General features: G+C 44.2%; 57 protein-coding genes and 1 rRNA gene (1 of these 58 running past the window's edge). 19 read left to right on the top strand and 39 right to left on the bottom strand.

The window, feature by feature from the left end; translation table 11 throughout:
- The 6 genes from KSZ58_RS18810 to KSZ58_RS18785 all read right to left on the bottom strand — a co-directional run.
- Positions 1-607: the 5' portion of a Xaa-Pro peptidase family protein gene (locus tag KSZ58_RS18810; protein ID WP_009270674.1), read on the bottom strand. Its footprint begins 497 nt before the window's first position; the window shows 607 of its 1,104 coding nt (coding positions 1-607); it begins with the start codon at positions 605-607; the stop codon falls past the left edge of the window.
- A gap of 69 nt (positions 608-676) precedes the next feature.
- On the bottom strand, positions 677-2,002 hold the full coding sequence (locus tag KSZ58_RS18805) for a PTS sugar transporter subunit IIC (RefSeq protein ID WP_008818443.1): 1,326 nt from the start codon (positions 2,000-2,002) through the stop codon (positions 677-679).
- Between the two features lie 40 nt (positions 2,003-2,042).
- On the bottom strand, positions 2,043-2,375 hold the full coding sequence (locus KSZ58_RS18800; RefSeq protein ID WP_002607219.1) for a PTS sugar transporter subunit IIB: 333 nt from the start codon (positions 2,373-2,375) through the stop codon (positions 2,043-2,045).
- A gap of 1 nt (position 2,376) precedes the next feature.
- On the bottom strand, positions 2,377-2,697 hold the full coding sequence (locus tag KSZ58_RS18795; RefSeq protein WP_008818442.1) for a PTS lactose/cellobiose transporter subunit IIA: 321 nt from the start codon (positions 2,695-2,697) through the stop codon (positions 2,377-2,379).
- A 15-nt stretch (positions 2,698-2,712) separates the two neighbouring features.
- Entirely contained in the window at positions 2,713-3,756 is a 1,044-nt protein-coding gene (gene ypdE / locus KSZ58_RS18790) for an aminopeptidase (protein ID WP_009270675.1), read from the bottom strand.
- Complete coding sequence (locus tag KSZ58_RS18785; protein WP_008818440.1) at positions 3,753-5,651, bottom strand: PTS sugar transporter subunit IIA; 1,899 nt, start codon at positions 5,649-5,651, stop codon at positions 3,753-3,755. The genes ypdE and KSZ58_RS18785 overlap by 4 nt, the downstream gene beginning before the upstream one ends.
- Before the next feature lie 428 nt (positions 5,652-6,079).
- Here KSZ58_RS18785 and KSZ58_RS18780 point away from each other — a divergent pair, with 428 nt between their 5' ends.
- Positions 6,080-6,238: a hypothetical protein gene (locus KSZ58_RS18780; protein WP_008818439.1), complete on the top strand. Its 159-nt coding sequence runs from the start codon at positions 6,080-6,082 to the stop codon at positions 6,236-6,238.
- Between the two features lie 194 nt (positions 6,239-6,432).
- On the opposite strand, the gene KSZ58_RS18775 is transcribed toward KSZ58_RS18780, so the two are convergent.
- Entirely contained in the window at positions 6,433-7,257 is an 825-nt protein-coding gene (locus KSZ58_RS18775; protein ID WP_008818438.1) for a hypothetical protein, read from the bottom strand.
- Positions 7,258-7,537: 280 nt separating this feature from the next.
- Here KSZ58_RS18775 and KSZ58_RS18770 point away from each other — a divergent pair, with 280 nt between their 5' ends.
- Positions 7,538-8,893: an MATE family efflux transporter gene (locus KSZ58_RS18770; protein WP_008818437.1), complete on the top strand. Its 1,356-nt coding sequence runs from the start codon at positions 7,538-7,540 to the stop codon at positions 8,891-8,893.
- Between the two features lie 53 nt (positions 8,894-8,946).
- Here KSZ58_RS18770 and KSZ58_RS18765 read toward each other — a convergent pair whose 3' ends face one another.
- The 13 genes from KSZ58_RS18765 to ulaG form a co-directional block, all read right to left on the bottom strand.
- The gene (locus KSZ58_RS18765) at positions 8,947-10,260 is read right to left on the bottom strand and encodes a DEAD/DEAH box helicase (RefSeq protein ID WP_008818436.1); all 1,314 of its coding nucleotides are present in this window, start codon (positions 10,258-10,260) and stop codon (positions 8,947-8,949) included.
- Positions 10,261-10,426: 166 nt separating this feature from the next.
- Positions 10,427-11,167 carry a GntR family transcriptional regulator gene (locus KSZ58_RS18760; RefSeq protein ID WP_008818435.1) on the bottom strand — a complete coding sequence of 247 codons (741 nt, stop codon included), beginning with the start codon at positions 11,165-11,167 and terminating at the stop codon, positions 10,427-10,429.
- 53 nt (positions 11,168-11,220) lie between these two features.
- Complete coding sequence (locus KSZ58_RS18755) at positions 11,221-13,065, bottom strand: fructose-specific PTS transporter subunit EIIC (protein ID WP_009270676.1); 1,845 nt, start codon at positions 13,063-13,065, stop codon at positions 11,221-11,223.
- 4 nt (positions 13,066-13,069) lie between these two features.
- Entirely contained in the window at positions 13,070-14,185 is a 1,116-nt protein-coding gene (locus tag KSZ58_RS18750; protein ID WP_009270677.1) for a hypothetical protein, read from the bottom strand.
- A 1-nt stretch (position 14,186) separates the two neighbouring features.
- On the bottom strand, positions 14,187-15,851 hold the full coding sequence (locus KSZ58_RS18745) for an alcohol dehydrogenase catalytic domain-containing protein (RefSeq protein ID WP_008818432.1): 1,665 nt from the start codon (positions 15,849-15,851) through the stop codon (positions 14,187-14,189).
- Positions 15,852-16,456: 605 nt separating this feature from the next.
- Positions 16,457-17,269: a Cof-type HAD-IIB family hydrolase gene (locus KSZ58_RS18740; protein ID WP_008818431.1), complete on the bottom strand. Its 813-nt coding sequence runs from the start codon at positions 17,267-17,269 to the stop codon at positions 16,457-16,459.
- Positions 17,266-18,111: an L-ribulose-5-phosphate 3-epimerase gene (locus KSZ58_RS18735; protein WP_008818430.1), complete on the bottom strand. Its 846-nt coding sequence runs from the start codon at positions 18,109-18,111 to the stop codon at positions 17,266-17,268. Before KSZ58_RS18735 ends, KSZ58_RS18740 begins: the two co-directional genes overlap by 4 nt.
- Positions 18,108-18,815 carry an L-ribulose-5-phosphate 4-epimerase gene (gene araD / locus KSZ58_RS18730; protein WP_008818429.1) on the bottom strand — a complete coding sequence of 236 codons (708 nt, stop codon included), beginning with the start codon at positions 18,813-18,815 and terminating at the stop codon, positions 18,108-18,110. The genes KSZ58_RS18735 and araD overlap by 4 nt, the downstream gene beginning before the upstream one ends.
- 10 nt (positions 18,816-18,825) lie before the next feature.
- The gene (locus KSZ58_RS18725) at positions 18,826-19,851 is read right to left on the bottom strand and encodes a hypothetical protein (RefSeq protein ID WP_008818428.1); all 1,026 of its coding nucleotides are present in this window, start codon (positions 19,849-19,851) and stop codon (positions 18,826-18,828) included.
- A gap of 120 nt (positions 19,852-19,971) precedes the next feature.
- Positions 19,972-20,271 (bottom strand): PTS sugar transporter subunit IIB, encoded by a 300-nt coding sequence (locus tag KSZ58_RS18720; protein WP_002607207.1) that lies wholly within the window; start codon positions 20,269-20,271, stop codon positions 19,972-19,974.
- Positions 20,272-20,307: 36 nt separating this feature from the next.
- Positions 20,308-21,780 carry a PTS ascorbate transporter subunit IIC gene (locus KSZ58_RS18715; protein WP_002607206.1) on the bottom strand — a complete coding sequence of 491 codons (1,473 nt, stop codon included), beginning with the start codon at positions 21,778-21,780 and terminating at the stop codon, positions 20,308-20,310.
- Positions 21,781-21,806: 26 nt separating this feature from the next.
- Positions 21,807-22,262 carry a PTS sugar transporter subunit IIA gene (locus KSZ58_RS18710; RefSeq protein WP_008818427.1) on the bottom strand — a complete coding sequence of 152 codons (456 nt, stop codon included), beginning with the start codon at positions 22,260-22,262 and terminating at the stop codon, positions 21,807-21,809.
- Positions 22,263-22,274: 12 nt separating this feature from the next.
- A complete protein-coding gene (gene ulaG / locus KSZ58_RS18705) occupies positions 22,275-23,333 on the bottom strand; it encodes an L-ascorbate 6-phosphate lactonase (protein WP_008818426.1) in 1,059 nt (352 codons plus the stop codon).
- Positions 23,334-23,575: 242 nt separating this feature from the next.
- Between ulaG and KSZ58_RS18700 the strand changes: the two genes are divergently transcribed.
- The 5 genes from KSZ58_RS18700 to KSZ58_RS18680 all read left to right on the top strand — a co-directional run bounded on the left by KSZ58_RS18700 (position 23,576) and on the right by KSZ58_RS18680 (position 27,603).
- Positions 23,576-24,373: a hypothetical protein gene (locus KSZ58_RS18700; protein ID WP_008818425.1), complete on the top strand. Its 798-nt coding sequence runs from the start codon at positions 23,576-23,578 to the stop codon at positions 24,371-24,373.
- A gap of 20 nt (positions 24,374-24,393) precedes the next feature.
- A complete protein-coding gene (locus KSZ58_RS18695; protein WP_009270678.1) occupies positions 24,394-25,197 on the top strand; it encodes a DeoR/GlpR family DNA-binding transcription regulator in 804 nt (267 codons plus the stop codon).
- A gap of 238 nt (positions 25,198-25,435) precedes the next feature.
- Positions 25,436-25,738: a hypothetical protein gene (locus KSZ58_RS18690; protein ID WP_009270679.1), complete on the top strand. Its 303-nt coding sequence runs from the start codon at positions 25,436-25,438 to the stop codon at positions 25,736-25,738.
- 298 nt (positions 25,739-26,036) lie between these two features.
- The gene (ispD, locus tag KSZ58_RS18685; protein WP_008818422.1) at positions 26,037-26,711 is read left to right on the top strand and encodes a 2-C-methyl-D-erythritol 4-phosphate cytidylyltransferase; all 675 of its coding nucleotides are present in this window, start codon (positions 26,037-26,039) and stop codon (positions 26,709-26,711) included.
- A 175-nt stretch (positions 26,712-26,886) separates the two neighbouring features.
- Positions 26,887-27,603, top strand: a complete 717-nt coding sequence (locus KSZ58_RS18680) for an MBL fold metallo-hydrolase (protein ID WP_035303837.1) — start codon at positions 26,887-26,889, stop codon at positions 27,601-27,603.
- A 273-nt stretch (positions 27,604-27,876) separates the two neighbouring features.
- Here KSZ58_RS18680 and KSZ58_RS18675 read toward each other — a convergent pair whose 3' ends face one another.
- The 9 genes from KSZ58_RS18675 to KSZ58_RS18635 all read right to left on the bottom strand — a co-directional run bounded on the left by KSZ58_RS18675 (position 27,877) and on the right by KSZ58_RS18635 (position 36,025).
- The gene (locus KSZ58_RS18675) at positions 27,877-28,242 is read right to left on the bottom strand and encodes a PTS glucitol/sorbitol transporter subunit IIA (RefSeq protein ID WP_008818420.1); all 366 of its coding nucleotides are present in this window, start codon (positions 28,240-28,242) and stop codon (positions 27,877-27,879) included.
- An 18-nt stretch (positions 28,243-28,260) separates the two neighbouring features.
- Positions 28,261-29,793: a PTS glucitol/sorbitol transporter subunit IIC gene (locus KSZ58_RS18670; protein ID WP_009270681.1), complete on the bottom strand. Its 1,533-nt coding sequence runs from the start codon at positions 29,791-29,793 to the stop codon at positions 28,261-28,263.
- Between the two features lie 28 nt (positions 29,794-29,821).
- Entirely contained in the window at positions 29,822-30,805 is a 984-nt protein-coding gene (locus tag KSZ58_RS18665) for a sugar-binding transcriptional regulator (protein WP_002607195.1), read from the bottom strand.
- A 411-nt stretch (positions 30,806-31,216) separates the two neighbouring features.
- On the bottom strand, positions 31,217-32,509 hold the full coding sequence (locus tag KSZ58_RS18660; RefSeq protein WP_008818418.1) for an NAD(P)H-dependent oxidoreductase: 1,293 nt from the start codon (positions 32,507-32,509) through the stop codon (positions 31,217-31,219).
- Between the two features lie 130 nt (positions 32,510-32,639).
- Entirely contained in the window at positions 32,640-33,005 is a 366-nt protein-coding gene (locus tag KSZ58_RS18655; RefSeq protein WP_009270682.1) for a PTS glucitol/sorbitol transporter subunit IIA, read from the bottom strand.
- Between the two features lie 11 nt (positions 33,006-33,016).
- Positions 33,017-34,015: a PTS glucitol/sorbitol transporter subunit IIB gene (locus tag KSZ58_RS18650; RefSeq protein ID WP_008818416.1), complete on the bottom strand. Its 999-nt coding sequence runs from the start codon at positions 34,013-34,015 to the stop codon at positions 33,017-33,019.
- A 3-nt stretch (positions 34,016-34,018) separates the two neighbouring features.
- Positions 34,019-34,561, bottom strand: a complete 543-nt coding sequence (locus KSZ58_RS18645) for a PTS glucitol/sorbitol transporter subunit IIC (RefSeq protein ID WP_002607191.1) — start codon at positions 34,559-34,561, stop codon at positions 34,019-34,021.
- Between the two features lie 19 nt (positions 34,562-34,580).
- The gene (locus KSZ58_RS18640; protein WP_009270683.1) at positions 34,581-35,039 is read right to left on the bottom strand and encodes a transcriptional regulator GutM; all 459 of its coding nucleotides are present in this window, start codon (positions 35,037-35,039) and stop codon (positions 34,581-34,583) included.
- Positions 35,024-36,025 carry a sugar-binding transcriptional regulator gene (locus KSZ58_RS18635; protein WP_002607189.1) on the bottom strand — a complete coding sequence of 334 codons (1,002 nt, stop codon included), beginning with the start codon at positions 36,023-36,025 and terminating at the stop codon, positions 35,024-35,026. The genes KSZ58_RS18640 and KSZ58_RS18635 overlap by 16 nt, the downstream gene beginning before the upstream one ends.
- Positions 36,026-36,485: 460 nt before the next feature.
- On the opposite strand from KSZ58_RS18635, the gene KSZ58_RS18630 reads away from it, so the two are divergent.
- Both KSZ58_RS18630 and mscL read left to right on the top strand, forming a co-directional pair.
- On the top strand, positions 36,486-37,745 hold the full coding sequence (locus KSZ58_RS18630) for an aminopeptidase P family protein (protein ID WP_009270684.1): 1,260 nt from the start codon (positions 36,486-36,488) through the stop codon (positions 37,743-37,745).
- Between the two features lie 45 nt (positions 37,746-37,790).
- Positions 37,791-38,288, top strand: a complete 498-nt coding sequence (gene mscL, locus KSZ58_RS18625; RefSeq protein ID WP_002607184.1) for a large conductance mechanosensitive channel protein MscL — start codon at positions 37,791-37,793, stop codon at positions 38,286-38,288.
- Positions 38,289-38,366: 78 nt separating this feature from the next.
- On the opposite strand, the gene KSZ58_RS18620 is transcribed toward mscL, so the two are convergent.
- The 5 genes from KSZ58_RS18620 to KSZ58_RS18600 all read right to left on the bottom strand — a co-directional run bounded on the left by KSZ58_RS18620 (position 38,367) and on the right by KSZ58_RS18600 (position 44,181).
- On the bottom strand, positions 38,367-39,119 hold the full coding sequence (locus KSZ58_RS18620; protein WP_009270685.1) for an SDR family oxidoreductase: 753 nt from the start codon (positions 39,117-39,119) through the stop codon (positions 38,367-38,369).
- Positions 39,120-39,164: 45 nt separating this feature from the next.
- Positions 39,165-40,505 (bottom strand): magnesium transporter, encoded by a 1,341-nt coding sequence (gene mgtE / locus KSZ58_RS18615; protein WP_008818409.1) that lies wholly within the window; start codon positions 40,503-40,505, stop codon positions 39,165-39,167.
- A 617-nt stretch (positions 40,506-41,122) separates the two neighbouring features.
- Positions 41,123-41,473, bottom strand: coding sequence for a DUF1667 domain-containing protein (locus tag KSZ58_RS18610; protein ID WP_008818408.1), 351 nt, complete (start codon positions 41,471-41,473; stop codon positions 41,123-41,125).
- 3 nt (positions 41,474-41,476) lie between these two features.
- The gene (locus tag KSZ58_RS18605; protein ID WP_009588727.1) at positions 41,477-42,739 is read right to left on the bottom strand and encodes an NAD(P)/FAD-dependent oxidoreductase; all 1,263 of its coding nucleotides are present in this window, start codon (positions 42,737-42,739) and stop codon (positions 41,477-41,479) included.
- Positions 42,736-44,181 (bottom strand): NAD(P)/FAD-dependent oxidoreductase, encoded by a 1,446-nt coding sequence (locus KSZ58_RS18600; protein WP_009588698.1) that lies wholly within the window; start codon positions 44,179-44,181, stop codon positions 42,736-42,738. Before KSZ58_RS18600 ends, KSZ58_RS18605 begins: the two co-directional genes overlap by 4 nt.
- A gap of 310 nt (positions 44,182-44,491) precedes the next feature.
- On the opposite strand from KSZ58_RS18600, the gene KSZ58_RS18595 reads away from it, so the two are divergent.
- Positions 44,492-45,580 (top strand): LacI family DNA-binding transcriptional regulator, encoded by a 1,089-nt coding sequence (locus tag KSZ58_RS18595; RefSeq protein WP_008818406.1) that lies wholly within the window; start codon positions 44,492-44,494, stop codon positions 45,578-45,580.
- A gap of 354 nt (positions 45,581-45,934) precedes the next feature.
- Here KSZ58_RS18595 and KSZ58_RS18590 read toward each other — a convergent pair whose 3' ends face one another.
- Entirely contained in the window at positions 45,935-47,866 is a 1,932-nt protein-coding gene (locus tag KSZ58_RS18590) for an AAA family ATPase (RefSeq protein ID WP_002607177.1), read from the bottom strand.
- Between the two features lie 177 nt (positions 47,867-48,043).
- On the opposite strand from KSZ58_RS18590, the gene KSZ58_RS18585 reads away from it, so the two are divergent.
- On the top strand, positions 48,044-48,220 hold the full coding sequence (locus KSZ58_RS18585; RefSeq protein ID WP_002607176.1) for a hypothetical protein: 177 nt from the start codon (positions 48,044-48,046) through the stop codon (positions 48,218-48,220).
- Between the two features lie 98 nt (positions 48,221-48,318).
- Here KSZ58_RS18585 and KSZ58_RS18580 read toward each other — a convergent pair whose 3' ends face one another.
- From KSZ58_RS18580 to KSZ58_RS18570, 3 genes are read right to left on the bottom strand one after another with little or no spacing between them, the layout of a single operon-like run.
- Positions 48,319-48,696 (bottom strand): VOC family protein, encoded by a 378-nt coding sequence (locus KSZ58_RS18580; RefSeq protein ID WP_002607175.1) that lies wholly within the window; start codon positions 48,694-48,696, stop codon positions 48,319-48,321.
- Between the two features lie 50 nt (positions 48,697-48,746).
- Positions 48,747-49,013: a hypothetical protein gene (locus KSZ58_RS18575; RefSeq protein WP_002607174.1), complete on the bottom strand. Its 267-nt coding sequence runs from the start codon at positions 49,011-49,013 to the stop codon at positions 48,747-48,749.
- A gap of 8 nt (positions 49,014-49,021) precedes the next feature.
- Entirely contained in the window at positions 49,022-50,272 is a 1,251-nt protein-coding gene (locus KSZ58_RS18570; RefSeq protein ID WP_009270689.1) for a DNA polymerase IV, read from the bottom strand.
- A gap of 146 nt (positions 50,273-50,418) precedes the next feature.
- Here KSZ58_RS18570 and KSZ58_RS18565 point away from each other — a divergent pair, with 146 nt between their 5' ends.
- From KSZ58_RS18565 to KSZ58_RS18530, 8 genes are all read left to right on the top strand, one after another.
- Positions 50,419-51,003 (top strand): LexA family transcriptional regulator, encoded by a 585-nt coding sequence (locus tag KSZ58_RS18565; protein ID WP_002607172.1) that lies wholly within the window; start codon positions 50,419-50,421, stop codon positions 51,001-51,003.
- Positions 51,004-51,199: 196 nt separating this feature from the next.
- On the top strand, positions 51,200-51,439 hold the full coding sequence (locus KSZ58_RS18560; protein WP_008818404.1) for a hypothetical protein: 240 nt from the start codon (positions 51,200-51,202) through the stop codon (positions 51,437-51,439).
- Between the two features lie 44 nt (positions 51,440-51,483).
- Positions 51,484-51,702 (top strand): hypothetical protein, encoded by a 219-nt coding sequence (locus KSZ58_RS18555; RefSeq protein WP_002607170.1) that lies wholly within the window; start codon positions 51,484-51,486, stop codon positions 51,700-51,702.
- Positions 51,703-51,783: 81 nt separating this feature from the next.
- Complete coding sequence (locus KSZ58_RS18550; protein ID WP_002607169.1) at positions 51,784-52,458, top strand: response regulator transcription factor; 675 nt, start codon at positions 51,784-51,786, stop codon at positions 52,456-52,458.
- Positions 52,448-53,461, top strand: coding sequence for a HAMP domain-containing sensor histidine kinase (locus KSZ58_RS18545; protein ID WP_002607168.1), 1,014 nt, complete (start codon positions 52,448-52,450; stop codon positions 53,459-53,461). The genes KSZ58_RS18550 and KSZ58_RS18545 overlap by 11 nt, the downstream gene beginning before the upstream one ends.
- A 164-nt stretch (positions 53,462-53,625) precedes the next feature.
- A complete protein-coding gene (locus KSZ58_RS18540; RefSeq protein ID WP_002607167.1) occupies positions 53,626-53,832 on the top strand; it encodes a hypothetical protein in 207 nt (68 codons plus the stop codon).
- Positions 53,829-54,596: an ABC transporter ATP-binding protein gene (locus KSZ58_RS18535; RefSeq protein WP_008818402.1), complete on the top strand. Its 768-nt coding sequence runs from the start codon at positions 53,829-53,831 to the stop codon at positions 54,594-54,596. The genes KSZ58_RS18540 and KSZ58_RS18535 overlap by 4 nt, the downstream gene beginning before the upstream one ends.
- The gene (locus KSZ58_RS18530) at positions 54,586-56,628 is read left to right on the top strand and encodes an FtsX-like permease family protein (RefSeq protein ID WP_009270692.1); all 2,043 of its coding nucleotides are present in this window, start codon (positions 54,586-54,588) and stop codon (positions 56,626-56,628) included. Before KSZ58_RS18535 ends, KSZ58_RS18530 begins: the two co-directional genes overlap by 11 nt.
- A 931-nt stretch (positions 56,629-57,559) precedes the next feature.
- Here KSZ58_RS18530 and rrf read toward each other — a convergent pair.
- Positions 57,560-57,671 (bottom strand): 5S ribosomal RNA (gene rrf, locus KSZ58_RS18525); the annotation flags it as partial.

The raw sequence follows: 57,671 nt of genomic DNA, 5'->3' as shown, positions 1-57,671 counted from the left end.
GGCGTCCATGCGGCAGGGCACTGCGCTCCCCGGTTCCCACGATTGTTTCAAAGGACATCTGTGCAGCTCCGGCGGATATCGCATAATACTGCAGCAATGCAGATATTTCATATTCACTCATACCGATATGCAGATGATGAATGACGCTTTGATAAATATCATCCGTGATATCCACTGCCTCCTGCATAAGACGCTGTTCCTCTTCATCCTTGCAGATGCGAAGCATATGAATTTCCTCATCCAGCAAACAGATATCGACACCGAGAGCCTCCATGCGCCAATATTCCTTCACCAGTTGCTGCGAGCTCTCCACCCCCATGCTTGTACAGGCATGCTTGTGCAGCAGCTCTTCAACAACGCCAAGATATCCGTTTCCACCGGTATGCGGCATATGCTGGACAATCTGTAAGTCATGCTCCCGCTCGTTTGCCTCTACCAGATAACGTCCATCGACTATCAGGTATCCCTGATCCCTCATAAGCAGAATCTGACAGCCGCTTCCAGTCAGTGTGTCCATATACTTTTTCATTGTTTTACTTTTGATCAGCAATGCATCCAGCTTCTGCTCCCGCAGAAATGCTTGCAGCTTTCCTAAGCGCTTCGCCATTGCACAGCACCCCTTTCCTCTATTTGTTAAATAAGGCAGACCTGCGCCTGCCTTATCCTACGGTTGCCTTTAGAAATCCAGATCCAGATCGTTCAGCAATGCTTCATCCTCTGCGGAGATAGCACTCTTCTGTGCTTCCACAGCCTTTTCATTCTCCAGCTCACGTTTCTCGTACAGCTTGAAGAACGGATACCACAGAGCGATGGAGCCTAGCATCTGTATGGCATTAACGACGATGGTTCTCCAGTCCAGATTGACCAGATAGCCCTCCAGGAAGACACCGACATACGGTGGATTGAAGACCGGCATATTCAGCAGTCCCATATCCATCAGCCAGTGCGGGAAGGTTCCAAGAATTGCCCCACCGATGACATAAGGGATAAAGAACAGCGGATTCAATACGATTGGCGCTCCAAACAGAATCGGTTCATTGATACCGAACAATGCAGGAATCAAGGCAACACGGCCGATTTTCTTCTGTGCCGCCGCCTTTGAGAAGATGCACCAGAATACCAGACCGAAGGTGACACCGGTTCCTGTGAAGTTTGCGAAGGCAGAGATCGCTCCACCGGTATAGAAATGCTCCAGCGGCAGATGTGCCTTGTAGTTGGCGATATTGTCAGCCAGAAACTGTGTGGAGATCGGGCTGGTAATCGGACTAAGTACGGATGGATGAATACCGAAGAAGAACAGCAGACAGCTCATCATCTGCAGGAAGGTGAATGCCAGCGGGTTATCCATGGAGCCTACCAGCGGTGCCAGAAGATTGGTGAAGATCATCGGCGGTATGGTTTCAAATACGTTCACACATACGACACGGATAATCAGGAAGAATCCGATAACGATAACAGAAATCGGAATCATTTCAAAGGAACGTGATACAAAATCAGGTACGGACTCCGGCATTTTGATAGTAAAATGCTTTTTAATACACCAGCGATACAGCTCTACCGCAATAATGGTCGCAAACATAGCGGCAAACAGCCCCTTGGTACCCAGATAGGTTCCGGAAATGCCACCGTCCTCCGTATATTCAACTGCCATCATTAGGAAGGCGATAATTCCCATACTCATACAGCCGGGAACATCCAGCTTATAGGAATTTGCCAAATGGTAGGCGATAATAGCCGTCACATACAAGGACATCAGACTCATTCCGACATTGAACGGAATATAAATGATGTCCAGATTTGCAGTGATCCACTGCGATATTGGATTCTCAGTTCCGATCATATTCGGAATCGCTTCCGGAATCAGACAGAAGCTTCCGATAATCAGTAACGGTGTCATCGCTACCATTGCTTTCTTGATTGCGCTCAGATGCACCTGTTTATCCATCTTATTGGCGATCGGAGTCAGATATTTATTCATAAATGCCTCAAATTTATCAAACATGTTTCCACTCTCGCTTTCTTTTTTATAATTCCCCTCAGAATTATTTCTGCATATCTGCTTTTTTTCTTGCGATCAATGCCATTTTCATAACCGTGGCTCCATCCATTTTTCCATACGTATCCTTGTCTACGATAACATAAGGAATATGGTACGGATCGATGATCGGCTTGATGTAGTCGATTTTGTGTGCAATCTGCGGTCCGATGACAAGCACATCCATACCTTCCACTTCACTCTGCAGTAAATCTACCGGTATAGCAGTGAATTGGAAATCATCGATATTCAGCTTGGCACTGTCCTTCACAGTTTTCTTCATGCTGTCCATCAGCATGGTTGTGGAGAAGCCTCCTGCACAGCACAATACGATTTTCATGTTATTTACCCTCCTTTGCCTCAAATACATTTATCATTTCCTCAATCAGATCTCTCGCTAATTGAGAAGTCATATAATGGTCCTGCGCATGAACCATCAACAACCCGATTTCCGGTTTCTCATCACTGTCACTCATTTCTGCAGTGATGAGCTTTGTCTGGATTTTGTGTGCCTCCAGATCTATCTTTCTCGCCTGGGCAAGCAGTTCGCGTGCCTCATCGTAACGGCTTTCCTTTACCATTTTCAAAGCCTCAAATGCTTTCGCCTTACTATCTCCGGCAGCAGAAATCATGCCTACGATTTCCTGTTCCAACTGATTCATTTCGTCTCCTCCTCGTTAATATGCAGTAAATGCTTCCATTCTCTCTTTCGTTAATGCTTTCGCCAGCTGTACAACCAGCTCTATCGTATGATCCAGATCCCGTGTATCCACCAGACTCCAAGAACCGTGGCAGTAGCGAAGCGGTATTCCGATGACCATAGCAAGTGTGCCGCTGCGGCTGATTCCCGCATTGCCGGCGTCGGTACCTCCACCGCTGAACATATCACACTGATAAGGGATATCATGTGTCTGTGCAATCTCTTTGACAAACGCCAGCAGCTTTTCATTCGGTGCCAGTGTTTTATCGTAATGCACCAGCATGCAGCCCTTTCCCAGCCTGCGGTGGTTGGTATAGTTTCTCGACAGCTCCGGATGATTCGCCACATCGAGTGCGAATACAAGATCGGGTTCTTCCTTATATACTGCTGTTTTCCCTCCGCGCACACCAACCTCTTCACTGCTGGTTGCACACAGGATGATTTCATTTTCCAATGACAGCTCATGAAGTCGCTTCATCGCCTGTGCCAGCACATAGCAGCCGCTTCGATCATCCATCGCCTTGCCGGCATATACATGATCCTGATTGAAGGGATGCGCATTGCTGTCAAAGCAGACCACATTGCCGATTTCCACACCAAGTGCCGCGACCTCCTCCCGAGCGTCACAGCCAAGATCCACATACAGCTCCCTGACATGGTGATTCTCATCCGTTGTGATGTTCAGAATACCGGATACCTTTGATCCGCTAGCCGTCGTAATTCTGACCTTCTGCATTTCCATGCTTTTCTGCTGGACGCCGCCCAGCGCAATCAGATACACAAAGCCGATATCCGATATATGCCGCACAAGAAAGCCGACCTCATCCATATGGGCGCAAAACATGATTTTCAGCGGTTTTTCAGCTGTCCCCTTTTTGTGAAAGGAAATGCTGCCCAGCGTATCGTACGTGATTTCATCACTGTATGCGGACAATTCCTCCTTCAATATGGCACGTACCTCCCCCTCTTTGGAAGCAACCGCATCCGCATTGGACAGGCGTACCAGTAGCTCTTCTTTCATATACTTCCTCCATCCAGTTCCTTCATAACAATCAACAGCTCCTCCAGTGTCCGACTGCTTAACACCCGCTCCAGACGCTTTTCGTCCTTCATGAGCTGATACAGCTTCCGGGTGATATCCTTGTGCATCTCATAGCTGCTTCTTGTCAGTGATATCATAAAGATAATGCGCACCTCTTTGCCCTCATGCAGCAGCGGCTTATGCAAAATACAGACCGATATCATATTCTTTTCCGCGAGGATCTGAATCGGATGCGGAATAGCAACACCATGTGCGTAGACGGTGCTCATATAGGACTCGCGTTCCATGACATAATCCGCATAATGCGCACCTCCATAGCCGCAGGTTTCCAGCTGGTCCGCCATCTGCTTCAGCAGATGCAGATAGTCCGTTTCCTCACTGATCTGAAAGAAATCACGGCTGAACAGGGAATACATATAGGAATCCACATCGGCTATGCTCAGGGAATCACAGTTATCAAACTGCAGCACCTGCCGGATACGTATCAGATCCTGATCATCCAGCAGCTCCTTGATATAGATGATCGGAGCACTGAACTCCCGGTTTAAAGGGACGATGGTAAAAATCAGATCCGGCTGAAACGCTGCCAGCTCCTCCAGCTGAAGAAAGCTGAAGGTTTCCACCTCTGCCTTGACAAACAGCGATTCTATCTGCAGCTTGATCAGGTATGCACTGCCCCCGCCGGTGGAGCAGACAACACCGATGCGGTTAAACCGCCGGATACGCAGCTCCCGTTCCTTTTCCATGTGCGCCGCAAAATGTGTCGCAACAAAGCCGACCTCATCGTGTGTCGCTTCCACATCGTATTTCTCTTTCAGCATATCCGCAAAGCGTATGGCAATGTTGAAGATCATCGGATAGCGAATACAAATTTCACTGATCAGATTATTCTTATACGATATTTTCTGATGCAGCCGGTCGATCAATAGGGATACATGGGTAAGCAGTGAAGTTTTAAACACCTCATCCTCACTGAATTCTGTGCCATATACCTCATCGCATTCCTGCAGGAACTGATCGATATCGGCACGCAGACTTACACTGAAGGAGCTGGCGGGCACCATCTGCCGGATATTAATCCGCAGCACCTCAAGAAACTGCTGACAGGTCTTTTTCGATATGCCATATGTGAATAAGCCTTCGACGGTCTGTATGACCTGTGCCCCGACCCGTTCACATGCATCCTTACCCTCGTCTGGATGATATCGTTTCTCTTTTTGAATCTGTGCCAGATACAGCGTGACCTTCAGCCATACCATAACATTTTTCAATTCGTTATAATTGATATTGAGATGCTCCCGCTCAATGCTGTGTACCAGTACCTCATGAATCCGGCTAAAGGAAGCCTCCTCCTTTTCCAGCTCCTGTGTGATAAAGGTATTCCCATCAAAATACAGCTCGCACATCAGCTTTCTGATATGCTGTGTATCTCCACGGATGCGGATGCCGTAATGACTTTTCTTTTCCAGCTGCAACTGATGGACCTGCAGCTGCTTTTCCACTTCCTGTAAATCCTTTTTTACTGAGGTGCGGCTGATTTGAAACTGCTCTGCCATACGATCCATGGAAACATAGCTTTCCTGCAATGTCAGATACGCCATCATGTTCTTGACACGGTCCTTCATATCAAACATGGTTTCATGCTCGAGTGATTTCATGAATTCATCCAGCAGACGGTCATTGATTACTTCAAGCAGATATCCGTTCCCCCTGCGCATGTGCAGCTGATACCCGTTTCTTGAAGAAATCTGTATCAGATATGACAGGTCATTCTGTATCGTTCTTCTGGATACATCATATCGCTTCATGAAATATTCCATGGGCAGGTATTCCTTCATTGTCAGAAAGTCTTTCATTATGGAATATAATCTCATACAGGATTCTCCTTTCTTGTTTTCGGTATCGCTTACATCCACATTATAAGATTGCTTTCACATTAAGAACAGATTAACAATTACGCCTGAATGTGCAAATAAAATCGTAAAGTGCTGCTATGATAACGGATGTAAAAGATACAGGGATAATAGTAACATATAGATAAATGCTTCGTTCCCGCCATCTTTATCGGTGCAGAATGTCCTTACCGATATGGAACTGTGAATCTTTACGTTAATTTTTCCGTTTCCGTATCCTCTTTTTCCTAAAGTATTGCATGTTTTTTCAGAAACAATTAGTATATTATTGAAGTGAGTGTACACAAGAAGAGCAACAGCAATGAAGTGTCACCGTATCATGAAAGCAATGAGTTTTTTCAAACTGTCCTGCTGTTTCTCAAAAGCTTATGTTTCATATGGAGGTATGCATGATGACAGATAACGAAAGAAAGCGTTTAAGAGAATTAAACAGCAAAAACGAAGAATTCAACAAACGATTATATGAGAATGCGAGAAGCTATGCAAAAGGCTTGTTTGCGCTCAGCATACTGGCATTGCTAATTCTGCTATTATATTTGTTATTATAAGCGATATGAAATTCTTGAATTCTTTGCCTATAAGCTTAACCAGTATATAATATGTTATTTCCTATAAACCTGGATTTTAAGCGACATCCGCAATAATCCAAGATATAAAAAGAAGTCATGTAACTGATATTCATAACAGTGTTTACATGACTTTCTTATAATTTTATTTTACCACGACTGCCTAAAAGGACACACTATTTGTGTGTCCATGTAGTTTTCACTAAATCCTTCAGCTGAAGCTTTACACTTGATTGTCCCGCAACCAGAGCTTTGCTTAAACGGAAGCCGTATTCATCCTTATTCTTTGTTTTATTGACGCTCAGATACATCCATGGAAGCTCCTGCATACCGCTGTCAAGGATAACATTTACACTACCCTCGAGCTCATAAGCCTTATGCTTTTTTTCTATGTCATGGGAAACAACAGAGACAATACTTCCGCCCTGTGTGCTGAATTCCCCGCTTGCCTCAAAATAGATGAGATAGGCATCGGTTTCTTCCTCCACATCCGAAAGATAGATCGTATTTCCTTCACTCTCATATACCTTTTGTCCCTCGTTGGAGGACACATCCTTCAGCTGGAAGGTATACACAGCCTCTTCTTTTATTTCCTGCTGTATCGTACGATAATTGCTGGATTCCTGCAGATAGCCCATTGCCTTACGCTGATCGTCGATTGCCACACTGCGGCTGATGGCATAAAAGCTAATCATAATGATTACAGCCACCAGTATACTTATCACCGCACGGTTTCCGGCCTTGCTTTTTTTGTTTTTCAACAGCAGCGGCTCCGGTACATTGCGCACAATCCCATTGATAAAGGCTGTTTCATCCCCATTGTAAATATCCTGCGGCTGCAGGCTTCGCAGCTGGGCAGTATACAGCTGATTCGCAATGTCATGCAGCTCCACATTCAGATAGCTGCTCTCTCTTATTTTTTTAAGAAGTCGATTTTGTATTTTCCTGTATTCCTGCAGGTATTCCTGTTCCAGCAGGTCCAGTATTTCATTATTTTCCATGTTTATGACCTCTTTCCTGTCCTATTATAGTATATCATATGAATCCGATTGCGTGAGCATTTATACGATAACAAATACACCGTAAAATTACAATGTTTTTTCTATGAAAAATTATGGAAAAGTATACTTTCATGGGTTATGTATCCATTTCCCGGGGAATATCTTTTTGTACAATCCTGTTTGTCCCAGCTTTGAACATCCAATCCTTTTCATTTTTTTAACATTTACCTCTGAACCAAACAGGCGTATAATAAGATACAAATATCAAAGGGGTAGTAGAATGAATAAAGAGAAGTCAAAAAACAGAGGTTTGATGACTGAGGGAGTCATCTGGAAGGAAATTCTGCTGTTTTCCATACCACTGCTGCTGGGAAATCTGTTTCAGCAGCTGTATAATGCAGTGGATTCCGTTGTTGTGGGGAATTATATCGGGGCACAGGCACTTGCGGCTGTAGGCTCCAGTGCGCCTGTCATCAATTTACTTGTCAGCTTTTTCATGGGACTTGCGGTTGGGGCCGGCGTCATCATCTCCCGCTATTTCGGGGCAAGAAAAAAAGAAGAACTGCACATCGCCGTGCATACCTCGCTGGCACTGACCTTTGCGGCAGGTCTTGTCATGACGCTGATTGGCGTACTTATTTCTCCTTATGTACTGCAATGGGTAGGAACACCAAGTGATGTCATGGAAAGCTCCGTGCTGTATCTGCGTATTTATTTTCTGGGCATTTTATCTGTGATGGTTTACAACATGGGAAGCGGTATCCTGCGGGCAGTGGGTGATTCCAGAAATCCGCTGTACTTTCTGATCGTGTCTTCCGTCACCAACATTATTCTGGATATGCTGTTCGTCATCGTCTTTCACATGGGAATTGCCGGAGTCGGATGGGCCACGCTGATTGCACAGACCATCAGTGCTGTATTAACCATGCTTCTGCTTATGCGTACCAAAGAAGAATACCAGGTAAAGCTGAAGCATATCCGCTTTCACAAGCATATGCTTTATGAAATTGTCCGACTGGGACTTCCCAGCGGTTTGCAGAATGCCATCGTTTCCTTTTCCAATGTTATCGTGCAAAGCAACATCAACGCCTTCGGTTCTCTGGCAATGGCAGGCTGCGGCTCCTACACCAAGATCGACGGCTTTGCCATACTTCCGGTTATGAGCTATTCCATGGCACTGACCACGTTTACCGGACAGAATATGGGGGCTAAAAAATATGACCGGGTAAAGCAGGGCGCAAAGACCGGCATTCTCATGAGTGTCATAACGATTGTCTGCATTTCTGCCCTGCTGCTGATGTTAGGTCCTAACGTTCTTGCGATTTTCTCCAGTGATCCGACAGTGATCAATTATGGACTGTATATGATGCATGTACTCGCACCGGGCTATATCTTCCTGGCAATATCCCATGCCTTTAACGGTATCATTCGTGGCGCAGGCATCACGACAGTGCCTATGATCGTTATGGTCACATGCTGGTGCGGGCTGCGTATGGCATGGATTCTAACCAGTGTACCGTTGTTTCATGATATCGGTGTCGTCTTTATGGGATGGCCGCTGACCTGGATTGCCAGTGCCCTATGGCTGTTCCTGTATTATCGTAAGGGAAAATGGATGACACGCTATGATTCTTAAAGACAGATAAAAACCATCGATGAACCAGAATATTCGATGGCTTTTTACTATATTTATGCTGTATGTGCCGGCTGCTTTTGTGACTGCGGTCTGCGTCTGCGGTTGTTCCGCTTTGGTGTAGCTGCCGATGTTTGCGTCTTCATTGCAGCACTGCGGTTCTCACTTCGATTGGATACGGAAGGCTTCGCTGCGGGTTTCTGCCTTCTTCTATTCTGCGACTGTGCAGATGCCGCAGGCTCCAGATTACGCATTGGAAACTCGCGGTCCTCCACAACCGGTATGTGCATACGAATCAGCTTTTCGATATTCTTTACATACTCTGCTTCATTGCAGTCAGAGAATGCAATGGCACAGCCCTGTCTGCCGGCTCTGCCGGTACGTCCAATGCGATGTACATATACTTCAGCCTCATTGGGGATATCAAAGTTAAATACATGACTCAGCTCCTGAACATCGATTCCTCTTGCGGCGATGTCTGTAGCAACAAGTACCCGGCTTTTTCCTTCCTTGAATTGCAGCAATGCCTGCTGACGCGCATTCTGAGATTTATTTCCATGAATCACACCGGTTGTTACACCGTTTTCATTCAGATACTTTGCCAGACGGTTTGCATTGCTTTTCGTCCTTGTGAATACAAGTGCATTTTGTACGCGGTTCTTCTGTAAAAGCTTTAACAGCAGGCGTTTTTTGTTTGCTTTGTCCACATAATACAGACTCTGATCGATCTTTTCCACTGTAGTTGATGCCGGTGTCACCTCAATGCTGACAAGCTCATGCAGTAAGGACTGGGCAAGTTTACGGATTTCTGAAGGCATGGTGGCACTGAAAAACAATGTCTGCTTCCTTTTGGGCAGCTTTGCGATAATCCGCTTTACATCCGGAAGAAATCCCATATCCAGCATACGGTCTGCTTCATCCAGTATGAAGATTTCAATATGGCTGATGTCAATTATGCCCTGTTGAATCAGATCATTCAATCGACCGGGTGTTGCGACCAGAATATCCACTCCGGCCTTCAAAATACGTTCCTGCGGCTTCTGCGGTACACCGCCAAAGATGACGGCACTGCGTATTGTTGTATATTGGGCATACGCTGTGATGTTTTCCTGAATCTGTATGGCAAGCTCTCTGGTCGGTGTTACGATTAGGGAGCGGATGCTTTGTTTATAATGCTTCTTTAACAATTGAATTGTCGGAATGGAAAATGCTGCTGTTTTTCCGGTACCGGTCTGTGCACAGCCGAGAATGTCACGACCCTGCAAAGCGTAGGGTATCGCCTGTTCCTGAATTGGTGTGGGATCAACATATCCCTGTTCTTTAACAGCCTTTAAAATAGGCTCTGTTATATGTAATGTTTGAAATTTCATGTTCTCTTCTTTCTATCAGGCATGAAAAAGCGATACTTATTGTTCATCCCTAAGTATCGCGTTAGCCTTGAATTTAAGCAACCTCATCATAACACACTTTGTTGCAGAACAGAAGATTTTTTTGAAATTTCACAAAGATTCACATAGAAACATGTGCTTTGTATATCTATGCTTTACCAAACGTGAGTGAGTATTTATATTTTTCTGCACGGTAATAGGAGCGAACATATTCTACAGGTTTTCCGCTCTGATCCAGAGAAGTTCTCGTTCTCAGCAGCAATGCCGTGTGCTCTGCGACCTGCAGTTCACTACTGATAGGAGCATGTGCATAGCCAACCTCAATATCCTCATACACGCTTGTGATACGAATACCTTTTTCACGTTCAAGATATTCATATAAAGAAGATCGATATACATTCTCGTCGACAGACAGATTCAAAGCTGCAGGAAGATAAGAAGTTATGGAGCATAGCGGCTCCTGATTTACATAATACACACGATGCAGTCTTAAAACATTCACGCCTTCCTCAATTTGCAGTGCATTAGCGATATCCTCTCCAGCCTTGACAATCGTCACTTCCACAGAATGAATGTTGTATTGAATACCTTTATTTCGCATTTCCTGTGAAAAATTCGTAACCTCATTCAGACTCTCCGTAATTTTTGGATAAATCACTCTTGTTCCCTTTGAGCGTTCCTTCACAACATACCCCTCTGCAACCAATGCATCTATAGCAAGGCGTATTGTCATACGGCTGACACCGAAAATTTCCTGAAGCTGCTTTTCTGTAGGTATCGTTTCATTGAGCCGATATACCCCGTTTTTAATATCATTCAGGATTATTTGTTTAATCTGACTATACAGAGGCATTGATCCAGCATCTTGGTTCAATTTAATTTTTTCCATGATACCACCACCTGTATATCATTATATCATTTCAATATCCCAAGCGAAACATATTATCGCTGATTTTCCGGTAAATCTTTTTTCAAAAAGCCAATCATCGCTGCTGTAACCACAGTTCCAATCAGAATAGCAAGGAAGAACATAAACACATTTGATACGACTGGTGTAACGAAGATGCCGCCATGAGGAGCAGGCACTCCGACATTGAACAGCATGGACAGCGCCCCAGTTATTCCCGCTCCGGTGATAATAGAAGGTATGATAACCTTCGGATCGGCGGCTGCATATGGTATTGCGCCTTCACAAATGAAGGACAGTCCCATAATGTAATTAGCCTTTGCGGCATCGCGCTGCTCCGCATTGAATTTCTTCTTGAATATTGTCGCTGCCAGAGCTACACCGACTGCCGGCACCATGCCGCTGGTCATGACAGCACCCATAATTTCCGTATTTCCTGCCTCCAGCATAGCAATGCTAAACGCATAAGCTGCCTTGTTAATTGGCCCGCCAAGATCAGCAGCCATCATCATTCCAAGAACAAGCCCGAGCAGTATTTTATTCGTTCCGCCTAAGCCATTCAAGAAATTTGTAATCAGTACATTCACTTCACTCATAACAGGATTCAGACATACAACAATCAACATTCCAACGACAAATACACTAATGAGCGGATACAGGAGAACCGGCTTTATACCATCCAATGATTTTGGTAATGGCTTTAAAAGCTTTTTCAAGCCCAATACAACATAACCGGCAAGAAATCCGGACACCAGAGCGCCAAGAAATCCACTGCCTCCGTTATATGCAAGCATACCGCCTACAAGACCTGGAGCCAATCCGGGACGATCTGCAATACTGTAAGAAATATAGCCAGCGAGTATAGGAAGCATCAGGCCAAATGCCGCATCTCCAACCTGCTTGATCCAGGCCGCAAGCTGATTAAATTGCTCACTATCTGCAGAAGCGGAGTTTATGCCCCACAGAAAAGAGATAGCAATCAGAATACCGCCTCCAACAACAAGAGGAATCATGTTGGATACACCACTCATCAAATGCGTATAAATGCCATGTGCTCCACCCTGGATATTGACCGCTTCTTCTTTTTCCGCTTCAAACAACGGTGCCTTCAAAGCCTGTGCGATCATTGCTTCCGGTTCCTTGATTCCCTGTGAAACAGTTGTTTGATAAACACGTTTTCCGTGAAAACGTGTCATAGCAACCTTAGTATCCGCGGCAATCAAAATAGCATCAGCCTCTTGTATTTCCTTCTGCGTAAGCACATTCTCTGCCCCGGAAGAACCGTTTGTTTCTACTTTAATTTCATAATGCATCGCTTTAGCAGCTTTTTCTATATTTTCTGCAGCCATGTAGGTATGTGCAATTCCTGTCGGACATGCTGTTACAGCCAGCAGCTTTCCTTTACTCTCCATTTTCGTTATCCCTTTCTCTTTCCACTCGGATATTATATGATACAATGCATCTACATCGGAGGCTTCAAGCAGATGTTTTCGGAAATCGTCATCCATCAGCTTTCGGCTCAGCTCTGCCAGAAAATTCAGGTGCTTTGCACTTGCATGTTCAGGTACGGCTATCATAAATATTAGCCTCACGCTGTCTCCCTCTATGCTTTCATATGCAATCGGTGTTTCTGATTTTAAAAATACTACAATTGGTCGGGTGATAAATTCCTTTTGTACATGAGGAATAGCAACATCGTTTCCCACTCCGGTTACAGACAGCTGTTCCCTTGACCACAGTGCCTGTTCAAATGCCTCCTGATGCTTAGCGTCAATTTCCTTTTGAGATACCATGTATTCCGCAAGATAGTGAAATAGCTGTTCTTTGTTTTGAATGTTCTTCGTGATGATGATATTTTTTCTTTCAATGGTTTCTTTCATATGATTACCTCACTTGAATTTGCGTTTGTTTCAACGCTTCATACAACTGCATTCCTCCCTCATGATTACCCCATAATTCATGTAGACCTGCCAATAATTCCTGCTGTGACAGCGGATGCTTTCTCAGCATATTCTCTGAACATATCAAATGATTCAAAAACTGTATACCTTCATCAATATTCGTGCCATTCTTCCGAAGCTGTAACAGCGGCTGTACAAAACGCTCCTCGATAGTAAGCTTTGTCCATAGGTTTCTTGCGACAGAGTGCAAATCTCTTGGTATACTTGGATTTGAAAGCCGTTGCTGATAGCGATTAAACCACATATCAGATTCTTCTGGCTCGATGCCATAGGTTTGATGAAGCAGCTTCATCAGCAGCTTCATATAAGGTAGCACCTCCTTTTGTATGGCTTCATCCTGAGCCGCTTCATACAGATATGTTTTTCCCTTTGCCAGTGCGAGAAAGGAAATGGCATCCGCATAAGAATTGAGAAGATAACGTTTACGATAAAAATGTCCTCTGATATTGTCCGTACTATCAATCAAAGCTATTCTGGTATCCGCAGTAACATGTTTATCAACACTGCATTCATGAAAGGTTTCGGTAGTGACTTCAAAGTTTTGGTCTGCTGCACAGATTCGATCGACAATCGTATCCGGTATCTGAACCTCATTCAAGCGACATCTTTCATCATCATTCCTGGCGAAGGATAACAATAATTCCCTGAAGTAAGAGCCAACCCCCTCTACATTTTCACAGCAGATCACACAACGTTGCTTGTTGTTTTGATTTCCCCATGCTTCACATATAACAGGAGCAACATATTTCAGATTTTCTCTGCGAACAGATGTAGTTACAGTTGCCGCCTTCCGCAGCCATTCCAGAAGTTTGTTTTTCTCCTTCACGGGAGAACAGGCATCCAGAATCCTGATAAATACATCTCTGGACTCCTCATCACGAATATGAAGTGTATATCCATTATTTTGATTGAATTGCGTCAGAAGCGTTTCATTTGTTTCTGCCAGTACGACCTGTTTCCCGCTTTCACTCAGAAGCGGTACGACCAGTCCTCTGCCTAATGCACCTGCCCCAAAATGTACAACCATATTTTCTTTCATTTCATTCTCCCTTCTCTTCTGTTGACAGACAATCAGATTGCCCAAATGCATAATACAACAACTTTTCCGCAGTACGATCCCAGCCGTAGCTTGCTACATAGGCTGCCAGCTTTTCATCTATACGATCCAGCTGAGATAAAGCAATAAGCGGCAAATGCTCCAGCTGAGGATATAGGATGACCTTACCGGGATATATCCCCTGTGCTACCTGAATGAGCGCTTCCTTAACCGCATTCATTCCTGCCACAGCCACCACGTTGCAATCCGGATTTATAGATTTATTCTCAACACGCTTCAGTACTGCAAGCTCATCCTGAACAGTAGACCCACTGCTTGCCAGTATTCTGGCTCCATGCGTCACTACCGCTCCCAGCGGCAGTTCTGTAAAATTGCCGTAGCTGGTACCGGAGAACAGATACAGCTTGCCGTTCTTTTTTAGAAAGCAGAGCCCTTTTTCAATCGGGTCAGTACCCGGCGCACTGATTACAACATCATCGAAACCAGCGGGAGCTGCCTGTTGAAGCTTTATTTTCCAATCCGATTCATCCGTTGCTATACCAAGCAGTTTTTTACCATTTCGGTACGCTATATCCGAAAAATCATCCAAAAGTACCTCAAGTCTTGCACGCCCTCTTGCAGTCACTGCAATCAATGATGGTCCATCACTTTTCATCAGAGCCCTCAAGGTGTGGATACGCCCCATAGCACCGGCTCCCCCCATAACGAGTAGTGAGCCTTCAGGTTTCAACTCATGGGCGAGTCGTTCTTTCTCAAAAGCCTTTGACAGTCGTTTTGTCATTGTTCCTAAAAAGCTGATTCTGCTGTAATGGATTTGCGCAATATCGCAGGATACCATCTGGTTGCTGCTTTTATCCGCCAGCCAGCAGAACACTGCATCATTACATAAATGTGCAATGATTTCTTCCAGAATCTCGGTGGATGGATTCCCCAAAATCAACACATCCTCAAAACCACCGCTGAAGAATGCTTTTGCCTCCTGCAAAGAGTTTGTTTCTAACGCACAGGCTATCTCCAGCTTATTTGCAGTATTTGTACACAGGCAGATACGCTTATGCCATAAATCCATATCCAGATCATAGTAGTTCATATCATCTGCCGCATAAATCAACAGACCTTTATCTGCAGCGAAGTGCTCTCGTGCAAACGGACGATAAATGGCTTCCACACAGGCATTCGGCTCAAGCTGTGCAATGGAGGCGTAGCTGATAGATTCCTTTACGGGAAAAATCGTAACACCATGATCAGAGTTAAAAACAGATTCGTGCAGCAGCATATACGTTTGCATACCGCCTTCTACATTCACTCCAATACAGTAGCGAAGCTGTTCCTTATATACATCCGGCTGAATGCCAACACGCATTCCCGGCCTCCAGTCATTTTTCAAATTTGCGCCTGCCTGTACAATAGTTAAAGACAGCTCATGTCCCAGAATTGCTGGGTTTTCCTGAAAATTTCTATCCTTGAATAACGGATATTTATTTCCCATGCGAATCATTTTGATATCGGATGCACAAATCGCTACAGCATCAATCCGGGCCAATACCTCATCCGGCTTTGGCTGCATCTTTTCCTCTTCAATCCATGTATCCTGAATACCGAAGGATGCCATTCCCTGTCCCAAGTAATACCAAACCTTATTTTTCATATCCATATTTCCTTTCCATTTCTACCTGCCATTTATTAGAAGCATAGAGCTACGCATTGCCAATGTACCTTTGTTTGAATCAAACACGTCTTTAATCACTGCATTGGTTATAACGTTATATTCTTTATACTTTCATTATAACGTTATGATGTATTTTGTCAATTCTTTTTTATTAAATTATTGATTACTATGCACAATGATGTAATACATTACAAAATAAAGGTCATGGAGCATCATAAATTTTTAGTAACAACGTGTTAATTGTCATACAAAAAAAAGGCACACATTATATGGCCCCTTTGAAGTATGATTGAGTCTTGAAAGAGATTTTTTTCAAGACTGTAATATATCAGCGTCAGCTCGTCAATGAAATCCATTATTTTAATTCTTTAAGGTCTTCTTTAAAATACTCTGTGATGAACAATTCATATTTCATTTGAATTATATATTCCGCAATACAGCCTGCTAGGGAAACAGATTCAAATCACCATTGCTAAAACCAGTTTTCAATTCCTAATACCCAAATTCTTCACAAGTATATAAGACACAAAAAGGTTCGCACGATAATTTTATCCTGCGAACCTTTTTATCAGATTCAATATTTCCTACCTTAACACATATTCCTTCAAAAACCGACTGACTCCCTGCTCCGTATTCGGCTTTGCGATATAATCCGCCATTTCCTTTACCTCTGACTGACCATTTTCCATACAAACACTGATTCCGGCTGTGGAAAACATTGTCGCATCATTGAAGTTATCACCAAACACCATCGTCTGCTTCGGCTGTACATGCAGCAGCTCCATCAGTCGTACCAGCGTCTTTCCCTTTGTCGCATCCACATGCGTGATCGTGTATACATCATCCTCACTGCGTACAGCATGCAGGCTTTCACAATGCGCATTGATCGTATGCAAAACAGGCTCCATCACATTCGCATTCTTTGCGACCATAACCACCTTGAAGATAGCATGCCCCAGCATATCCCGATAATCGACTGCCTGCTTCATCCTTGTTTTTCCACGCAGCCGGTTCAGAAAGAACTGGAGCCGCGCATCCTGCAGTGTGGTTGTAAAAACAACATCGTCTGTGTAAGCAATACATGGAATATCCTGTTGCTGCAGCTGCTGAAAAGCAAATGCCAGCTCTTCAGATTCCATGCTTTTCTCATAGATGCAGGCATCTCCCTGAAACATATTCGCCCCATTATTTGCGATAAAGGGAAGCTGCAGGGACAGCTCCTTCAGATATGGCTGCATAATATGAATATTGCGCCCGCTTGCCAGTGTGAACATGATATCGCGTTTCTCCAATTCCTTTATCACATCAACGATTCCGGCATCCAACTGCTTTTCATCATCCAGCAGTGTGCCATCCAAATCGGCAACAATCAGCCGAAGATCTGCAAAGCTGCTCATACAAAGACCTGATCCAGCTTATCACGCAGGAAGGCAGAGGCATGCGTGCATACCTTTTGCCAATCTGAATTTCCCGTGTACCAAAATTCCCCTACAAACATCCGTACACCCTGCTGCTTCAGCTCTCTTATGTTTTCCACAAACTCCGTATGACCACTGCCAAACGGTATTTCACGATAATGACCGGGAATAGTTTCCTTTAAATGTGCCGCCACGATATGACCCTTTCCCGTCCGGATATCTTCGTTTACATCCTTCCCGTAAAGCAGACTCGCATTTTTCAAATTTCCCATATCCGGATATACGCCAAGATATGGAGAAGCAGCCTGTTGAACATAGTGCATGCTTTTTTCCACCGTATCCATAAACGGTGTTTCCATCGTCTCAAAGCCCAGCAGGATTCCCTTTTTCGCTGCCAGCTCCACACAATGTCTCAGGTTGCGGATGAAATTCTGCTTTGTCTGTTCGTTGCCCTCTTCATAGTATACATCATAGCCTGCCAACTGTATGATACGGATTCCCAAATCGTCTGCCAGCTGTACAGCAGCCTCCATGATTTGAAGAGCCTTTTTTTGTATATGTTCATCCGGGTGTCCCAGAGGATACTTACGGTGTCCACTCAGACACATGGAATGAATCCGCACACCGGTTTCCTCCATGGCCCGCACAATAGCCCCGCGTTCTTCCTTGGTATATTGCAGCCGTGCAAGCTTTTCGTCGCTCTCGTCGACACTCATTTCAAGATAATCAAAGCCGAATTCTCTGCATAGCTGCAGTTTTTCCTTCCATGTCAGGGTATTTGGCATAGATTTCTCATACTGTCCCAGCTCATATGCTCTCATGAGGAGCTCCCCTGTCCATAGTAGGCATTGGGACCATGCTTGCGCTTGAAGTGCTTATCCAGCAATACCTGCTGCATCGGCTGTGCACTTCCATTTTGCAGCATCACACTCACAAATGCCATAGCGGCGCACTCCTCCATCACAACGGCATTATGCACTGCCTCAAACGGATCCTTTCCCCAGCTGAACGGTCCATGGCTGTGTACCAGCACCCCCGGCATACTGTTTGGATCAATATTTTTCTGCTTGAAGGTCTCCACGATTACATGTCCGGTTTCCAGCTCATATTCTCCATGGATTTCCGCCTCACTCATTTGTCTTGTACAGGGGATATCTCCATAAAAATAATCCGCCTGCGTCGTTCCCAGCGCAGGGATCGCTTTACCTGCCTGTGCAAATGCCGTAGCCCAGCGGGAATGCGTATGCACAGCTCCTCCGATATCTGGGAAGTTCTTATAAAACTCAAGATGTGTCATCAGATCACTGCTCGGCTTTAGCTTTCCCTCCACCACATTTCCTTCCAAATCACATAAAACGATATCCTCAGCACTCATGTCATCATACTCCACACCACTTGGCTTGATCGCAATCATGCCCTGCTCACGGTCGATTCCCGATACATTTCCCCACGTAAAGGTAATCAGTCCATGCTTGGGAAGCAGCAGATTTGCCTCCAGTACCCTCTTTTTCAGTTCTTCCAGCATCGTATACCTCCTAGTCCTCTACGATATAGACCGCTGCCTCATTCGCCGTATGATTGGCGGCAACGATCAGATCGCGGTCCTCTTCATTAACCAGACACAGATTTGCCGGACCCACGCCACGATCGATTTCTTTCGTCACAAAGGCGCCGTCCTTATACTGCACATAAAACAGCTCCGCATCCCTTCGACGCACACCTGCCAGAAAGGTCGGTACGCCACGCAGGGTGCCTCCCACCAGCGTATGGGCAAAGTCAATCTCATTCTCATACGTATATACCCGCTGATAGCTTCCCTCCAGCTTCTTATAAATATGGATCTCTGTTCCATGGAACGGCTCAATCGTCATAATCTCCTGCTCCCCGTCTCCATCAATATCCAGCACAGCAATCTCACCAATGGTACCGCTCAGCACGTATTCCACCTGCCACTGTCCGCCTCTGTGCGCAGGCGGTGCGACCTTAACGATTCCCTGATCACTTCCGAAATATCCGCAGGTATGCTGTGCATCCCGATAATAGCCGTGATTGCGATACAGCCCGTCCATCAGGACCTCAATCTGTATACCCTCGTTCAAATCCTCAGGAAGCTCACCGACATAGATGCGTCCGGGAACACTCCAGTCCTCTTTGTTCTGCTTTGCAGTCGCTATGGTGGCACCGATAAAATAATTCACTCCGTTTTTATGATAGATATCAAAGCGGTGAATATACGGCAGCTGTAATACATCCTTTATAACAAAGCCGCCCTCTGTATATTTCCCCCACACGATTTTGGAGAGAGATGGGGATACCTTGAGGTAAAATTCCTGCACTGCCAGAAACTCCCCCTCCCGATTGGGAATCGGAATGATGGACATGCAGCCCCCGGCCTTTTTCCAGATCGTCTCCTTATGCTCAAAGCTCTTTCCCGAAAACATTTCACACATCACATCCGGATCCTCACTGGCATAGATAATGTGATTCTCATGATTCATATGGATGCTGGCAGCACAGTAACAGCGCCGGATTTCATCCAGTTTTCTCTTTGTGATTTTCATTGTCAAAGCCCTCATTTCTGTATGTTCATATAGAACGTTTTATCGTTAATTTTATAGATTTTTCGTTAAATTCACGAATTTTGCGTATAAGAAAAGCTGCACTGGGCAGCTTATTCTTTTTTACTTATTTATAGCGGCTGCCAGCCCTTCTTCAATCTCTTTTGCGGACATTACATTTTTCAGTCCGACAATTTTTGTGCCACGTTTTTCCGCATCCGCAAACATGCTTACAAAGTTTTTGGAGCACAGAACGATATCATACTGGCCTGCGGCAGATTTTCCTTCGGATACCGCACAGTGACGGATTTCCTGGATACCCAGCCCCATCTTCTTCGTTACCTTTTCAACGTTTAATTTGATCATCATACTTGTGCCTGCACCATTTCCACAGCAGACCAGCAGTTTCAGTTTTCCAGCCATTGTTATCTCTCCTTTATTGATTATGTCACTTCTATTTTACGCCTTTTGCGCTTCTTTTTCTTTCATTTTTTCCAGATATTCATCATAATCCTCTGTAATCAGGAAGTACGTATCCGGATGCTTGCGATATTGAAGCTGTGGAATTGCAAGCAGAATCAATACAACGATCGCGACACCGAAGTATCCGAGGAATTTCATGATGACGGTGAATAACGGCCATACGGTTGCCCAGTCAAACATTCCAAGATAACCGCCATATGCCGCAAGACCGACACCTCCGGCAATCAGAGCTGAGCCAAATACCTGAATCAGACCGGAGATAAACGGGAACAGCATAGCTGCCTTGATACCGCCTCGGTTATCCGCATAGATTGCGATTACCGCATTGTCAAAGAAGACCGGTACAAACCCTGCGATAACCAGTGTCGGACTCTTCATCAGCAGCAGAATCATGATGGCAAGGAACTGACCAAGCGCTCCCATCAAGAAGCCGACCGTAACTGCATTGGCGCTTCCAAAGCCGAATACCGCTGCACAGTCGATGCCCGGAACTGCACCAGGCAGGAAGGTGTTGGAAATACCCTGGAAGGAATTTGTCAGCTCGGTAACAAAGGTACGTACACCAAGCTGCAGGATTGCCAGATAGACAGCGAAGTTCAATGCCGTGGTCATAATGTAGAAGAAGAAATTATCAGCGGCCTTCATGAACTCCATGCTGACCAGATAATCCTTGCCAAGCACGAGCAGGATCGCTCCGAAGAACAGGAACATCAGAATGGAGGTTGCCACCATATTTTCATTAAAGATGGACAGGAAGCCCGGGAATTTCAGATCATCCAGACGCTTGGTGGATTTCCCCTTCAGCTTATCTGCCAGCTTCGCAAAGATTGCAATACCGAACATCTGCTGGTGAGCGATGGCAAAGCCTCCGCCCTCGGTAAGCTCCTGCGTGATTTCAACGGTAAGATTGGAGCCGACTGCCCAGTACAGGCCCAGAATCAGACCCATGAGGATCAGAATCGGTGTATCTCCCAGTGTTGGAAAGCAGAACAGAATCAGCCAGAAAGCGGTGGAAGCCTGCTGCATCTGTACATGTCCTGTCGTGAATACAGCACGCATTTTTGTCCATTTCTTTAAACGAACAAGCAGTAAATTCATGATAAACGCAATCAACAGCAGCAGCATGACCTGTGAAAAGGTTCTGCCAAAGCGTTCCCCAAGCCCTGCTGTAACTGCATTTTGTCCGAAATACGGGTCAATGACCATCGCATCTAGATTGAAGCGGTCCTTCAATCCGACCAGAATCGGACGGAAGTTATTGACCAGTCCGCCGGATCCGACTGCCAGAATCATATACCCGACGGTTGCCTTGATAAAGCCTGCGAATGCTTCATATAACGGTTTCTTAAGCAGCAGATATCCGACCAGAACCATGAGCCCGATGAAATACGCCGGCTGTGTCAGAATATTTGTTGCGAAGAAACTCCAGATACTCATTAAAAAATCCATAAAGTTTTCCCTCTCTTTATATTGGTTTATGCTTCGTATGTTTGTGCTGCCTGCTGCAGTTCCTCAACTGTATGCGCTTCCAGTAATGCATTGACGAGCTCCTCGTTCATCAAGGCATCCATGAGCTCCTGAATATTATGCAGGTGCTGCTCATGATCGACAGCGGCAAGGGAGAAAAACAGTCTTGCTTTTTTGTCAGGGTCCTGTTTATCAAAATCCACAGGCTCTTCCACCTTCATAAAGGAGATGGCAGTGCCATGGCACCCCTTTGCCCCTTCTGTGGAATGCGGCATGGCGATATCCGGTACGATAACGATATAGGGACCGTATTTATTTACACAGTCAATAACTGCCTGCACATAGATATCTTCTACAACTCCCGCTTCCAGCAGCGTACGATAACCGGCACGGATTGCCTCCTGCCAGTCATCAAAGTGCTGTTCAAAGGAATAGTAGCCTTTCCCAATGATTTCCTTCAGCATGCGCTTTACCTCCTATAATATGGAACGGAACGGAACATTCGGTTCATCCGTAAAGCAGTCCTCAAAGCCTCTGCGGTAATGGAACTGGCGCTTGTTCTGATCTGTCGGCCACACATATTTTCCACCGACATCCCAGATAAACGGATGGAATTTATAATCCAGAACATCCTTTTTGTATTCATACAGCATATTGATTTCCTGCGGGTCTGCCTTGAAGTTTGTCCATACATCGTAATGGAATGGAATAACGACCTTGCAGTTCAGTGCTTCCGCCATACGCAGGATATCCACGCTTGTCATTTTATCCTGATTTCCTGCCGGATTTTCCCCATAGGAGCCTAATGCAACATCAATATCGTAGTCCTTGCCGTGCTTTGCATAATAGGTGGAGTAATGAGAATCTCCACTGTGATAAACACTTCCGGCTGGTGTCTTTATAATATAGTTGACGGCTTTTTCATCCATATCGGTTGGACACTTACCGCGTACGTCCTCATCATTGGTAACAAGACAGGTACGATCAAAGCTGTCCACAACAATGATCAGTGTATCCTTGATTTTCACCACATCCCCCGGCTTTACAACCTGACAGCGCTCTTTCGGTACGCCGTAGCTCAGCCATTTTTCCACACTCTTTTGCGGACCGATAAACGGTACGGCAGCATCACAGTTCTTCAAGACAGCTGCTGCATAGAACGGATCGATATGATCGTTATGATAATGAGTGGATAATACAGCATCCACCTGTGTCACAGCGAAGGGATCATATACGATTGGCGCAGCACGCAGATTCGGCTGTGTCATTCTCCCTCCGGTCATATTGCGCATCTGATGGAATTTCGCCATCTCTTTGTTTTTCTTTGTACGCTTTCCATTACCAAACCATAAATCAATGGAAATGTTGGTATTGTTCTCTGTCTTGATCCATAAGCCGGTACAGCCGATCCACCACATGGCGAAGGTACCTTTTTCTACGACCTCCTGATCAATTTCCTCATTCAGCCAGGTTCCCCATTCCGGAAAAGCTCCCAGAATCCAGGATTCTCTGGTAATTTCATCTACTTGACTCATTGCATATTCCTCCAGTTTCTTAATTGAGCGCGCCGCTTGTTTTTGTACACCCATATGATAAACATTTCATGAACAATTGGCAATAGTTTTAAATGAACAGTTCATAAAATATATGAACAATTTGAGAAATGTGTGCGATTACAATTCATATAACCATGAATAAATGAATTATTTTATGAATTATATGATTGACAACCATTCATAAAGAACATATAATGTATTTGTAAAAGAGGTGCAGACATATGAAAAAAGGATTATCAAGACTCACGTTCAGTGAAACAACACGCCGTATCATCACCATTGCCATCTATGCATTCTTCACAATATATACCTTATATAAGCTGCTTCAGGAACCAAGCCCGGAAGGCAAGATATGCTATGGTCTGCTTCTGATCATCTTTATGGGGGTAGCACTCTGGGCGGAATATCTGCGGATTCTATATCAGAAAATGATTACGGCACTGAATATGGATTGTGACGCAGGTCTTGCGAAACACTATTATAACATATTAAAAAAGCGGGATTTCATGAAAAGCTACCGGACAACGCAGCTGATCTTTGATACTCTGTATTATCAGGATATTGGAAAACCACAGACCTGCATCGAGCTATTGGAAAGCAATGAGAAAACCTTTCGCTCCTCCCTTGATTATCTGCTGATTCGCAATTATACCTATTTTTATTCCTATTATAAGCTGGGGAACCGAACAAAGGTAAAGCACTGGTATCCGGAGGTCATGAAGCTGAAGGATACCAAAATCAAGGGCAGCAAGGTCTCTCCTCTGTATAACTGGGAGTTTATCGAGGCAGTGTATCTTTCCTGTATGAAGGATTATAAGAAAAGTCTGGCAAAGTTCAAGCAGATTGATACCAGATATATGAACAATCGGGAAATGGCGCAGTATTATACGGAATTTGGAAAAGTTTACAAAGAATTGAATGATAAGGAAAATGCAGTTATAATGTTTACAAAGGCTATGGAAACAGGGAAACAGCTGTCCAGCAGCAGGGAGGCAGGTGCCTGCTTCCATCGTTTGTGAAATGAAACAGGGGATACAATATGAAAATGAATAAGGCAGTCGTGGATGCACGACGCAATAAAATCATGCAGAAGATTCAGAGTCAGGGAAGGGCTGCGGTCGAGGATCTGGCAGAGGAGCTGCAGGTATCACCGCTGACCATACGGCGTGATCTGCAGTTCTGGGAGGAAATGGGGGCAGTGGAGCGCTATTACGGCGGTGCCAAGCTGATTCAGCATTTTGTGGAAAACGATGACCCACAGCTCTCTAACGAACAGTACAAGCATGCCATCGCAAAATATGCCGCACAGTATGTACAGGAAGGTGATACGATATTTATCAATACAAGCTCAACTGCACTGCTTGTGCTGAAGTATATCAAGAACAAGCGTGTCACCGTTATCACCAACAACGGCAAAGCGATATTCATGGACCATGACCCCATGGTCAGCATCTGTCTGAGCGGTGGTGAGCTGCGCATTCCGAAAGAAAGCATGGTCGGTGATTTTGCATTGAATAATCTGAACAAGGTATCAGCAACAAAAGCCTTTCTCGGCTGCAGCGGATTCAGTGTTGCCAGTGGTATGACCACAGCGATCCTGCAGGAGGTTGCTATCAATGAGGTCATGATCACCCGGTGTATCGGTGAAACCTTTATTCTGGCTGACCATACAAAAATCGGAACCAACCACAGTTTCATCAGCGGAATGATTCAGTCATTCGATTATCTGATCACTGATCATCTTGCGCCTGAGGAAGAACTTCTGGCAATTCAGGAGGCAGGCGTTAAAACGGTCACACTGGATCCGTTAACCCATATTGCGGACAGTTTCACAAAGCGATAACAAACAGTTATTTCTTTGCTTACTTACACTTATACACTCACATAAGTCCCGTAAATGGGGCTTATTGTTGTTTGTATGAGTATGTATGCGTGATGTGGAGGTTCTATGCAGCACTTAGGTAACAAACCTGTTCGTAGGATGTTACTTCAAAGTATCCTCTGAAGTAAAACAGCAGCAATACCGGAAGTAAATGTTTAATAATATAAGAAGTAAATTGACATATTCGGAAGTGAGTATTATGGAATTGTATATTTTCTGTTCTGACGACCGCAAAGCACGTTCCGTAATGTCAAACCAAAGCATTGACTGTGTTAGTGCATTAGCTTCATTTTATCTGGCAAAAAACTATTTGCATATGAGTAAGGAATATGCACAAGTATTTTTTGATTCGTGGATGGCTTTGCATAGAAATCAAAAATGTTTTCAAATATATAGCGAAAGTGGATATCAGTTAGAACGTGTTCCTGGTCAAGATATTTTCGATATGTTGTATGAGAACAAGCTTGATTTACAAAAAGATGGTTTTTTCAAAAGAAAATAGCGTAACGTAATACCATTTTGGTCATTTAGCCAAGATGGTGTTTTATATTTGTTATACAAGGAAAAAAATACGATACATCGATTTGATCTATATTGCATCATATCGCTGGATGTAGGAAGCTAAAGAGAATTTACCAAATGGATATGTTCTGTAACAGTATTCAAAAAAAACCTTATTAGGTAGAGAACACTCTAACATTCGCACACACAAGTACCCTGCACTTCCTTTGCTGGTCTGTTTTCTCTTTTTCTCCATTGACTTATATTTACTTTTTTTCCATATATGATATGATGTTGCCATGAACTATAGTGTAATTATTGTTGCGGCCGGAAAAGGTACGCGGACCGGCCTGACCTATAACAAGGTATTTTACAAAATCGGAAATGCTCCAATCATCACACAGACTCTGAAACCGTTTCTGGAAGACGCAGATTGTGCGAAAATCATCATGTCGATCTCTCCACATGAACAGGAGGAATTTGAAAAAATTATTCAAAGTGAGAAGATCGTTTATGTACCTGGTGGGGCAACCAGACAGGAAAGCGGATATCTCGGTCTGCAGGAAGTAGATACCGAATTCGTCATGATTCACGATGGTGTCCGACCGTTTCTGACAACGAAGCATCTGGAAGCTTTAAAGGCTGCATTGAAAACAGAGGATGCCGCATTACTGATGGTACCGCTGATCGATACCATTAAGGAAGTGAAGGGCGGCTATGTCGTTCATACACCGGAGCGTTCCAATTATATGAGTGCGCAGACACCGCAGGCATTTCGCACGGAGCTGATCAAAAAATGTCATGAAGAAGCAAAAAAGCATCCGGAGATTGTCGCAAGTGATGATGCTATGCTTGCAGAATTGTTCTCAGATACAAAAATAAAGGTTGTAGAAGGAAGCTATGACAATATAAAAGTTACCACACAGCGTGATTTGAAACAGATCCATCTGCTTCATGAGGAACAAAATACATAAAAAAACATGAGAAGTCTTATTCTATAAACCATAGAATGGCTTCTTTTTTCAAACAGCTAGTATTCTGCCTGCTTACTGATCGCAGCACTGTGAAATGATCACATACCGGTTTAAATACAAGAAAACAATGCCACATGAAAAAAAGATGGTACGAAAGAAACAGGAGGCACCGTATATGAGAAAACATATGATACATCCATCACTGTATGCCTATGAATTTATGGAACTAACCCCCTATAAAACCTATGTATATGCTCTTCAAAGAGATGATAAGGTCTATATCATTGATACCTTCTGCGGTTCCACCTTTATGGATATTATAAAAGCGGATTATCCGGGAAAAGATTTTGTTGTGATCAACACCCATTATCATTTTGATCATATATGGGGAAATTACAGCTTTTCTCATTGTCCAATCTATGCTCATCAGCTCTGTAAAACCATGATACAGCGCCATGGTATAAGAGAACTGCAGGAACAGAAGAAATATTTTCAAGGAACACAAACGCTGACTTTACCAAATCACTGCTTTGATGGAAAACAGTTACAGATGGCAGACGGTCTTCAGCTGCTTTATACACCCGGACACACCCTGGATGGAATCAGTGTCTATGATCAAACGCTGAATGCTTTGTTTGTTGGAGATACACTGGAAAAGCCGTTGATTCAAATAGAAGGATCCTCTCTTTCAGAGTATAGGCAGACACTGGAATATTTCTTAACCTTACCTGTTACACACTTCTATGCAGGACATACCTTACAGCTGACAAAAGCCGATGTGCGGGATACGCTGGCATATATTCATGCGCTTTCAGGCAATGAAGCCATGCAGTTTGATTCAGAAGAAACACAGGGGATTCACTCGATGAATCTGAATGCTCGAAAACAGTAAAATCAACATCCTGCCCATCATGGTTTCCTACTTAACAGAAAGAAGCAGCCTTTCATTCGTATCCTTTATATGCTGTTCAGTGAAAGTCTCACATTCCTATAATATCATACAGTTAACAGCATAGTTGAATCCGTATATCCGAAGTATTCTTTACTATGAGGAGTTTTCTCAAATGCTGTCAGACTATTTGATATCCTTGTCCGAACCCATATGGAAAAAGAGCCTGAACATATACCAGTTGTTCACGCTCTCTTTGAAATTCAATATGATCTTTTACAGGATTTGAAGCCGTCCGCCTTTGTAGAGGTGATTCTCTGTGAATACAGGTCCTTTCAGCTCTATATTCCCCGGACGCAGTGCCTGTGTACTTCCGGAAAAGGATAAACAGCAATGTCCAAGCTCTTTTAATGTATGCAGTGCTTCAAAGCCAATTGCCGTAATCGTATAGGATACATCACAAATCTGCACGGTATCTCCGACACAGGGTTCTTCCTGCAGCATGGCAACGGTATGCAATACAGAGATATCCGCCAGCTCCTGTGGTGCCGTTTCATTGAAAATGATCAGAAAATTGCAATCCTCATTTAAAAATTCAAGCGCACATTCTCCCCATCCGCTAATTCTGGTATCATATTTCATCATCACTCGCTCCTTTTCCTAATACATCCCGATACTGAAGAAATAAGCTATAAAAACAGCAAGAGGTCCGCTGATCATACGGCTGTATAATACGGCGGGTACACCTGCCTCAACCGTTTCCGCTTTCGCCTGACATAACGATAATCCAACCGGTATGAAGTCACAGCCAGCCTGTGCATTGATAGCAAATAATGCAGGTAATGCATATTGCGCCGGTATATTTCCAAGGGCAATCTGCGTTCCCAGCAGCGCTCCCACAACCTGAGCAATGACAGCACCGGGTCCCAGGATGGGAGATACCACCGGCAGGGAGCAGATCAGAGAAATCAGAAGCATTCCCGGAAGGGTTGCACAAAGGGGTGCAATGGAATTTGCGATAAAATTGCCAAGACCACTCACCTGAATCATACCCAGCAGGGTTGCTGTAAATGCCATAAAAGGAAGGATATTGCGCAGCACCATTTCAATGGTTTCTTTCCCTGCCGCATAGCACGTACTGACAACACGGCTCATTCCCATGCCAACACGAAGAAGCGCATTTTTATGAGAAGCCGGCTGTGCAGAAATCTTCGACTCCGGTTCCTGCATCGGATCGGTAGTGGGGGCTGTATCTTTGTTGAGGATTTCTATGTTCGCCTCACCTACATCAGAAACATAATTGTCTTCCTTCATAAAACGTGCCAGCGGACCGCTTTGTCCCGTAGGAAGCACATTGATGGTAGGGATTCCCTTTTTGGGATATATACCACAGCGTGCCGTTCCACCACAATCAATCACAGCCGCCAGAATCTCCTCATCCGGACAGCTTGCGGCAAATCCGTCAATTACATCACACTGACATGCCTCTGCCAGCCTTTGCGCAATCGGATGGATGCCTCCTCCACTTACACATAAAATGACATGCTTCCTTTTATCTGCCTGTAAAAGAAGCGGTCCACCCCATCCTGCGCTTCCTTTTGTAACACGCACTGCCTGCTGCTGTTTCAAGGCATCCTTTTTTTCCTCCGCAACCGCTTCCTCCGTTGGCTTCTGTCCTTCCTTTTTCTGATTCAAATAAACGGATATCTGCTCCGTTATGATACCACGCAGTACCATGATGACAAGTCCTGCCATAAAATAGCGGGTTGCCAATGCGGACAGCGACAATTTCTGTTGCGTTATTCCCGAAGCGATTCCCATATAAACAAACAGCTCTGCAGCATTTGCATGAGGAAATAATCCCGTAACCGGATGCAGAAAGCTTACACAGGCATCATAGTATGCTGTCTTATACTTCTCATCCAGAAATTTTCCAAATGTGAAGCAGAGCGGATTTCCAAGAAATAAGATTGCCATCAGCGGTAAAAGCGTATAACGTGCAATGCGCCAGCGGGTCAAAAATTTGGTAATCCTTTCTACACGGCTTTCTCCAATCAGCTTCACAACCGCACTCACCGCCGTCATTAAACAGACAACCATCGGAAGAATCGTTGTCATCCAGCCCAAAAGAATTTCTCCCCCGGTTTCAAACATGGACAAAAACCCCTGTGTCAAATCGATAAACGCATCCATTCCCATACCCCTTTCAACACAATTGCAATCATATTTCTTCGCCCAGCAGGGACATCATGCTTCGTATACAACTGATATCCGTAAGCAGAATGTTCACCTTTTTGGCGCGTATAACGCCTAACACTGCCTCCCCCTTATCTGCACCAACCGCTATCCCGACGCGGTTTTTCACGTTCAACAGCTTTTCATCCGACATCCCCATCACACGTTCATTAAAGGAGCGAAACGCATCGCTGTTTCCGTTTGCATCCACATACTTTAAAAGAATATCTCCAACAGCACCCTGCTGTTTGAATTCCTCATAATCCTCTTTTGTCAGATATCCGCATTTCACAAGTGTCGGTTCCTTTGCCGTTGTAGTCCCGATTCCCATGATTACAGTCTTCAGTTTTTTGAATACCGATACCACTTCTCTAACCGGTTTCTCCTTCAAAAATCCCTGCATAACCTTAGGATCATCAAACATTGCCGGGGCAAAAAACTGCATTGCCTTACCATGAAACTTCATGGCGAAGCCCTTCGCGATATCATTGGAATGGTACCCCTCCTCTATCTGATAAGGGGAACCGACTCCTCCTACAACCGGGACAAAGGTACAATCCACCTCATCTACGCTTTTCTTTACATTTACGATACTGCTCAGCGTTTTTCCCATGGATACACCAATGGTATCCCCTTTATTGATAATACGGGACAAATACATCAGTGCCTCTTCATATACATGCTGCAGATGATCCGCCTTGCTTTCCAGCTCCAGCTCATCTACGATAAGCACTTCCTTCAGTCCCAGCAGCTGCTCCACTTTACGCTCCAGCTCTCCGTATAAAACACTATCCGGATTTTCCAGTTCGATTTTCACAACACCTGTTTCCTTCCCGGCACGCAACAGGCGGGAAACAGTCGCACGGGAAATTCCTACTGCATCACAAATCTCCCTTTGCCCCATGCCATCTACATAATACAGATAGCAGCACTTATAAATCAGACGGGCATCATCAACGATTTTCTTCACATAGGCTCCTCTTTTCTGTAAACGTTTTCTTTCGTAATAAAAGAGTATCACAATCATGTATTGACGTCAATGTTCTTATCTGAACAAGTGCGATAATAAGGGCTGTCCCTAGCAGACTTCCAAGAAAAAACAGATGTCCATGACCGGTAGGATAGGACCTGATCTTACTTGCTTCCACAACTGTCTGAGAGCCTTTTCCTTCTTGAAAATAACTACCGGTTTCTATCCCCTTGGTATGCAGGAAGCCTACCAGTAAACAAAAAAAGATTGTAGAAACAGCAGAACTACCGCTTAGCTACAATCTTATATTGATACTCACAAACATTCCGTACATGAGGATGTGTTGTTATAAATCGCCTGCAAAATAAGAGCTTTGTATGTCAGGCAGAAATCAGCAGTGAGATACTACAATTATCCGAAAATTTTATCCTGTTCCTGACGCAGCTTATAGATCAGTGTTGTTGTGTCAAGCTCGATATCGTCATATGTGATCAGTTCACCCTTCTTTACATCACGCTTCATGACTGCCTTATGATTGACCAGACCATAGGGCACATAGCCTTTTTCCTTTGCCTCTTCATGCTTGCAGATGGAACCATAGGTGGTATACCCGCCGATACCATCAATTGTCTGTCCCGCCTTCAGATCAATTTTCGCAACAGTAATACATTCGGAAACCAGACCGTTTTTCGGAACGATGGTAGGCTCCCCGTCAATAACAACCTTGGCAGCTGTTAACGGAGTTTCCAGATTGCACAGGTGGTATGGACGATACAGTGTCCATAATGGTCCAGGTCCCATGGAATGATATTGCATCTGGTATGCGATTTCTTCATTATCCGTCGCAACTGTTACAAAAACACCAGGTGCAATTCCGTTCACATATTCCACAACACCATGCTGCTTCAGAATACCGCCATCCTCTTTCAGTTTATAGGTTTCATTCAGGCTCTTTACATCACTGGCAATACCATGCCCGCCAATTACATCCGGAACCAGACCGGTCGCATTTGACATCGCTGTCATTTCCACCATTGTTTTTGTACCATCCTTAAAGGCGCACAGCATCTTTGGTGACATCTTTCTTCTTGTAGCCTCTTCCAGAACCGTATCCGGATTACAGTTTTTATCAATACGGTTATTCTTTCCTTTTCCCATAACCTTAACTTCCAGACCCATTGCCGTCGCAAAATCATACAGCTCCATGACAGCACCAGGTTCATCTCCTGCACTTCCGGTATAAATAACGCCGTTGTCCTTTGCCATTTTATCAAGCAGAGGTCCGATGACTACATCCGTTTCCACGTTCAGCATGACGACATGCTTTTTATTGTTAATTGCATCAGTTGCGACCTTTGCCCCTACATCAGGAACTCCTGTCGCATCAATTGCGACCTCTACCGGGCGGCACTGGGAAATCAGATTGGAATTTGTAGTTGCGACATATTTCCCTTCATCCATTGCCTTATCAGCTTCCGCAACCTCATTGGTACGAACGATATCCGCATCCTTTACCCCTGCATATTTGAATGCGTGAACAGCAAGCTCCAAGTCGATATCAGATACGACAGCCGGTGTGATTCCCTTCATCAGCACCATCTGTGTAACCATACCGCGTCCCATCTGACCGGCACCAACGATACCGCATTTGATAATTTTCCCTTCCTTTTCTCTTTGTTCCAGTTTTTTGTTCATGTTTAACATAACAGTTTTCCTCCTTTTTTCTCATCTATCTATTAGATCCTGTTATTTTCTTACTTCTATCCTTAATTAATTGATTGCGTAATTCCTGTTCTTCTGCTTTATTCACACCATTGAATCCTTTACAATTTCATCATTCAATCTCTATTGTTCCACCGACAAGCAGCTGTTCTGCCTTGATCGGCTCTCCAATCAGTTCAATAATACCCGGGCGTTCCACTGTATCCAGACCCTTGAAGGACAGCGTACAGTGACCAAGCTCCTTTAAGGTATTTAAAGCCTCCCAGCCAACATCGGCGATTGTATATTCCGCACCGCAGATCCGAACGGTATCCCCTTTTTTCGGATCCTCCTTAACTTCACTTTTCGTATGCAAAACTGAGATATCTGCCAGCTCTGGCGGTGCATCCTCATTAAAGATGATAATGAAATTACAGCATTCATCCAGAAAATCCAGTGCACATTCCCCTAGTCCGGTAATCGTTGCCTTATATTTCATAACGCCTCCTTTTAATACATGCCAATGCTGAATACGAATGCGATAATAACAGCCAGAGGTCCGGTGATAACACGGGAATATAAGACTGCCGGCACACCGAATTCAATCGTTTCCGGTTCCGCTTCACCAAGGGACAAGCCTACCGGTACAAAATCGCCGCCAACCTGTGCATTGATAGCAAATAATGCCGGCAATGCATACTGCGCAGGTATATTTCCCAAACCGATTTCCGCACCAAGCAGGGTTCCGACCACCTGAGCGATAACCGCTCCCGGTCCTAAAATCGGTGACAGGAATGGCAGACCGCAGATCAGGGAGATCACAATCATTCCCGGCATGGTGGAGCATAATGGAGAAATCGTATTTGCGATGATATTCCCCAGGCCGCTTACCTGAATGATACCAAGTATCGTGGATGTAAATGCCATAAACGGCAATACGTTTTTGATAACCATTTCGATGGATTCACGTCCGGCGGCAAAGAATTTGTTTACCACCTGTCCCACACCGATACCGATGCGGGTAATGATCCCCGGCTTTTTCCCCTGATTTGCTTCAGCCAGCTCTTTTCTCGCCTGTGCCTTCGTTTTCGGTGCTCCCGGTTCTTTCGTTTCTTCCACTGCTTTTTCAACCTTTACTTCTTCATCCGTAAATGCAATAGTATCTTCCTTTACGTCCGAGACATAAATATCCTCTGTAATATACTGTGCCAAAGGTCCCACTGCCCCAACCGGTACAAGGTTGACAGTGTTGATCCGTTTTTTCGGATATACGCCACAGCGTGCTGTTCCCCCGCAATCCACTACAGCAACCAGTACCTGTTCATCCGGAACGGTTGTCTTAAAGCCGTCGACTGTTTCGGCTCCTGTCATTTCCGCAATCTTAGCTGCCACAGGATGAATACCGCCACCGGTCACACATAAGACCTTATTACAGGTTTCATTTGGTTCCAGCACCAGTGGTCCGCCCCAGCCGCTGCTTCCTTTTGTGATTTTTACCTTTCTGTACATAGCCTATTCCTCCGCATTCTCTTTCTCTTTTGTAAATTTAGAAGTAAGTCTGAAATAGATTTTTTCTGTCAGTACCCCTCTGATCAGAATGACAATCACACCGACGATAAAGTAGCGAACTGCCAAATCCCCTAATGGCAGATTCAGTTTGGTAATACCTGCTGCGATTCCCATATATACAAACAGTTCACCCGGGTTCGCATGCGGGAACAAGCCGGTTACAGGATGTAGAAAGCTTACACAGGAATCATAATAAGCAGGCTTGTACTTTTCTTCCACGAAACGTCCGAAGGTATAACACATCGGATTTCCCAGAAATAGTACTGCCAGCACCGGTACCAGTGTGTAACGCGCAATTGTGAATCTCGTCAGTTTTTTTGTGAAATTTTCAACTCGTTTTTCTCCTATCAGCTTAATGATGGAGTTTATGGCTGTCATCAGACAGATTACCATGGGAATAATTCCGGTAACCCAACCTACAAAGGTTTCTCCTCCTGCCTGAAACAGCGCCATGAATCCTTGTGCAAAATCAGATATAAAGTCCATACGTCACTTCCTCCTTGTATCAATCCATGACGGCACATGACAGATGTTCGGCCGTGTCCATCTCCTGTGCGCCTGCTGCATTTTGAAAGCGTAGCTCCAGCGCTTCCAATGCCTGTATATATCCTCGATACTGTTTCTGTTTTTTCGGATCCATGGAGCGAAACTGTTCCAGAAACTTATCGATTGATACCCCGTTGATCGTTTTTCCAAGCAAGGTATTCACCGGGTGAAACTTTGCCAGAAAGGTTTTGCCATCCATGACCTCACATGCTGTGATGATATGATTATTATCACAGGCGATCATCACGATGTTGCCGTTGAAGAACCGTCCTTTTTTCTGTCCGATTCCCACATTTCCTTTTTTATGAACCCGCCGTATGACAGCTTTGTAGTTTTTGATCTGAAATACACCGCCCACTGCCTGCATAACAAACAGGGATATGGCAATCAGAAAGATCAGCATCAGATCGTTTGACATGACGATTCCTCCTCTTCCATAAGGGAAAGCAGCTCTTTTACACAGCTGATATCGGTAATTAGAATATTGATTTTCTTCGCGCGGATCACGCCGAGAATCGCTTTACTTTTTTCTTCTCCAACCGCAATTCCGATACGGTTTTCAATATTCATAAGTCCCTCATCGGATAACCCCATGACCCGGTCATTGAATTCATGGAAGGGTTCACTGTTTCCGTTTTTATCCAGAAATTTCAGTAGAACATCTCCGACAGCCCCGTGCTGTTTAAATTGCTCATAGTCAGCTTTACTGATATACCCGCATTTGACCAGAGTGGAATCTTTCAAGCTGCAGGAGCCGATACCCATGATAACGGTTTTCAGTTTTTTAAAAAGAGCCGTCACCTCCTGCACAGGACGTTCCTTCAAGAATCCTTCCATGATCTGTGTGTCATTGAACATTGCCGGAGCGAAGAACTGAACGGCACTGCCATGAAACTTCTTTGCGAACGCATTTGCTATTTCGTTGGAATGATATCCCTCATCCGATTGCAGCTGTGTACCGACACCACCGACAACGGGAACAAAGGTACAATCAACCTCCTCCACATTGATTTTTCCATTTGCCAGATGATACAGCGTTTTTCCCATCGACACCCCGATGTAATCCTTGTTGTGGAAGATGCGTGCCAGATAGGCAAGTGCTTCCTCATATACCCGCTGCATGTGATCCGCTTTACTTTCCAGCTCCATTTCATCCACAATGAGGACTTCCTTCAAGCCCAGCTGCTGTTCAATTTTCCGTTCCAGTTCTCCATATAGAATGCTGTCGGGATTATCCAATTCGATTCTTACCACACCGTTTTCCTTCCCCGCCTTGAGCAGTCTGGATACTGTTGCCCGTGAAATCCCCAACTGATCACAAATCTCCTTTTGTCCGAGTCCGTCCATGTAATAGAGATAACAGCATTTATATATCAGCCTGTTATCATCGACTATTTTTTTCATTCCTGCGCCTCCTTTCTGTAAGCGGTTCCTTTATCTGTCTTAAGATTACCACAGCGCTTTATTGAGGTCAATGCATAAATACTGAACATATGTATAAGTTCAGTATTGTAACAATTTATCTTAAGCAATTGTTCTGTATTGAAATATTGATATAATGACAGAAATTTCACAATGTTAAAAAACAATGATAAATACTGGGTTTTCACAAAACTGAGACTCCTTAGCATGACTTTTTACTGTTCATTTGTGTACATAAATTCATTATTTTTTTTCATTAAACCTATAAAACGCTGATAAATAAGCTTTTTTTTCACATCTTTTTATTCGCTGTAAAGGATAGCACTCAGCTCCTCTGTACAAATGTATAAGCTTTCTGCTGTCATAGACAGCATGTAACCATACGTTTTACTGGAACTGTATTTTCGTGGTACAATACATAGTAGAAAAGAGGATTGATAACATGTATAAGCAACGACGGCATGCACTGGCTACTCTGTTACCGGAAAACTCCATTGCATTGTTCTTCAGCGGCAAAGCCCCATATAAGGTAGGCGATGAAAAGTATCTGTTCAGTGTGGACAGAAGCTTCTATTACCTGAGCGGTCTGGATAAGGAGAACATGATTCTGGCAATTATCCGCACACAGGGCAAAATAAAGGAACAGCTGTTTCTGGAGCATTATGATGAGGAACAGGCAAAATGGGTCGGTGGAAAGCTTTTGCCGGAGGAAGCCGCCGATATCAGTGAGATTGAAGAAATCTTCTGGCTTGAGGAAGCAATGGATATGCTCGGTCTACAGATATCACGGTTCTTCGACCATGAATCCTGTGTTGATATCTATGCGGATTTCACACGGCAGGAAGCCTATCAGGCGGACAGTGAAGCGCATCGTTTCACAAGAGAGCTGCTGCGGCAGTATCCCTATGTAACCCTGCATAATGCAGCCTCCAGAATAAGCAGTCTGCGTTTAATTAAGGAAGATGCAGAAATTGATGATTTGAAGCAGGCGATTGAAGTAACACGGCAGGGAATTCTAGCCATGATGGATCATGTATGCAGCGGTATGATGGAAAACCAGGTGGAGGCATGGTTTGATTTTGTATTAAAAACAAACGGCTGCTCACATTCCTTTCCATCCATTATCGCCAGTGGAAGAAATGCCACCGTGCTGCATTATGATGAAAACAATCAGAAAATAAAAAAGAACAGCCTGCTGCTGTGTGATCTGGGTGCAAGCTGTCATTATATGAATGCCGATATCACAAGAACCTTTCCGGCAAGCGGTTCCTTTACAAAGCGACAGAAAGAAATCTACAATATTGTTCTTGAAGCCAATCAGACCATTATGTCACTCGTACATCCGGGCATTACACTGAAGGAGCTGAATCAGGAGCTGATTCACTTTTATGAAGAAAGACTGAAGCCGCTTGGCTTGTTGAAACGCGGTAAACGGGTGGAGGATTATTACTGGCACGGAGTATCTCATATGCTGGGGCTGGAAACACATGATGTGTCTTTGAGCGGCTATAAGCTGCGTCCCGGCAATGTGTTTACGATTGAACCAGGCTTATATCTGGAGGATGAAGGAATCGGCATCCGCATCGAGGACAATGTACTGGTTACTGAGGATGGCTGTATAAATCTTTCTTCCTCCATTATCAAGGATCCGGACGAAATCGAAGCATATATGCAGGAAAACAACATCCATTTAAAAGCATAGAAAATAGAAAAAGACAGTTGCTATGGAAACTGTGCAGGAGTGTATATGAAACATATTATCAATGAGTTTAAAGAATTTATTATGCGGGGAAATGTGCTTGATCTGGCGGTCGGTGTTATTATCGGCGGTGCATTTCAAAAAATCATAGCATCTCTGGTCAATGATGTTATTATGCCGGTTATTACATTATGTACCGGTGGTATCGATTTTACCAACTGGTTTATTGCACTGGACGGGAATCATTATAATACATTGCAGGATGCAGTAGCTGCCAAGGCTGCGACACTGAATTACGGAACCTTTCTCACCGAGGTGATCAACTTCATCATCATGGCGTTTATTATCTTCATGATGGTGAAGATGATGAATTCACTCTCAAGAAAGGTCAAGAAGCCGCAGGATATGGAAGATGCTGCAGCAGCTACAAAGGTGTGTCCGTATTGCAAAAGCGAGATTTCTGCTGAGGCAGTTCGCTGTCCGCATTGTACATCTTCGCTGGATACAAACAAGGATAATAAAACAACATCCATTAAAAAGCGATAACCCTTACTAAAAACAGGAGTCCTCAATGATTCCTGTTTTTCTAAATTATAAGATTTACTTGGAAATGCAAGCATTCGTCTACCTGTTTTTCCGATGCTGTATATGATAGGATGCCTCCATCTGCACAGACAGCGGAAGACATTTGCACAGCAGATAGCTTCCCTTCATCAGAATTCCCGGTATCATGACTGCCTTCTCCTTAAACATGCCGCGGATTGCATAGCTGGCGACATCCATGCTTGTCTTTCCCTTCATCATAAACCTGACATTTGCGACACGGTCAAACTCAGTCTGTACAGGTCCCGGACAGAGAACACTGACAGAAGCATGGCTGTTTCTTTTCTGAAGCTCCTTATGCATAGCCAGTGTCAGACGCTCAACATATGCTTTTGTCGCATAATAGGTAGCCATCAAAGGTCCCGGCAGAAATGCCGCGCTGGATGCGACATTCAGGATATAACCACGGTCCTTTTTAACAAAATCCCGCAGAAACAGTTTACTAAGAATATGCACTGCCTGAATATTGGTAGAGATCATATTCAGCTCCTTATCCAAATCCGTCAGTGTAAATTCACCAAAATCACCGAAGCCTGCATTATTGATCAGTATATCGACAGAATCATTACGGAAACGCTGATACAGTGCAAGACAGTTTTCCTTCACAGAAACATCCAGTATGACGATATCAACGGAAACGGCAAGCTCCCTCTTTAATTCACGAAGCCGATCCCCTCTCCTTGCGACCAGAATCAAATCAATATCCATAGCAGCCAGAACCCTTGCCATATCACGCCCGATTCCGCTGCTGGCACCTGTAATCAACGCCTTCATTCTAAAACTCCTTTCCAATTATCTACTCATATTGTGCATCATTCGCTATATTATATACGGAAGCACTAATGTGGCCAGTCCCAGAAACATGAAAAATCCCATGACATCCGTAACTGTAGTAACAAACACACCACTGGCAAGAGCAGGATCCACATGCAGCTTTTCCAGTATGACCGGTATAAAGTATCCTGCCAGATTTGCCAGAATCATATTCAGAAACATAGCTGCCCCGGTGACAAGTCCGAAGATCGGATTGCTTTCCATCAGCATTGCCCCGAATGCCACGACAATACCTATGACGATACCGCTTAATATACCGACACCAATCTCCTTCAGCAGAATCACGACGGCATTTTCCTTTGTCAGCTCACCGAGGGAAAGACCGCGTACAACAATGGTTAATGTCTGTGTTCCCGCATTGCCACCCATTCCAGTTACAATCGGCATGACCGTCGCAAGTGCAACCGCCTGTGCAATCGTCGCCTCAAACATATTGACAACGGCTGCCGCAAGAACTGCAGTAAAAAGATTTACAATCAGCCATGGAATGCGGCTGGAAAAGGATTCCCTTACACTGGAGTCCACCCGTTCCTCCTTATTGACACCACCCAGATGATGGATATCCTCGGTATTCTCTTCCTGAATAACATCAATGATATCGTCAAACTCAATGACTCCCAGCATATGCTGCTGCTCATCTACAACCGGCATCAGAATAAAGCCGTATTTTTCAAAGCGATGGGCAACCTCCTCCTGGTCATCACTGTACAACACCGTCTTTACATTGGGATTCACGATATCCATGATTGGTGTATCAAACGATGATGTTACGATATCGCGCAGTGACACAACTCCTTTTAACACATCCTCCCTATCGACGACATATAAATAATAGGTCGTTTCTTCATCGGTATTCTTCTGTAAAAACTGCAGGGTATCCTTTACAGTATTCTTTGCGTATATACGAATAAATTCGGTTGTCATGATACCACCGGCACTTTCAGCATCAAAGCTCATCAGCTTACGGACATCCTCCTGATCCTCAGAATCCATCTTCTTCAGAATGTCAGCCTGCTCGTCTTCCTCCAGCTCTCCCATCAAATCGGTGATTTCATCACTGCTCATTTCATCCAGTATATGACGCTGCTTGCTGTCAGAGAAGCGCTTTAACAGCTCATACTTGTCTTCATCGTCCTCTTCCTCGACGATATCCGCAAGAATATCATCCGGCAGACGGTTTAATACACTTTGTGCATGCTCCTTATGCTTGTGCAGCAGATCGAGAATATCCGCCGGGTGTATGGTATCAATCGTATCCTGCAGATCCTGTGCTGTTCCATGCAGCAGCAGATCCAGCAGGTTTTCTTCTGTTATCGTTCGTTTCATTCTATTCTCCTTTTCTAAAATGGGAGAATTATCATCTGCACGATGGCGGCAAGTGATCATCCCCTGTATCTAGTATCTGTATACCCTCGGGCTTGGGACTCATTCATAACCACCACGCTTTCTTTTTCTTTGCAGCTTCATTATACCAGAAAACAAGGGTCTCTGTATATGCTGCAGAAGGCAGCGAATAGATTTTATACTATCCTTTGTTCAGTGTTTCCATCATAGGAGGGAAAGTAAATACAAGATATAAATTATGATGCCTACCCCACATTATGCATCGTATTGCGCATCCATATCCTTGGGGCACTGGCATTATTTTATGTTTGAATTATACGCTTCCACTGGGTTTCATTATACAAAGAATATCGGGTATAGAAAACCTGCACTTCCTTTCATGTAAGGGGACCAAAGTCATGCGGCTCCTTGTAAATCCCGCCTGTTTCTAATCTATAAATATGAAAAAAAGAAGATCTGCTTCTATTGTTCGCTGCAATAGACTCTGATCTTCTCATTTATAACGGTTCAAGCTATTCCAATACGGGTAACCGCCGACCGTCTTTCCACATCCGCTGAAACAGCTATGTGTCTGTTTTGTATCCTATACTTTGCTTTATTTATTGCTCCACCGATTTTGTCGCAACAATATTTACACCGAGACCTGCGACATCCTTTAAGACAACATCTCCCGCAGATACCGGTGCCTTGACATCGATGCTTTCCAGTGCCTTCATGACATCCATAATCCTGCCCTTCGGGATGCTCTGCTCGGTTTTCACCGGAACTCGTCTTGCCGTTTTTGCAGTAATACGCACTGTTGATGTGATAATGCGTCTGGGATCAATCAGCTCTGTTTTCCCATACTCCGCCCCTCTTGGACAGCTGTTGCCGGTAACAGTATATCCGTTTTCATCATCAACACTCAGATGACAGCCCTTCGGACATACGATACATATTAAATTTTTCATATCCTATGCACCTGCCTTTTCCACACGGATGATCACTTCATCGCCTGCCTTCTCCAGCAGCATTTTCGGTATAACAATTTTTTCCATTTCACCCGGAGCCATATGCTCGCGTTTGAATCCTGCCAGCTTCTGATCCCCGCTCATGACACAGATTTCCATATCCTTATATACATTATTCACCCGGAACATCACTTCCACAAACTTATCCACGTTATTCATACGGATTTTCTGCGGCACTGTGTAATTCACCGCGTTCCCGTTCTTCACTTCAATACATCTTCCGGCTTTCGGATTTCCCTGCATCGCATAGATTGCGGCACTTCTTCCGGCACGCTCACTCTCCGCTGTCACAAAGTCCACAAGATCATGCACATGCACAACATTTCCGCTTGCGAAAATACCCTTTGCACTGGTTTCCATATTCTCATAGACCACAGGACCGTTTGTTCTCGGATCCATCTGCAGTCCGGCAGCTCTGGATAGCTCATTTTCCGGAATCAGACCGACTGATAACAGGACAGTATCCACATCGAAGGTGATTTCTGTTCCGGGAATCGGCTGCCGCTTTTCATCAACCTCCTGAACAATGACACGCTCCACGCGTTTATCTCCCTGAATATCTGTAATGGTATGAGAGAGATACAGCGGGATATCATAATCGTTCAGACACTGCACTATATTTCTGTTCAAACCGTTGGAATACGGACACAGCTCCACACAGCCGACCACCTTTGCACCCTCCAGACTCATACGGCGCGCCATGATCAAACCGATATCACCGGAACCGAGAATCAATACCCGTTTACCAACCATATACCCTTCAATATTTACATAACGCTGTGCTGCTCCCGCAGTAAAGACACCGGCTGGGCGATCTCCGGGAATCGCAATGGCTCCCCTGGTACGCTCGCGGCATCCCATATTCAGCACGATTGCCTTTCCCTCCAGCTGCATATAGCCCTGCTTTTTATTCATAGCATGAATGCAATGGTTTTCCTCATCAATATCCAGCACCATGGTATCCAGCAGCACCTCGACATTGGTATCCTTCAGCATTTCGATAAATTTTCCTGCATATTCCGGCCCGGTCAGCTCTTCTTTGAAGTGGTGCAGACCAAACCCGTTGTGAATACACTGATTCAATATACCGCCCAGCTCCTGATCACGCTCCAGTATCAGAATATGCTTTGCCCCCTGCTTCCAGGCTTCCAGCGCAGATGCCAGACCTGCCGGCCCTCCGCCGACAACGATAACATCATATTTCATTCCTGTTCACCTCCAGCTGCTTTTGTTTCCCCTGTAATCAGAATCATACCTTCCCGATCCAGCGGTACATCCTTCAAATTCTTTTTCAGCTCTCTTGCGATAATTTCCTGAACACGAGGGCCGCAGAAGCCACCCTGACAGCGTCCCATCCCCGCATTGCAGCGGCGTTTTACAGCATCAATGGATACAGCCGGAATCGGACGATGCACGGCATCAATGATTTCTCCCTCTGTCACTGTTTCACAGCGGCAGATGATTTTTCCATACTCCGGATGCTCCTTGATCAGCGCCGTGCGCTCCTCATGATTCATTTCACGGAACCGCACAACACTTCTCGTATCCATGCATGCTTCCTTTTTTGTCAGAGGCAGACCGGATTCCTTCATCATTTCAATAACGTCCAGCGCAATGGCAGGGGCAGATGATAAGCCCGGAGATGCCATCCCTGCGATATTGTAGAACAGACGGTTTTCGGGATCTTCATATACAAAGAAATCGTCCTCCTTCGTTCTTGCACGAACACCTGCAAAATTACGAATGGATTCACGGAAATTGATATCCGGAATGGACTTCAATGCGGTATTACGCACATAGCTTAAGCCCTCCGCGGTTGTGGATACATCCTCCCTGGAGGTTGGCTGTGAATCCGGTCCGACAATCAGATTACCATGCACTGTCGGAGCAACCAGAACACCCTTTCCGTTTTCATTTGGACACTGGAAGATGACATGGCTGACAAGATTTCCCTGACTCTTGTCCAGCAGATAGTATTCTCCCTTATTCGGCTCTATCTTAAAGGTGGCGTCATTCACCATTTCATTAACCTCATCCGCAAACACACCTGCCGCATTGCATACGCAAACCGCATCAATAACACCCTGATTGGTTTCAATGGAATACCCTGTATCCGTTTTCTCTATATTTTTTACTTCCGTGTTCAGTTTAACCTCAACACCATTCTCTACCGCAACCTCTGCCAGTGCAAGTGCCAGTTCCCATGGACTGACGATTCCGACATTCGGTGAATACAGTGCAGCTCTCGCCTCCTGAGATACATGAGGTTCTTCCCTATGCAAACGCTCCTTATCCCAGATTTCCATGTCCTTTACACCGTTCTGGATGCCACGGTTTTTCAGCTCTTCGAGCGTTCTTTCATCCGCTTCGGAAAATGCCATAATCAGTGCACCAATCTGTTTGTATGGAATATCAAGCTTTCCGCACAGCTCCTTGATATATGCATTTCCTGCGACATTGTATTTCGCCATCTTCGAACCCGGCAGCGGATCATAGCCGCCGTGAATGATGGCGCTGTTCGCCTTTGTCGTCCCTACCGATACATCATTCTCCTTTTCGATCAGTACCGCCTTGATCTGATATTTCCCAAGCTCATATGCAAGAGAACAGCCGGCGATTCCTGCTCCGATAATTGCTACATCATACATTCTACCAACCTCCTGTAAGCCTTTTCAGACTTCCTTAACCACCTTAAATTTACTCCATAAAACACAGACTGTCAAACCCCTGTATCCCTTTAAACAAAGGCTTTCTACAGCTTTTTTATCAATCACAGCGCTTTGATTAACACCCTCCTCTTTCTTCTCCCTCTGTAACTGGTCCCCCCTGGTTGAATTCCTGTGCATGACTGCTTGCTTTTCCTGTTAATCAAATATATAATATTAGTAATCATTTGATAATCTGATTACTAATCTGCTGTTAATCAAAATAAATCATAATTTTTAAAGGAGATGTCCCATGGGAAAAAGAAATAAGGTAACAACACGCGATATTGCAGAATATACAGGTGTTTCGCAATCCAGTGTTTCCATGATACTCAGCAACAAACAGAATGTATCCTTTTCTGATGAAACCAGAGAGCTGGTGCTTTCTGCCGCAAAAAAGCTGGGATATCAAAAGCCGGTAAAAAAACAGCTGAACGCCTCCAGTAAGATGGATAAAACCATCGTTGTTCTGACTCCGCTGTTATCAAACGGCTATTACGCCACACTGGTGCATTCCATTACGGAGCAGGCAGGTGAGTATGGCTATTCGGTTTTCACGGTAACGACCATGCGGGATGCTGCACAGGAAGAGTTTTATTTTGATATGCTCGCAGGACTGCAGCTGGCGGGAGCCATCTGTCTGTATCCTCCAACGCGAATTACCAAAGCCAATGCACTGGCAAAGCAGATCCCCGTTGTATCCATCGGTGACAAGCCGGAAGGCTGTACCTTTGATTCCGTTGAGCTGGATGGCAGAAAAACCGGATATCTTATGGGAGAATATCTGGTGGGACTCGGGCATACGCACATCACCTTTGTCTCCACCCCCATCAAAGCAAAGGAAATATCCAGGCTGCATCGTCTGGAAGGATTAAAAGCAGCATTTGAGGAGCATGGACAAAGCCAGGATAATATTCTTGTAAAAACGCCTTCCATTGCCACCTACAGGCAATATCCATCGGAATCCTCCGAGTATATGGCCGGCTTTGATCTGGCTCTGGAAGCATTAAAGGAGCATACACCGTCAACTGCCTTTGTAGGAAACAATGATATGACTGCCTTTGGTGTCATGGCCGCTCTCACGCAGCAGGGATATCGGATACCGCAGGATTACTCTGTCGCAGGCTTTGATAACATCCATCTTTCCTCTATGCCGAATATTTCTCTAACAAGCGTTGAACATGCCTCCATCCTCAAAGGGAAGGAAGCCGTTGACATGATCTATAAGAAAAATAACAAGGACACCCGCAGCAGGGGACATAAATATATCCTGCGGCTGGAATATGAGCCGGAGCTGATAATTCGTAAATCGACAGGCAAATGCCGTAACCGAAGCAGGTGAACCTGTGAAAAAAGTGATATGAAATACTGGATATGATCATGAATAGGGAGACAATATAAGATGAGATACAGCAAAAGACGACTGTACAGCTGCCTTAATAACAGCAGATGTCTGTCGCCTTTTTAGTCATGATGCTTGTGTTTTAATTGAACGAAAAATGAAAAAGAGCATAACAATTTCTATTATGCCCTGTAGCTTCCAAAAAACCGCACGGCATCTATGAAAGACATAAAAATCCTCTGTTCCTCTTCCAGCTTCCGAAAAGAAGCAGAAGCTATATAGGAAAAGCTGCTGTATCAAAGGGTGCCTCTATAGGACTACAGAGGCTTTTCCGTTTTGAAACCTTGCACGGCATCAGGCCTTTACGATTTTTTTCTTTAGCTTTTTTGCGGCCTCATCCAGCGTACTGCTGGATTCGATTGCCTCCAGAATCGCAGTTTCCTCCATCGTCTTTTCCCATTTTTTCAGTATATTTTTCATGACAGTAACCTTATCTTTCTGTTCCAGATCATGGAATACAAATACCTCATCAAACAGTGCCGTAAAGGAAGCGCCAAGACTGCGCTTCACCTGCAGCAGCGGATCACTGGTTTCCTGAAACTTCAGCGCACTCACACTGGAACAAGGAAAATCCCCGCTCATAATCATTATACTGTGGCGCAGATCAATTTTCTGTATGTCACGCTCCAGATAACCGCGTTCAATGCCCTGCTTTAAAAACTGCAGCATTGCTTCATTTGCCATATGCAGGTTGGTTACATTCACTATGGTATAGGGATTTCTGCGCAGCTTGGACAGGTTATGATCCAGATTGTGCTCCAATGCCGCCATATCCAGCTCCACCATATCCTCCTGATTGAAATACAGGCGGTTAAACTGATGAATCAGCGTCTTTTTTCCAACGCCCTGATTCCCCAGAAAGAGCCATACACCAAGGGGCCGTTCACTGATGATTCCCTGTTCGATCCACTCCAGCTGACCCATCAGCTTGCGGATAACCTCCTTTTGCGCAACCATGGTCGTTTCCAGATGCTTTTTCAGCTCCTGCAGACGATTACGGGAAGCCAGCGGAATATCCGTCAGCTTTTCTATGACATCCCGTACCATGTCCTCACTTACACTGCGCTCACTCTGCCGTTTAGCACCGACACAAGCCAGATCCAGCACATCAATCGCCTTATCCGGAAACTTCCTCTGCGGCATGTAATATGCACAGTATTTCACGATTTGTTCCAGAACCTTCTCCTGAATCTTTACATTATGAAAATCCTCGTATTCCTTCTTCTTTGCCTTTAGCATCTTAATGGTGTCCTCAACATCCGGCTCCCGTATGGTAATGATCTGAAAGCGGCGCTCCAGCGCACGATCCTTTTCAATATACATTTCATATTCCTCGATGGTGGTTGCCCCGATACATTTGATAACACCTCTTGCCAGATACGGCTTCAGCACACTGGAAACATCAATTGAACCCTCGGATTTTCCGGCACCGATCATCAGATGGATTTCATCAATAAATAAAATAACATTGGGATACTTCTCCAGCAGACGGATGATATTCTGCAGCTTTTCCTCAAAATCACCGCGGTACTTGGTGCCTGCCACAAGTGAATTCAAATGCAGCTCATAAATACAGGCATCCTTCAGCGAAGGAACCAGATTCTGCTGAATCATACCGGCCAGCTTTTCCACCAGAGCGGTCTTTCCGACACCGGGCTCACCAATCAGCAGCGGATTTGCCTTATCCTTGCGCGACAGTACGGAAATCATAAAATTCAGCTCCGCATCCCTTCCCACGATATCCTGATTCGCTCCGCACATATTCAGATTGCGAAGCTCACTGATTTTATCCAGCTCGCTCATACTGCCATGCTCCATCTGCAGCAACACCACCTCTTCATCCACATCATAGCGATGCAGTATCTCCGTTGCCACACAGCTGTTTGTCTGCAGCAGTGCCAGTGTCAGGGAATCCACATCCATCATTGTATTTTGTTTTCTGGAAGACAGTGACATTCCGCGCTCCAGGATATCATCCACGACCTGTGTAATCTGCAGCTCCTCCACATCCTGATCCTTCAGTCCAAAAAGAACCATTAAATCCTCCTTGAGCTGAAAATAATATACACCCTGTGCACATAACAGCCGTGACAGCGGTGTTGCGGTATCCTTTAATATCGCAAGCAATAGATGCTCGCTTCCGACATAATTGTTGCCCATCTCTCTGGCTTCCTCTCTTGCTGTATCCAGAATTGCGGAAACCTGTGTATTTAAACGATACTTCATATCTTCACCATCCTCGTCATTCTATAGCATATGAACTTCATACGCTGCTTTTGTTAGTATAACCAGTTTATTTCACAATATTTCACGTTCCGAAGCAGAAGCTCTACAAAACGTTCGACGAATACAGACAGGAAAACAAAGGAAATCATATAGTAAAGAGGAAGGAGGTGTCAAAGCATGGCAAAACGTGTCCGTTCCAGTCCGCGAACATCCTCGGTAATTCTTTCTGTCAGCATCATCAGTGTTTCAATTATCGGCGGCATCGTACTGTTTCCGATTTTGGGAATCGGCAGTATTCTGCTGGTGGCAGTCGTTATATTCCTGCTGAGCCGCAATCAGAATCCACGGTGCTGATTAGCTTTGCTTATGAACGCGTGCATGAGTTGTAAGGAAGCTGTTTTGTATAGCGCATGATCTGTGTTGTTTAAAAAGGGCAGGCTCTCGCCTGTCCCTTATGCTTCTCTTAGCAGATACACCTGGTGATCCTGGTCATAAAAGCTGAACATCCTTCCGTAGGGGTACTTCTGAATGTCATCCACAATGACACCGTTGCTTAGTAAACGGCGATGCTCCTCTTCAATGTCCGCACAGGTAAACATAACAGACGGATGTGCTGTAGATACCTGCGGATTGGCTTTTTCCATACGGGAGCGTTCAAACAGGACAATCGTTGTCTGTGCATGATAATCCGGTGCTGTTTCCAGCCATGTCATGCCGGGTCCCATCAGCTGTTCCTCACGGATGACAAAGCCCATATTCTCTGTCCAAAACTTTTTTGCTTCTGCACTGTTTTTTACATACACGGTTATTTTTGCTATATTGGAAATCATGGTTATCCCTCCGCTGTTAGTATGCACACACTTCTTTTTCTCCATACGGTCTATGGCTTTGTACTCTCCAAAAACCAGCGTGTGCGTTCAAAATACAAATCCCGCTTCTGTCCCTGAATCACGCATTCATAGCAAAGACCGCAGCCACCTACTGAGGAGGCTTTATTGCGAATTTGCAGCACCCTGTCAATTTCATACTTTATTCCGTTGTCCCAAAGCACTGCAACCGGCTTTAATACTTCATTCTTTCCCATAACAGTCAGCACATCCACATATTTCTTATATAAGCGCTGTCTTGGCTCATGCAGCTTCTGCATAGGCTACCTCAAAAGAAACCGACCGGATGCACGACATGATCCTCTTTGGGATTGAAATCCGTCAGATGTCTGTCCTTCAGCAGAGAGCAGCGCTGTATTTTGGAAAACCCGAAGCGATCCCGTATGGCATCCATTGTTTCCTCCAGCATCCGCTGCCGGTGCCGCTCCTCCTCACTGACAAACAGATTCAGCTGTGTCATCCCGCTATCCTTTTCAATTCCGCCAAGCGTTACCCCTATCGTGCGAAGCGGTGTGGAAAAATCATAGTTTTCTTCCAGTAAAGACAGTACCACCGGCATGATTTCAGCAGCGATATTGGTTGCCTGCGCCAGCTTTCTCTGCCTGCTGAACCACGTGAGCTCTGTGCTTCGCAGCGTAACCGAAATCACATTGCCTCGAAGTCCCTGCTCCCGAAGACGGGAGGCAACGGATTCCGCAAGTACATAATACACGATTTTCGCATCCTCAAAGCTCTTGATATCCTTAGGTGCAGTAATAGCATTTCCCACTGATTTCACCTGTTCCTGATGCGAGGATAGAGCAACCTCGGATACATCCTCTCCGTTCGCAAACCACCAGATCAGCTCTCCCACCTTTCCAAAGCGATCCTTCATCCATCCCTGAGGAAGCTGTGCCAGCTGTCCGATTGTTTCAATGGAATAGTGTGCCAGCTTATGCTTCGTCGCTCTTCCCACGTAAAACAAATCCTGTACCGGCAGGGGCCAGATTCTCTCACGATAATTTTCTCTTGTAATCTCCACCAGGCCTTTGTGTTTGTCCATATCAGATCCGATCTTCGCAAAAATCTTATTATAGCTGACGCCCATGGATACCGTCATTCCCAGCTCATGCTCAACACGGTTCTGAATTTTTCTCGCAATGCTCATCCCGCTGCCAAACAATGCGGTTGATTCACTCAAATCTATCCAGGCCTCATCCAATCCGAAGGACTCCACCTTATCCGTATATTCGCGATAAATATCCTTAACCCTTTCTGTATAATACATATACTCCTCATAATCCGGCTTCAGAATACGCAGCTGCGGACACTTTGCCAGTGCTTCCCGCAGAGATTCCCCGGTTTTAATGTGAAACGCCTTGGCCTTATCATTCTTTGCCAAGATAATTCCATGGCGTTCTTCTTCGTTTCCGCCGACTGCCATCGGGACATCCCGCAGCCCGGGATATTTCATTTCCTCAATCTGCGCATAGCAGTGATTGATGTCACTGTGTACAATAATACGGTCTTTTTTCTGCATAGGACTCACCTCACAAAACTATTATATGCATTTTGTTCCGTTTTTCAACAAATAATGGAACGTTACCAGAAATTGGCAGCTGATAAATACCGTTTTCATATAAATTTTGGATTTTTATGTTATACTATATACGGGAGGACATCTTCATGAAATTAAGTGAGCTATTAACCTACTATCGGCATCGGGACAGCCTCAGTCTGGAAAGTGTCGGGGATTTTGTCGGTGTATCAAAATCAACTGTGAAGCGCTGGGAGTCCGGAGAATCCAGCAATGTTCCACAAGCCCGGTTAGACAGACTTTCCGAGCTGTTTGGAATTGATGTACCGGCATGTCTGCAGGGACATGTTAAACCGATTCTTGGCTATGTGAAGGCCGGCTACGATCTGTTTGCGAATGAGAATCTGCTGGGATATGAAGAGGTGAGCGCAAGAGAAGCCGCACAGGGAGATTATTATCTTCGTGTACAGGGAGATTCCATGACTGGCTCCCGTATTTATGACGGTGACCTGGTGTATGTAAAAAGCTGCAGTGATGTGGAAAACGGAGACATAGCAGTTGTTTTGTTGAATCACAGCGAAGTAACTATCAAGAAAATATTAAAAAAGGAGCATACTGTTATTTTAATGGCAACAAACCCGGTAGTAGAACCAAGGGTTTTCACACAGGAGGAAATCGAAGAAGGACAACTTAAGATCATAGGTAAAGTCCTGCATTCGAAGATACGGTTCTAAAAAATCATTGTAAAAATTTGGAAATTATGTCATACTAGTGGAGTAGGTTTGTATATAATATCATACTTTTATGTATATATACATTTCTTGCACATTTGGTTAATTTTTACCTGATAAAATAAAAAAAATGGATGTTTTCGGGGCAAAAGCATCCATCTCATATAGTATAGATTTTAACACAGAGGGAGGAATTGGATTGAAAACAGATGAAATGCTGGAATATATACAGCTACATTGTAATTTGAATTATATATCCGATATACGAAATCCAATCTATCTGAAAGAATGTCTTGCTTTTCTTAACGAAATTGACAATGATGCATTTACCATACAGCAATGGCGGTATCTTTGTGAATATATCACCGGACAGGAATGCAGTTCCTCTGCTATTGATGCTATTCGAAAAATAATCAATTCCTTCTCTCACCGTGTATAAACATACAGAAAATGGCAATCCTCTAGCTACAGGAGGTCATCGTCATGTACGCAATTCGCAGTAAAAAAACAAACCGATGGTTTCACGGTATCAATGCACAGGCAGGTGCAGGAAGCTCCCTGCGCATTCAGATGGATGATATGCTGCCGGCACTGTTTCGCACCAAGGAAATGGCCAGAGTGGAGCTGCTGCTCAATCATCTCTCAACCCAGTCCTATGAAATTCTGGAAGTGAATCTGCAGGTTCTGGAGCATGTATCCTGACAGGAAATTCGCAGCAAGCGGATTTCTTTTTTCTTTCGCTTATGGTAAGCTATAAGAAGAATACAGAAGAGGTGAACAATCATGTATCGTATTATGATTATTGAAGATAACGAAAAAATTAGAAACGAGCTTTGTGATTTTCTTGGTAAAAACGGCTATGAAGCTCTGGGGCCGGATGATTTTGAGCATACCCTGGATATCATTCATAAGGAGCAGCCGGATCTGCTTTTACTAGATTTGAATCTTCCAGTTGTAGATGGTCATTTTATCTGTCGGGAGGTGCGCAAAAGCAGTGATATGCCTATTATTATTGTGACAAGCAGAGATTCCGATATGGATGAGCTGATCAGTATGAACCTGGGGGCTGATGACTTTGTGACCAAGCCCTACAATCTGCAGATTCTGCTTGCCCGCATCGCCCGGGTGCTGCAGCGCACCTATGAGCATGCCAGCAGCAATATACTGACCATTCATGATATTGCACTGGATATATCGAAAAGTACATTAACCTGGAAGGGAAACAGCATTGATCTGACCAAGAACGAATTACGGATCATGCATTGTCTGTTTCAAAATAAAAACAAGATCGTTTCCCGCAACGAGCTGATGCAGCATATGTGGGACTGTGATCTGTTTGTCGATGACAATACCCTGACCGTCAATATCAACCGGCTGCGGAAAAAGCTGGAGTATCTGCGGCTGGATGATCTGATTCAGACAAAGCGCGGTATGGGATACATCATATATGAGGACTAATGAATTTATTCGGGAAAAGCTGTATCTGATTATGATTTCCTTTCTGACAAGTATTATCACGATTCTGTTTCTATATGCCATTCAGGTTAACGGACAGGTCATTCTCATCATCTCCCTGCTGCAATGGGGGATGGTGCTTGCCTGTCTGATCATTGAATATCTGCGGCGTTCCACCTATTATCACCGCCTGGAACAGACATTGGACGGCCTGGATCAGAAATACCTGTTGACAGAAATCATTGATGAGCCGCTGTTTATGGACGGCAAAATTCTATATGAAACCCTGCGCATTGTGGATAAATCCATGGCAGATAATGTGAACCGCTATCGGATATCACAGAATGAGTACAAGGATTATATTGAAATGTGGGTTCATGAAATCAAAACACCGCTTGCTGCCAGCAAGCTGATTATCTCCAACAATCCCAGTGAAGTGACACTGAGTCTGCAGGAGGAAATTGAAAAGGTTGAGGGCTTTGTGGAACAGGCACTCTTTTATGCGCGCAGTACGAATCCTGAAAAGGATTATATTATCAAGGAGCTTTCCCTGCAGGAATGTGTATCAAAGGTCATTCGCAAGCATTCCAAGAGCTTTATTTATCAGAAAATAAAAATTCAGCTGGATGATCTGGAGTTGTCCGTTTACAGTGACAGCAAATGGCTGGAATTCATCCTCGACCAGATTATTTCCAATGCCCTGAAATATACGCCGAAGGAAGTTGGAACCATTCATATATGGACCACATCCACTGATAATATGATTTCTCTTCATATTCAGGACAACGGAAGCGGTATATCCTCCAGCGAGCTGGGCAGAATCTTTGAAAAGGGATTCACGGGAACCAATGGCAGATTGAATGAAAAAGCGACTGGCATGGGCCTGTATTTATGCAAAACACTTTGTAATAAGCTGTATCTGGGAATTCGTGCGGAAAGTGTACAGGGACAGGGAACGACAATTATCCTTGATTTCCCGATTTCCAAGCTTATGCTTCTGAAATAAAAAGACTGTATGCATTGCTCTTATTGTTGTTGATGCTGTTGAGCAGGGAATCCTCCCTGCTTTTCTTACGAAGAAGCTTACAAGTTTGTAAGTATAATGTAATCGTTATCCATGGCGCATATACCACAGCTCCTGTACAATACAGGTATACAGGAGGTGATCCCATGAAACGGATATGGGCCTATGCATTTGAAATCGGAATTGTGATGATGGGGATTCTGCTTGTCATCAATCTACTCTTTCCAACCTTTCTCAGTGAAGGAATATACAGCTGTATGCTGATTCTGTTTCTGGTAAGCGTCCTGCTGCTGAAGCTGTCCAATATCAGTGAACGTATGAAAGATAAAACAAACAGAGGAGGAATTTTATGAAAACCATATTAACTGTAGAAAATATTGAAAAGTATTACGGAAACCGAAGCAATATCACAAAGGCTGTTGACAATATCAGCTTTTCTGTAGATGAAGGTGAATTCATCGGTGTTATGGGACCCAGCGGTTCCGGTAAGACAACCCTGCTGAATTGCATTTCCACCATTGATACTGTCACAAGCGGTCATATTTATATCAATGGCAAGGATATCACACAGCTGAAGAAAAATGATTTAAGCAGCTTCCGTCGGAAGGAGCTGGGTTTTATTTTCCAGGATTTTAACCTGCTCGATACTTTGACTGCCTATGAAAACATTGCACTTGCCCTTACGATTCAAAAGGTAAAGCCGGCACAGATCGGAAAACGCATCGAAAGTGTAGCAAAGAAGCTGGACATAACGGATGTATTGCAGAAATATCCTTATCAGATGTCCGGTGGTCAGAAGCAGCGTGTAGCGTCAGCGAGGGCATTGATTACAAACCCGAGCCTGATACTGGCGGATGAGCCGACCGGAGCACTGGATTCCAAATCCAGCCGCATGCTGCTGGACTCCATGGAACGTTTGAATATTGAATACAATGCAACGATTATGATGGTTACACATGATGCCTTCACTGCATCCTATGCACACCGTATCCTGTTTATAAAGGATGGTAAAATATTTAATGAGATTATCCGTGGTGAAAGCTCCCGTAAGGATTTCTTCAACCAGATCATGGAGGTTGTGACCCTGCTGGGAGGTGACACGAGCAATGTACTTTAAGCTGGCCTTGCGCAATGTCAAGAAGAGCTTCAAGGACTTCCTTGTTTACTTCCTGACATTGACCTTCTCCGTATGCCTATTTTATACGTTTAACTCCTTTCAGTCTCAACAGGCTGTCATGAAGCTGAATGAGTCGCAGCTTATGATTGTAGACCAGCTGACGCTGCTCATGCGCCTGGTTTCAATCTTTGTAGCAGTAGTTCTTGCATTTTTAATTTTATATGCAAATAACTTTCTGATTCGGAGACGAAAAAAAGAGCTTGGACTTTATACAATGCTGGGAATGCCAAGAGGGAAAATTTCCAGAGTTCTGGTATATGAGACTCTGACCATCGGTATCATCTCTCTCCTATCCGGAATGGTTCTTGGATTGATCGTCTCACAGGTGCTGACTGCCGTGACGGCAAATTTGTTTGCTGTACCACTAGATTATCACTTCGTCTTCTCCCCTTCAGCAACGATCATGACCGTATTCTCCTTCTCTATGATCTTCTTTATCACGATGATATTCAACACTATGGTCTTGAACCGCTATAAGCTGATTGACCTGCTGAATGCAGACCGAAGAAATGATGAATTGAAAATCAAGAAGGTCTGGATGTCATTGCTGCTATTTCTAATATCCATTGCATGTCTGGGCTGGGCTTACCATCAGGCACTTGATAATGGCATCATGGCATTTAATTCCCTTGGAATCATTATACTCGTTGGAAGCATCGGTACTGTACTATTCTTTCTATCTCTGGCTGGCTTCCTGCTTACCGTTGTAAAATCAAGCAAGGGTATTTATTTTAAAAATCTGAATTGCTTCATTCTGCGGCAGATTAATTCCAACATCAATACCAACTTCATCTCAATGAGCATTGTGTGTATTATGCTGCTATTAAGTATTGGTGCATTATCCACCGGGTTAAGCTTGAATAACACAATGAATAAATCTATTAAAAATAATACTCCGTATGATTATACAATCGTTGCGGAATATGGTTACTATCAGAATGGTACAAAAAAGAACGATGGAGACCTTCTTCTTCAGGATGCAATACCACGCTTACAGATTGATCCTTCCTATATTAAATCACAAAGCATCCTGACTACCTACACATCAGAATTAAAGGTTAATGATAAAAACCTCATGGACCATATATCGGACAAGACAAGCCGTCTGTTGCTAGAGGATAATGGTAAGGAATCCGTAATTGCAGTACCGCTGTCTTCATATAACACTGTTAGAAAGCGCCTTGGCTACGAACCTGTTAAGCTAAAGAATAACGAGTTATATCTCTATACTTCTGTTGAAACGTTATCTCCGGCGGTAAATGATATTCTGGATGCAAAGCCCGAAGTAACCGTCTTCCATAAAAAGGCTCGTGTTGTCAATGATTCCTATGAAACAATCTCCTTAGGAACAAACAGCAGTATGAATGGCTATATGCTTGCCGTGGTTGTACCAGATGCTCTCATACCAAAGAATGCGGAAATCAATGAGATATACTGGAATATTGATCTTTCAAGCAAAACCAGCTGTGAAAAGTTTGATAAATACTTTGATCAGCAACGATCTAAATTATATGAAGAATCATCTGGTGAAGATGTATTCCCTGCATTTATGCGCTCTTCCAAGCAGGATGTTTATGATATGAATAAGGGAATGGCTGTAACCTTTACGTACATTGGAATTTATCTGGGAACTGTCTTTATGATTGCGAGTGCAGTAATTCTTGCCTTGCAGCAGTTATCTCAGGCCAATGATAATAAAAAACGCTATCTGATTTTGAGCAAGATCGGTACAGAACAGCGAATGATCAATCGCTCTATACTACTGCAAATCGCCATTTACTTTATGATGCCGCTGGCACTTGCCATAGTGCATAGTGTTGTAGGAATCAAAATGGTGAACACTCTAGTAACAATGTTTGGCCGTGGAGATATTATGATGTCCTCCTTCTTCACTGCTGCCATCATCCTGGTCATCTACGGCTCGTATTTTCTGGTCACGTACGCCGGCTATAAAAATATATTAAAGTCTTAGCAAAAAGCTCTGCCACAATAAGCAGAGCTTTTCTATACTCACATACTCCATCACAAATAGGAAGCACTCTATAAATTTCATTATAACCTAAGAATGATCTAACTCTCTTCATCATCATGTCCTGCATGTTACGTAAATCAAGCAATATCAAATGATTCAGATTTTATTAGGCGTAGAATCGTCTATAAGATACAGAATATGCTTTTTCAGATTTATTCGGATGTTGATATGCGAATGGCATTAACATATAGGGTATAGAGGGTTAGCGTAACCTCTCACTTTCATATCCAAAGGGCGATGCGAAAATACAAGAGCGACTAGCTGGTACAGTTCATCCCTAGCATTCTATGACACAGATATAAAGAATACTCACAGGCATCCTTTCAAGCTCTGCTATCTTCATCTTATAGTTACATTTCCTGAAAGAGTCCATTGTATACTGCAGCTGTAAATAAAGTATCCATAAATATGAATCCTACAGGAATTCTACAGCTTTTCACAGTGCAATCATACCTCTCATATGCAGCTTTGTATAGGAAACTGCTTAAAACGTTTGTTGCTATGGTAGCAAGTTGCATAGAAATATGTAGAGCAATGAAGGAAAGGAGTCAAGTGGATCTGCCTCTTCTTTTAGCAATGTGCTTATTTTAAATCGTTTACTACGCTATATCATATATTTACTTGAGTCTTCTAATAAGCCCGAAGCATAAATCAAGTATGACTCAGGACAGCTGTGCTACATTCTACGCGGGTTTTGTCAGTAAAAACGACCGTATAGTAAAGGCATGCTCCTCCTATTTAGGCGCCTCTATTACTCTTTCGATAGAATTGTAATAAGGAAAAGGAATCATCAGAATCGTAAAGGCTTTGTACCACCTTGATAGCTTTGCTTATAAGTAAAAAAAAGACCCATCAAAAGATGAGTCAGATTACCTGGCAGCGTGCTATCTTCACTGGAGCCAGTCCAGATATTGTCGCCGCTGATATGCTTAACTTCTGTGTTCGGGATGAGAACAGGTGTGTCCACATCGCTATCGCCACCA

This window comes from Erysipelatoclostridium sp. DFI.2.3 (genome assembly GCF_019132535.1).
In the GTDB taxonomy this organism is placed as follows: Bacteria; Bacillota_I; Bacilli_A; order Erysipelotrichales; family Erysipelotrichaceae; genus Clostridium_AQ; species Clostridium_AQ innocuum.
This window is presented reverse-complemented; position numbering and strand designations above follow the sequence as displayed.

Bases quoted from the DNA above. Each gene is read 5' to 3' on its own strand.
- KSZ58_RS18590 (WP_002607177.1), bottom strand. From the start codon at position 47,866: ATGAAGTATCGTTTAAATACACAGGTTTCCGCAATTCTGGATACAGCA.
- mscL (WP_002607184.1), top strand. From the start codon at position 37,791: ATGAAACATATTATCAATGAGTTTAAAGAATTTATTATGCGGGGAAAT.
- KSZ58_RS18690 (WP_009270679.1), top strand. From the start codon at position 25,436: ATGGAATTGTATATTTTCTGTTCTGACGACCGCAAAGCACGTTCCGTA.
- ispD (WP_008818422.1), top strand. From the start codon at position 26,037: ATGAACTATAGTGTAATTATTGTTGCGGCCGGAAAAGGTACGCGGACC.
- KSZ58_RS18610 (WP_008818408.1), bottom strand. From the start codon at position 41,473: ATGAAAAATTTAATATGTATCGTATGTCCGAAGGGCTGTCATCTGAGT.
- KSZ58_RS18605 (WP_009588727.1), bottom strand. From the start codon at position 42,739: ATGAAATATGATGTTATCGTTGTCGGCGGAGGGCCGGCAGGTCTGGCA.
- KSZ58_RS18565 (WP_002607172.1), top strand. From the start codon at position 50,419: ATGAAATTAAGTGAGCTATTAACCTACTATCGGCATCGGGACAGCCTC.
- KSZ58_RS18585 (WP_002607176.1), top strand. From the start codon at position 48,044: ATGGCAAAACGTGTCCGTTCCAGTCCGCGAACATCCTCGGTAATTCTT.
- KSZ58_RS18710 (WP_008818427.1), bottom strand. From the start codon at position 22,262: ATGCTGAAGGAAATCATTGGGAAAGGCTACTATTCCTTTGAACAGCAC.
- ulaG (WP_008818426.1), bottom strand. From the start codon at position 23,333: ATGAGTCAAGTAGATGAAATTACCAGAGAATCCTGGATTCTGGGAGCT.
- KSZ58_RS18655 (WP_009270682.1), bottom strand. From the start codon at position 33,005: ATGAAATATAAGGCAACGATTACCGGACTAGGGGAATGTGCACTGGAT.
- KSZ58_RS18740 (WP_008818431.1), bottom strand. From the start codon at position 17,269: ATGAGCAGCTTTGCAGATCTTCGGCTGATTGTTGCCGATTTGGATGGC.
- KSZ58_RS18805 (WP_008818443.1), bottom strand. From the start codon at position 2,002: ATGTTTGATAAATTTGAGGCATTTATGAATAAATATCTGACTCCGATC.
- KSZ58_RS18750 (WP_009270677.1), bottom strand. From the start codon at position 14,185: ATGAAAGAAAATATGGTTGTACATTTTGGGGCAGGTGCATTAGGCAGA.
- KSZ58_RS18640 (WP_009270683.1), bottom strand. From the start codon at position 35,039: ATGTCAAACGATCTGATGCTGATCTTTCTGATTGCCATATCCCTGTTT.
- KSZ58_RS18675 (WP_008818420.1), bottom strand. From the start codon at position 28,242: ATGAAATATGATACCAGAATTAGCGGATGGGGAGAATGTGCGCTTGAA.
- KSZ58_RS18580 (WP_002607175.1), bottom strand. From the start codon at position 48,696: ATGATTTCCAATATAGCAAAAATAACCGTGTATGTAAAAAACAGTGCA.
- KSZ58_RS18550 (WP_002607169.1), top strand. From the start codon at position 51,784: ATGTATCGTATTATGATTATTGAAGATAACGAAAAAATTAGAAACGAG.
- KSZ58_RS18745 (WP_008818432.1), bottom strand. From the start codon at position 15,851: ATGAAAAATAAGGTTTGGTATTACTTGGGACAGGGAATGGCATCCTTC.
- araD (WP_008818429.1), bottom strand. From the start codon at position 18,815: ATGCTGGAAGAACTGAAAAAGAGGGTACTGGAGGCAAATCTGCTGCTT.
- KSZ58_RS18540 (WP_002607167.1), top strand. From the start codon at position 53,626: ATGAAACGGATATGGGCCTATGCATTTGAAATCGGAATTGTGATGATG.
- mgtE (WP_008818409.1), bottom strand. From the start codon at position 40,505: ATGAAACGAACGATAACAGAAGAAAACCTGCTGGATCTGCTGCTGCAT.
- KSZ58_RS18765 (WP_008818436.1), bottom strand. From the start codon at position 10,260: ATGAAATTTCAAACATTACATATAACAGAGCCTATTTTAAAGGCTGTT.
- KSZ58_RS18670 (WP_009270681.1), bottom strand. From the start codon at position 29,793: ATGGATGCGTTTATCGATTTGACACAGGGGTTTTTGTCCATGTTTGAA.
- KSZ58_RS18780 (WP_008818439.1), top strand. From the start codon at position 6,080: ATGATGACAGATAACGAAAGAAAGCGTTTAAGAGAATTAAACAGCAAA.
- KSZ58_RS18770 (WP_008818437.1), top strand. From the start codon at position 7,538: ATGAATAAAGAGAAGTCAAAAAACAGAGGTTTGATGACTGAGGGAGTC.
- KSZ58_RS18795 (WP_008818442.1), bottom strand. From the start codon at position 2,697: ATGAATCAGTTGGAACAGGAAATCGTAGGCATGATTTCTGCTGCCGGA.
- ypdE (WP_009270675.1), bottom strand. From the start codon at position 3,756: ATGAAAGAAGAGCTACTGGTACGCCTGTCCAATGCGGATGCGGTTGCT.
- KSZ58_RS18530 (WP_009270692.1), top strand. From the start codon at position 54,586: ATGTACTTTAAGCTGGCCTTGCGCAATGTCAAGAAGAGCTTCAAGGAC.
- KSZ58_RS18695 (WP_009270678.1), top strand. From the start codon at position 24,394: ATGAAAATGAATAAGGCAGTCGTGGATGCACGACGCAATAAAATCATG.
- KSZ58_RS18635 (WP_002607189.1), bottom strand. From the start codon at position 36,025: ATGAAAAAAATAGTCGATGATAACAGGCTGATATATAAATGCTGTTAT.
- KSZ58_RS18680 (WP_035303837.1), top strand. From the start codon at position 26,887: ATGAGAAAACATATGATACATCCATCACTGTATGCCTATGAATTTATG.
- KSZ58_RS18575 (WP_002607174.1), bottom strand. From the start codon at position 49,013: ATGCAGAAGCTGCATGAGCCAAGACAGCGCTTATATAAGAAATATGTG.
- KSZ58_RS18555 (WP_002607170.1), top strand. From the start codon at position 51,484: ATGTACGCAATTCGCAGTAAAAAAACAAACCGATGGTTTCACGGTATC.
- KSZ58_RS18660 (WP_008818418.1), bottom strand. From the start codon at position 32,509: ATGTTAAACATGAACAAAAAACTGGAACAAAGAGAAAAGGAAGGGAAA.
- KSZ58_RS18600 (WP_009588698.1), bottom strand. From the start codon at position 44,181: ATGTATGATGTAGCAATTATCGGAGCAGGAATCGCCGGCTGTTCTCTT.
- KSZ58_RS18645 (WP_002607191.1), bottom strand. From the start codon at position 34,561: ATGGACTTTATATCTGATTTTGCACAAGGATTCATGGCGCTGTTTCAG.
- KSZ58_RS18785 (WP_008818440.1), bottom strand. From the start codon at position 5,651: ATGAGATTATATTCCATAATGAAAGACTTTCTGACAATGAAGGAATAC.
- KSZ58_RS18700 (WP_008818425.1), top strand. From the start codon at position 23,576: ATGAAAAAAGGATTATCAAGACTCACGTTCAGTGAAACAACACGCCGT.
- KSZ58_RS18620 (WP_009270685.1), bottom strand. From the start codon at position 39,119: ATGAAGGCGTTGATTACAGGTGCCAGCAGCGGAATCGGGCGTGATATG.
- KSZ58_RS18725 (WP_008818428.1), bottom strand. From the start codon at position 19,851: ATGAAAATCACAAAGAGAAAACTGGATGAAATCCGGCGCTGTTACTGT.
- KSZ58_RS18570 (WP_009270689.1), bottom strand. From the start codon at position 50,272: ATGCAGAAAAAAGACCGTATTATTGTACACAGTGACATCAATCACTGC.
- KSZ58_RS18535 (WP_008818402.1), top strand. From the start codon at position 53,829: ATGAAAACCATATTAACTGTAGAAAATATTGAAAAGTATTACGGAAAC.
- KSZ58_RS18755 (WP_009270676.1), bottom strand. From the start codon at position 13,065: ATGAAAGAAACCATTGAAAGAAAAAATATCATCATCACGAAGAACATT.
- KSZ58_RS18650 (WP_008818416.1), bottom strand. From the start codon at position 34,015: ATGTACAGAAAGGTAAAAATCACAAAAGGAAGCAGCGGCTGGGGCGGA.
- KSZ58_RS18595 (WP_008818406.1), top strand. From the start codon at position 44,492: ATGGGAAAAAGAAATAAGGTAACAACACGCGATATTGCAGAATATACA.
- KSZ58_RS18630 (WP_009270684.1), top strand. From the start codon at position 36,486: ATGTATAAGCAACGACGGCATGCACTGGCTACTCTGTTACCGGAAAAC.
- KSZ58_RS18800 (WP_002607219.1), bottom strand. From the start codon at position 2,375: ATGAAAATCGTATTGTGCTGTGCAGGAGGCTTCTCCACAACCATGCTG.
- KSZ58_RS18720 (WP_002607207.1), bottom strand. From the start codon at position 20,271: ATGGCTGGAAAACTGAAACTGCTGGTCTGCTGTGGAAATGGTGCAGGC.
- KSZ58_RS18715 (WP_002607206.1), bottom strand. From the start codon at position 21,780: ATGGATTTTTTAATGAGTATCTGGAGTTTCTTCGCAACAAATATTCTG.
- KSZ58_RS18545 (WP_002607168.1), top strand. From the start codon at position 52,448: ATGAGGACTAATGAATTTATTCGGGAAAAGCTGTATCTGATTATGATT.
- KSZ58_RS18735 (WP_008818430.1), bottom strand. From the start codon at position 18,111: ATGAGAGCATATGAGCTGGGACAGTATGAGAAATCTATGCCAAATACC.
- KSZ58_RS18775 (WP_008818438.1), bottom strand. From the start codon at position 7,257: ATGGAAAATAATGAAATACTGGACCTGCTGGAACAGGAATACCTGCAG.
- KSZ58_RS18760 (WP_008818435.1), bottom strand. From the start codon at position 11,167: ATGGAAAAAATTAAATTGAACCAAGATGCTGGATCAATGCCTCTGTAT.